The 43025-nt window shown below is 47.1% G+C and carries 38 protein-coding genes, 2 tRNA genes and 1 other RNA gene (1 of these 41 only partly in view); 19 read left to right on the plus strand and 22 right to left on the minus strand.

What is annotated here, in order from left to right; all coding sequences use genetic code 11:
- Positions 1–818, plus strand: partial view of a substrate-binding periplasmic protein gene (locus CWB98_RS19555; protein ID WP_432765896.1) — the 3' portion only. The gene continues 85 nt to the left of window position 1, outside the view; the window shows 818 of its 903 coding nt (coding positions 86–903); the start codon falls outside the window, past its left edge; its stop codon occupies positions 816–818.
- A 359-nt stretch (positions 819–1177) separates the two neighbouring features.
- Here the strand turns inward: CWB98_RS19555 and queE are convergent, their stop codons facing one another.
- On the minus strand, positions 1178–1843 hold the full coding sequence (gene queE / locus CWB98_RS19560; protein WP_138546364.1) for a 7-carboxy-7-deazaguanine synthase QueE: 666 nt from the start codon (positions 1841–1843) through the stop codon (positions 1178–1180).
- Positions 1844–2073: 230 nt separating this feature from the next.
- Between queE and queC the strand changes: the two genes are divergently transcribed.
- On the plus strand, positions 2074–2730 hold the full coding sequence (gene queC / locus CWB98_RS19565) for a 7-cyano-7-deazaguanine synthase QueC (protein ID WP_138546365.1): 657 nt from the start codon (positions 2074–2076) through the stop codon (positions 2728–2730).
- 123 nt (positions 2731–2853) lie between these two features.
- The gene (locus tag CWB98_RS19570) at positions 2854–3084 is read left to right on the plus strand and encodes a hypothetical protein (RefSeq protein WP_138546366.1); all 231 of its coding nucleotides are present in this window, start codon (positions 2854–2856) and stop codon (positions 3082–3084) included.
- 54 nt (positions 3085–3138) lie between these two features.
- Here CWB98_RS19570 and CWB98_RS19575 read toward each other — a convergent pair whose 3' ends face one another.
- The 10 genes from CWB98_RS19575 to rlmE form a co-directional block, all read right to left on the minus strand.
- Positions 3139–4119, minus strand: a complete 981-nt coding sequence (locus CWB98_RS19575) for an ATP-grasp domain-containing protein (protein ID WP_138546367.1) — start codon at positions 4117–4119, stop codon at positions 3139–3141.
- 132 nt (positions 4120–4251) lie between these two features.
- A complete protein-coding gene (locus CWB98_RS19580) occupies positions 4252–6135 on the minus strand; it encodes a UvrD-helicase domain-containing protein (protein ID WP_171045704.1) in 1884 nt (627 codons plus the stop codon).
- Between the two features lie 217 nt (positions 6136–6352).
- Positions 6353–6438: transfer RNA gene (locus tag CWB98_RS19585), tRNA-Leu, on the minus strand.
- A gap of 82 nt (positions 6439–6520) precedes the next feature.
- Positions 6521–6606 (minus strand) — tRNA-Leu (locus CWB98_RS19590).
- Positions 6607–6615: 9 nt separating this feature from the next.
- Positions 6616–6963 carry a preprotein translocase subunit SecG gene (secG, locus tag CWB98_RS19595; protein WP_046005771.1) on the minus strand — a complete coding sequence of 116 codons (348 nt, stop codon included), beginning with the start codon at positions 6961–6963 and terminating at the stop codon, positions 6616–6618.
- 4 nt (positions 6964–6967) lie between these two features.
- On the minus strand, positions 6968–7711 hold the full coding sequence (gene tpiA / locus CWB98_RS19600) for a triose-phosphate isomerase (protein ID WP_138546369.1): 744 nt from the start codon (positions 7709–7711) through the stop codon (positions 6968–6970).
- A 79-nt stretch (positions 7712–7790) separates the two neighbouring features.
- The gene (gene glmM, locus CWB98_RS19605) at positions 7791–9131 is read right to left on the minus strand and encodes a phosphoglucosamine mutase (protein WP_138546370.1); all 1341 of its coding nucleotides are present in this window, start codon (positions 9129–9131) and stop codon (positions 7791–7793) included.
- Complete coding sequence (folP, locus tag CWB98_RS19610) at positions 9128–9973, minus strand: dihydropteroate synthase (protein WP_138546371.1); 846 nt, start codon at positions 9971–9973, stop codon at positions 9128–9130. The genes glmM and folP overlap by 4 nt, the downstream gene beginning before the upstream one ends.
- 292 nt (positions 9974–10265) lie before the next feature.
- Positions 10266–12200, minus strand: a complete 1935-nt coding sequence (gene ftsH / locus CWB98_RS19615; RefSeq protein ID WP_138546372.1) for an ATP-dependent zinc metalloprotease FtsH — start codon at positions 12198–12200, stop codon at positions 10266–10268.
- A 68-nt stretch (positions 12201–12268) separates the two neighbouring features.
- A complete protein-coding gene (rlmE, locus tag CWB98_RS19620; RefSeq protein ID WP_138546373.1) occupies positions 12269–12898 on the minus strand; it encodes a 23S rRNA (uridine(2552)-2'-O)-methyltransferase RlmE in 630 nt (209 codons plus the stop codon).
- A gap of 83 nt (positions 12899–12981) precedes the next feature.
- On the opposite strand from rlmE, the gene yhbY reads away from it, so the two are divergent.
- Positions 12982–13278, plus strand: a complete 297-nt coding sequence (gene yhbY, locus CWB98_RS19625) for a ribosome assembly RNA-binding protein YhbY (RefSeq protein ID WP_054017088.1) — start codon at positions 12982–12984, stop codon at positions 13276–13278.
- A gap of 20 nt (positions 13279–13298) precedes the next feature.
- On the opposite strand, the gene CWB98_RS19630 is transcribed toward yhbY, so the two are convergent.
- Positions 13299–14459, minus strand: coding sequence for a serine hydrolase domain-containing protein (locus CWB98_RS19630; RefSeq protein ID WP_171045705.1), 1161 nt, complete (start codon positions 14457–14459; stop codon positions 13299–13301).
- A gap of 180 nt (positions 14460–14639) precedes the next feature.
- Here CWB98_RS19630 and CWB98_RS19635 point away from each other — a divergent pair, with 180 nt between their 5' ends.
- The 4 genes from CWB98_RS19635 to CWB98_RS19650 all read left to right on the plus strand — a co-directional run bounded on the left by CWB98_RS19635 (position 14640) and on the right by CWB98_RS19650 (position 19243).
- A complete protein-coding gene (locus tag CWB98_RS19635; protein ID WP_138546375.1) occupies positions 14640–15446 on the plus strand; it encodes a hypothetical protein in 807 nt (268 codons plus the stop codon).
- A gap of 145 nt (positions 15447–15591) precedes the next feature.
- A complete protein-coding gene (locus tag CWB98_RS19640) occupies positions 15592–16299 on the plus strand; it encodes a response regulator transcription factor (protein WP_138546376.1) in 708 nt (235 codons plus the stop codon).
- A 98-nt stretch (positions 16300–16397) separates the two neighbouring features.
- Positions 16398–17708, plus strand: coding sequence for a sensor histidine kinase (locus tag CWB98_RS19645; protein ID WP_138546377.1), 1311 nt, complete (start codon positions 16398–16400; stop codon positions 17706–17708).
- A 188-nt stretch (positions 17709–17896) separates the two neighbouring features.
- Positions 17897–19243 carry a sodium-dependent transporter gene (locus tag CWB98_RS19650; RefSeq protein WP_138546378.1) on the plus strand — a complete coding sequence of 449 codons (1347 nt, stop codon included), beginning with the start codon at positions 17897–17899 and terminating at the stop codon, positions 19241–19243.
- A 143-nt stretch (positions 19244–19386) separates the two neighbouring features.
- On the opposite strand, the gene pgl is transcribed toward CWB98_RS19650, so the two are convergent.
- From pgl to pgi, 3 genes are all read right to left on the minus strand, one after another.
- Positions 19387–20097: a 6-phosphogluconolactonase gene (gene pgl, locus CWB98_RS19655; protein WP_138546379.1), complete on the minus strand. Its 711-nt coding sequence runs from the start codon at positions 20095–20097 to the stop codon at positions 19387–19389.
- Positions 20097–21569, minus strand: coding sequence for a glucose-6-phosphate dehydrogenase (gene zwf, locus CWB98_RS19660; protein WP_138546380.1), 1473 nt, complete (start codon positions 21567–21569; stop codon positions 20097–20099). Before zwf ends, pgl begins: the two co-directional genes overlap by 1 nt.
- A 484-nt stretch (positions 21570–22053) precedes the next feature.
- Positions 22054–23697 (minus strand): glucose-6-phosphate isomerase, encoded by a 1644-nt coding sequence (gene pgi / locus CWB98_RS19665; RefSeq protein ID WP_138546381.1) that lies wholly within the window; start codon positions 23695–23697, stop codon positions 22054–22056.
- 389 nt (positions 23698–24086) lie between these two features.
- On the opposite strand from pgi, the gene CWB98_RS19670 reads away from it, so the two are divergent.
- Complete coding sequence (locus CWB98_RS19670) at positions 24087–25121, plus strand: LacI family DNA-binding transcriptional regulator (RefSeq protein WP_138546382.1); 1035 nt, start codon at positions 24087–24089, stop codon at positions 25119–25121.
- 34 nt (positions 25122–25155) lie between these two features.
- Here CWB98_RS19670 and CWB98_RS19675 read toward each other — a convergent pair whose 3' ends face one another.
- Together CWB98_RS19675 and CWB98_RS19680 are read right to left on the minus strand one after the other, a co-directional pair.
- The gene (locus CWB98_RS19675; RefSeq protein WP_138546383.1) at positions 25156–27432 is read right to left on the minus strand and encodes an aminotransferase class V-fold PLP-dependent enzyme; all 2277 of its coding nucleotides are present in this window, start codon (positions 27430–27432) and stop codon (positions 25156–25158) included.
- Between the two features lie 150 nt (positions 27433–27582).
- Entirely contained in the window at positions 27583–28659 is a 1077-nt protein-coding gene (locus tag CWB98_RS19680) for an AI-2E family transporter (protein ID WP_138546384.1), read from the minus strand.
- A gap of 373 nt (positions 28660–29032) precedes the next feature.
- Between CWB98_RS19680 and CWB98_RS19685 the strand changes: the two genes are divergently transcribed.
- The 5 genes from CWB98_RS19685 (at position 29033) to CWB98_RS19705 (ending at position 32686) form a co-directional block, all read left to right on the plus strand.
- A complete protein-coding gene (locus CWB98_RS19685) occupies positions 29033–29698 on the plus strand; it encodes a hypothetical protein (RefSeq protein WP_138546385.1) in 666 nt (221 codons plus the stop codon).
- Between the two features lies 1 nt (position 29699).
- Positions 29700–31151 (plus strand): M48 family metalloprotease, encoded by a 1452-nt coding sequence (locus tag CWB98_RS19690; RefSeq protein WP_138546386.1) that lies wholly within the window; start codon positions 29700–29702, stop codon positions 31149–31151.
- Positions 31152–31333: 182 nt separating this feature from the next.
- A complete protein-coding gene (arsC, locus tag CWB98_RS19695) occupies positions 31334–31681 on the plus strand; it encodes an arsenate reductase (glutaredoxin) (RefSeq protein ID WP_138546387.1) in 348 nt (115 codons plus the stop codon).
- A 4-nt stretch (positions 31682–31685) separates the two neighbouring features.
- A complete protein-coding gene (gene wrbA / locus CWB98_RS19700; protein WP_138546388.1) occupies positions 31686–32237 on the plus strand; it encodes an NAD(P)H:quinone oxidoreductase in 552 nt (183 codons plus the stop codon).
- A complete protein-coding gene (locus tag CWB98_RS19705; RefSeq protein WP_138546389.1) occupies positions 32234–32686 on the plus strand; it encodes a DUF2069 domain-containing protein in 453 nt (150 codons plus the stop codon). The genes wrbA and CWB98_RS19705 overlap by 4 nt, the downstream gene beginning before the upstream one ends.
- Positions 32687–32752: 66 nt before the next feature.
- Here CWB98_RS19705 and CWB98_RS19710 read toward each other — a convergent pair whose 3' ends face one another.
- Together CWB98_RS19710 and CWB98_RS19715 are read right to left on the minus strand one after the other, a co-directional pair.
- Positions 32753–33076: an RnfH family protein gene (locus tag CWB98_RS19710; protein ID WP_138546390.1), complete on the minus strand. Its 324-nt coding sequence runs from the start codon at positions 33074–33076 to the stop codon at positions 32753–32755.
- A complete protein-coding gene (locus CWB98_RS19715) occupies positions 33073–33510 on the minus strand; it encodes an SRPBCC family protein (protein WP_138546391.1) in 438 nt (145 codons plus the stop codon). The genes CWB98_RS19710 and CWB98_RS19715 overlap by 4 nt, the downstream gene beginning before the upstream one ends.
- A 129-nt stretch (positions 33511–33639) precedes the next feature.
- Here CWB98_RS19715 and smpB point away from each other — a divergent pair, with 129 nt between their 5' ends.
- Entirely contained in the window at positions 33640–34119 is a 480-nt protein-coding gene (gene smpB, locus CWB98_RS19720; RefSeq protein WP_046004234.1) for an SsrA-binding protein SmpB, read from the plus strand.
- A gap of 64 nt (positions 34120–34183) precedes the next feature.
- On the opposite strand, the gene fabB is transcribed toward smpB, so the two are convergent.
- Positions 34184–35398 carry a beta-ketoacyl-ACP synthase I gene (fabB, locus tag CWB98_RS19725; RefSeq protein ID WP_054017108.1) on the minus strand — a complete coding sequence of 405 codons (1215 nt, stop codon included), beginning with the start codon at positions 35396–35398 and terminating at the stop codon, positions 34184–34186.
- A 180-nt stretch (positions 35399–35578) separates the two neighbouring features.
- On the opposite strand from fabB, the gene mnmC reads away from it, so the two are divergent.
- Positions 35579–37564 carry a bifunctional tRNA (5-methylaminomethyl-2-thiouridine)(34)-methyltransferase MnmD/FAD-dependent 5-carboxymethylaminomethyl-2-thiouridine(34) oxidoreductase MnmC gene (gene mnmC / locus CWB98_RS19730; RefSeq protein WP_138546392.1) on the plus strand — a complete coding sequence of 662 codons (1986 nt, stop codon included), beginning with the start codon at positions 35579–35581 and terminating at the stop codon, positions 37562–37564.
- A gap of 44 nt (positions 37565–37608) precedes the next feature.
- Here the strand turns inward: mnmC and CWB98_RS19735 are convergent, their stop codons facing one another.
- Positions 37609–38484, minus strand: coding sequence for a flagellar protein MotY (locus tag CWB98_RS19735; RefSeq protein ID WP_138546393.1), 876 nt, complete (start codon positions 38482–38484; stop codon positions 37609–37611).
- 278 nt (positions 38485–38762) lie between these two features.
- Between CWB98_RS19735 and rnt the strand changes: the two genes are divergently transcribed.
- Entirely contained in the window at positions 38763–39428 is a 666-nt protein-coding gene (gene rnt / locus CWB98_RS19740) for a ribonuclease T (protein WP_138546394.1), read from the plus strand.
- 49 nt (positions 39429–39477) lie between these two features.
- Here the strand turns inward: rnt and CWB98_RS19745 are convergent, their stop codons facing one another.
- A complete protein-coding gene (locus CWB98_RS19745; RefSeq protein WP_138546395.1) occupies positions 39478–41112 on the minus strand; it encodes a DUF342 domain-containing protein in 1635 nt (544 codons plus the stop codon).
- A 587-nt stretch (positions 41113–41699) separates the two neighbouring features.
- Between CWB98_RS19745 and ssrA the strand changes: the two genes are divergently transcribed.
- Both ssrA and CWB98_RS19755 read left to right on the plus strand, forming a co-directional pair.
- Positions 41700–42056: a transfer-messenger RNA gene (gene ssrA, locus CWB98_RS19750) on the plus strand.
- 312 nt (positions 42057–42368) lie between these two features.
- Positions 42369–42980 carry a tyrosine-type recombinase/integrase gene (locus tag CWB98_RS19755; protein ID WP_138546396.1) on the plus strand — a complete coding sequence of 204 codons (612 nt, stop codon included), beginning with the start codon at positions 42369–42371 and terminating at the stop codon, positions 42978–42980.
- Positions 42981–43025 lie beyond the last annotated feature (45 nt).

Raw genomic sequence — 43025 nt, forward strand, 5'->3', positions numbered from 1 at the left:
AGCAGGGCAAGTACATCATGGTGCAGGGTGAGCAATATCGTAATGGCTATTTGTATAACAAAAGTGGTGACAAGCCGCTACTACATTTGGTAACGCTCGACTGGCCGCCTTATATCGGCGACCAGCTATGCAATAAAGGTTGGGTATTTCAATTTACCATCTCCCTACTGGCTGATCAGGATTATCCGGTTTATGTCGAGTTCCTGCCCTGGGCGAGAGCGGTCAAAGCTGTTGAGTCTGGTCGCGCAGATATTCTCTTCCCCGAGTACTTTATCGAAGACGCATCCCCTTCTGATAACTATCAGGGTAAAACACGTCGTGAACTACTGGCACTGTCTAACGCTTACCCAGGTGGTGAAATTGCTTTATTAAAACGTCGCGGTGAGTCAGATAGTTTTGAAGGCAATCTCAGTGCGCTGAAAGGCGCCACCATAGGAGTTGTACGCGGTTATCAAAACACCCCTGAATTTGACGCTATGATGGACAACAATGAGTTTGTGATTGTGGAGGCCGTCGATGATCTGCAACTGGTAAAATTGTTGGTTGGCAAGCGTGTTGACCTGATTATTGGTGACCCTAAAGTGCTGCGTTTTACTGTGAGTTACTCAGATCTGGCCAAGTCCGAAAAGGTCACTTTGCTCAGAGGTCTTGAAAATGTTGAACCCGCCTTACGCTATAACAACCTCTATTTTGCACTCAGTAAAGCCAAGCCTAACTGGAGAGGCGTGCTCAATGACATCAATAAAGGCCTGTATCTGTTCAAAAATAGCGGCGAAACCGAGCGGATTATTGAAATGGGTAGTTCTGAGTGCTACTGAGTGATCTGTACGGTCACACTCAACGGTGCAAGGGCCCTGTGTCAACGAGTATAAATGGAGATGCAATAGTGCTCCCAGCGACATTAAACAGCCGTCAAGGACCCGTCTAGGCTTAAACCACACAACACTGGGCAATACACTGTATTAAACTATGATGATTAAGCGGGGAACCTGCTTTCTTTCCAGCTGACGCTATACTCAACATGGTTACCATACAGCGGCTAAGGACCGGACGACGCGCCCTTGATTGAACGCCGCAGCTGGCCAATATCAGACTCACATGCACAGCCCCCAATAACATGCTCACTCGCACTGAAAATATGGCTGAAAATAAAACGGCTGCAAAGGCCAGAGTCTGATTAGCTTATACCAATATATTTATGTACCTGCACTGATAAACGCCAATTTTTTTGTTTACAAGTGTCGATAGCCAGCTTGGTTGCCTTCGCCTTTTGGCTGATCGGTTGCAGATACACCAACTTGGGATTCACACCGGTTTTTTCAAATAATGCTTCCAACTCTTCGATGTGCTTTTCCATTGCCACAGGGTGTTTAATTTCATCGGCTCTGCGCATGGCACTTGCCAGCACTTCATACCCACCACGCATATTAATTTTAGGTGAAACGGTGACCCAGGTTTCATCTGGTACCAGGATCTCAAATGTTCCACTGGTTTCAACCTGTGTGTCGTACCCCTCAGCGTGAAGCTTGTCACAAAGCGGGTTTAAGTCATACATACAAGGCTCACCACCTGTTATAACCACATGTTTGGCTGTGTAACCCCGCTCTTTAAACAAAGACAATAGTTGCTCTGGCGTCGCATTTGCCCAGTAGTCTGAATCAGCTTTTTTCTCCACCGTTTGTTCCAAACTGACAAGATAAACCGGATCCACTTCCCAGGTCTGCTTGGTATCACACCAGGCACACCCAACAGGGCACCCCTGTAAACGCACGAAAATAGAAGGCACGCCAGTGTGGCTTGCTTCACCCTGGATGGTTTCAAACACTTCATTAATCTTGTACAAAACAGCTCCGAACTCACTTTACTTCCCGGACCCAGCCCGGATATGTGGCAATTATCTAACGTTTACAATTCGCATTGACTACAGCAACTGCACTGAAAAACTGGCATTATCTGACCCGTCGGATTGTCATTTTTTCAGCGGCCGTGTAGTATATCGCGCCCTGACACAAACCTCTATTAAAATCGAGGTCAATGTCGGTGAGTATTCGAGCACATAAACGAGGCAAACCAATGAGCGAAAAAGTCGTTGTTATTTATTCCGGTGGTATGGATTCATATACGGTCCTGAACAAGGCACTCAAGTCAGGCTATGAGGTCTATGCGCTGTCTTTTAACTATGGTCAGCGCCATGTAAAAGAGCTCGAAGTTGCCCGACAAGCCTGTGATGAACTTGGTGTAGCACATAAAATTGTCGATATCTCCGCTATTAACCAGTTGATCGGAGGCTCTTCTTTGACCGACGATATCGAAGTGCCTGAAGGCCACTATGAAGAAGAAAGCATGAAAAGCACAGTTGTGCCAAACCGCAATATGATTTTACTGTCTCTTGCGGTGGGTTACGCCGTTTCTCTCAAAGCTAGCAAGGTCTTTTATGGTGCCCACTCAGGCGATCACGCGATTTATCCGGATTGTCGCCCTGAGTTTGTTAAGAAAATGGATGATGTTTGTCGTATCGCAAACTACGAAGAAATCGAGATTGTTTGCCCTTACCTTAACAACAGCAAGATTGAAATCCTCACAGACGGTCTGAAAATGGGGCTGGACTACAGTAAAACCTGGACCTGTTATAACGGCCGTGAAAAAGCATGTGGCAAGTGTGGTGCATGCCAGGAACGTCTCGAAGCCTTTAAATTAAACCAGGCCAGTGATCCTTTACCATACGAATAACCCCCCCGTGGGCGAATAAGTCGCCCACATTCTCAATCACATCTTGAAACAGATACACCACAGATCTCTGCTGAATAATTTGCTACGATTGGAGTACCAAAATTTATAAATGGAGTGATAAATATGCCCGGTACTACAATGGTTTTTTTAATTGTTTTAATTGCAGTAGGGTTTGGTACCGTTCGGGAAATCTATGCTAAACGCCTGGAAATGAAAAAGCTTGACGGAATGAACCAGTCCGAGAAACAGGCCATGCAAGAAGAAATCAAACACCTTAAGTCACGGGTTGCCACGCTGGAACAGATCATCACCGACGACGGTTACCAAGTTGCCAAAGAAATCAACAAATTGTGATATCAGACGAGACTTACCAGCTGATATCACAATTGACCTAATTCGCGGTAAAGATTAAGCGGTGGTAGCAGCTGCAGAGTCTACTTTAGCAGCAGACTTTTTGGTCTCTGAAGGCTTCGACTTTTTCTTATCAAAAATCCCTAATCGAATGCGGATAAAGTGCAGAATTTCACGCGCAACATCCACATCAACAGCTGCTTCAAGCCCCTCAAAGCCCGGGCTTGAATTAGCCTCACAGATCTTAAAATGCTCCTCATCGAACAATAGATCAATCCCCGCCATATCCAGGTTCAGGATGTTTGCCGTTTGGGTGGCCAGCCATTCGATTTCAGGGGTGATCGGGTGAGATAACCCTTTTGCACCAGCGCTGACATTGGCCTTGAAATTTGCGCCACCCGAGTTTCTCTCCATACAAGCTACCACACGTCCACCAATAGTCAGTACACGCAGATCGCGACCATGACTCGATTTAATGAATTTCTGCAAAATGATATTGGCTTTCGGGCTGGTCGCTTCAATGAGCTGCATTAAATCATCGAACTCACTGCGCGTTTTCGACAGGAAAACCCCACTGCCTTGCGATCCGGACAGAGTTTTAACAACGACGGGAAATCCGATCTGCTTTTCAACCAGATCAATGTTAACCGGGAACTTCACCAGCATTGTTTTTGGTGTAGGCAAATTCTGCTGCGCCAGTATCTGTTGTGCGAACAACTTGTCTTTTACTGTTTCCGTGGCCTCGGAACTGTTAAAGCAATGCACACCAAGGCGCTCAAGGTGGCGAATGATTGCCAGTGCAAAGTAGGTGGTTCCGGCCCCCATACGCGGGAGTACAAAGTCTGGCAGTGAAACCGGCTCGCCATCGATTAATACGCTCTGGTCATCTTCTCGAGACACAAGCAAGTCAAACTGATCGGGTGAATAAACCTGCAGATCAATATTCTCTTCCTGAGCGACCTCTAGCAGTCGTTTTATCTCGTAAGTTTCAGGTTTTAAAAGGGTTGCTGAGTCTTTGTATATGATCCATCCACGCATCTGTGTTTCTCATCTGTCGATTGCGTTAAAACGCGGATTATGATGAGCGAGCCTGACGAAGTACAACAAAATTATTTTGTCGTCAGGATGAATTATTCGTAACTAACCAAAGCCCAAAGAACCTCGCAATAACTAATCCTTTATCAGCGCCAAGACTTCCTCGATAAAGGGACTCGGATCCTCAGGCACTAATAGGCAAGTTTGTAATCTGGCGCGTGTCAAAGCAACGTAGAACAAGCGACGTTCCTCTGCATCCGGGTAAGGTTCAGGCTCAGGCAGAAGCGCTTCTGTGATAGCCGCATTGTGTGCTTTGGCAGGCACACTGCCATCATGCAAACCGAGTAGAATACTGAAGTCCGCTTCCTTTCCCTTGGCACCGTGAAACGTCAGCGCAGTTACCCGGGCTCTGGGGCAACGCTGAGCGAGGCTCGCAATCACCTCAGAGGATGGCAAAAACTTATGATTACGTGCCAGTATAAGCACGTTACACGGTTCTGCGGTCAGGCTTAAAAAGGCTTCTATTGTCGTACTGAGCGCGTCATTTCCATCCGGGCGCGCTACCAGCGCTGGACATGTCGCCACATTACTGGCATTAACCCTTTTGACTAATTGGTTGGGGTTTTGACAAACAAATTCACTGGCAATATCCAGCAACTGTTGGGGATAACGAAAAGTCATGTCCAGCTGTTGGATAGTGGCCTGCCCAAAGTGATCAGCAAAGTGAGTGGTCATCGACAGATCCCCTCCACTGAAGCGATAGATCGCCTGCCAATCGTCCCCCACAGCAAACAAAGCATTTTTGTCGTTTTGTGCAAGCAAGGCTTTGATGAGCATAGCTCTAAGGGGAGATATATCCTGGAATTCATCAACCAATACATAATGCCAGGGGCTACAAAACTGACCGCTGCGCACATAATCGATCGCGCGCGTTACCATATCGTCAAAGTCGATACACTGCTCTTTTTGCAAATAAAGCTGATAGTCCGCCAGTACGGGCCTGAAACAGGCTGTCCAGAGCGCAAATTCATAACTCAATGTCTGTGCTTTACCCAAAAACAAAGCCTGCTTATAAAAGCTAAGCGCTTCAGAAAACTGTTTAATGAGTTTTTTTGCAGCTCGACTATCCAAATCGGGCTTCTGAGTTTTTTGCGGAGCAGAAAACTCGTTTTTTAGTAGATCTATTAAGTCCCTTTGATACTGAGGGTCCTGGCATAAAGATGCCAAAGTATCGGCAATAAACCGCTCTCTCGCACCCTCATTCAAACACAATGCAGACAGTTTCGGTTTATGCCCCTCAACTTGTGCAATAATCCCTAACCCAAGGCTATGAAAAGTGGCGCATTCTACCGCTACCTTGCTATCTTTGAGCCTTTGTTGCATCTCATCAGCGGCTTCTTTTCCGTAGGCTAACATCAATACTTGCTCAGCCTGAGCCTGCTCTGAATAAAGCAGATAGGCCGCTTTTGCCACCATCACACTGGTTTTCCCAGTGCCGGCTCCGGCTAACAGTAGCTGGCGTTCATCCTGGACAACACATGCACGACGCTGAGACTGCGTCATCGGGTGGCCACACACAGTGTCAAAGAAGGCTTCATAGCGAGATAACTGTGCCTGTACAAACGCCTCTCTGAATTGAGCGAGATCTTCTTCTTGCCAACTATGCAGCTCACTGACGGTACACTGAGCTTGTACAAGTACCTTGCTCATCTGAGCTTGGCTTTTCCAGCCACTCCAGCGCTTTGCTAATTCGGCAATCACAAGGCGGATTGCCGCCCAGTGACGCACGGAGAGGTAACGATGTTGCAGGAGCTGTTCTATTGTCCTGACCGACGAAAGCAGGCGTGCTTTATGGGTATTTATCCAGAATCGCTCGAGATGATGTTGCAACTGCGGGTGTGAACGTCCTCGTAGACGAAGTTTTAAGACTGTATCCTGTTGATAACACTCAATACGGGCCCCAAGCCAGTCTGTTACGAGTAAAGGAGGGCGAGACTGTTCAGCCCAGCTAAGTAACACAGTGTCGCCTGAGCGCTGAACGCTTATCCCCTGCGGTCCCACCTCAACGGATTTGGTGCTATGAAATACTCTTGAAATAAAATGAGCAGGAAAAAGCATAAAGAAATATACAGGCCAGTTTCTTTTAGTGTAACTCAATGTAGCGGCAATAGTGCAGCTAAGTGATTTAAATTTGGAAACTTTTGGGAAGTGATTATTTAGATGTAGGACAACCGATTGGTGCGAATGGGGGGACTTGAACCCCCACGAGCTATGCTCACCACCCCCTCAAGATGGCGTGTCTACCAATTCCACCACATTCGCAATTCGGTGTAATGCATCTGTACATGAAGTACAAGGATTCTCATTTTAACGAGAGAGACAGTGCATCTCTGGCTCTAAAGTTTGGTGCGAACGGGGGGACTTGAACCCCCACGAGCTATGCTCACCACCCCCTCAAGATGGCGTGTCTACCAATTCCACCACGTTCGCTGAGAAATTTTAGTTTGGTACGTCCGAGTTATTCTGAGACTCTTCTGAAGCGGGTACATCTTCGCTAGCAGGTGCGACTGTTGCCGCTGGTGCTTCCAGATTTTCCCATTGATCAGCCTGCTTAATTTGGCTTGCTGTCATGCTCCCCAAGACAATACTTAGTACAAAGAATACTGTTGCAAGTATTGTTGTTGTCTTAGTCATAAAGTTACCAGCACCTGATGACCCGAACACGGTTGCCGATGCGCCAGCGCCGAATGAAGAGCCCATATCTGCGCCTTTACCTTGCTGGATCAAGATCATGCCGATCAATGACAGCGAGACAACCAAATAAATAACCAAAAGAATCTCGTACATTTACTTATCCCTTTGCACTTTCGCAGATAGCCTTGAAGCTTTGAGGTTTGAGACTTGCTCCGCCTATTAGGCCACCATCAATATCTGCTTGTGCGAATAATAATTCACTGTTACTTTCATTAACACTGCCGCCATAAAGAATGCGTAGCGCCTCTGCAACCTGTTCATCATAACTGCGTAACAAGTCGCGAATATACTTATGTGTTTCCTGAGCTTGTTCTGGTGTGGCTGTTAAACCGGTACCTATAGCCCAGACTGGCTCGTATGCTACCACAGAATTAACCAGTGATGCTATGCCTAATTTTTCAATTACAGACTCAAGCTGTTGTTTAACAACTTCTTCTGTCTTGCCTTCTGTTCTCTGCTCTTGGGTTTCACCAATACACAGAATAGGTGTCAGGCCGCTCTTTTGCGCTTGAGCAAATTTGTTAGCGATGTCTTCATTTGACTCACCATAAATGCTGCGCCTTTCTGAATGGCCAACCAAGGTATAGTTTGCTCCCAGAGATTTGACTAGGGAAGCTTGTATTTCACCCGTGTAGGCACCAGCATCGAATTCTGACACAGTTTGTGTGCCGCACTCTAAGCCCGCTGAGATTGCTTCAGAAAGCAGAACTGCCGGAGGGAAAATTAATACCTCACGTTGTTCGCCTGTGACTTGCGCATTCACCGCTGCAATTTCTTTTACCAGCTCTGGCGAGCCGTTCATTTTCCAGTTGCCAGCGACGATTGGCTTTCTCTGTCCCATGTATTACTCCGTGTCAGAAAGCGGGTGAGATACTAACGTCACTCACCCTAAGTTACAAGAAAAAATTGTGGTTTTTTGTTTAGTTGCTCACAGATTCAACGACTTGAGCAATTTTGGTCGCAAAGTCAATAACTTGCTTTTCTTGTTCTGCCTCGACCATGACGCGGACAACCGGCTCTGTACCCGATTTCCTCAGTAACACGCGACCCTTATCGCCCAGGTCGGATTCAACGTCTCTTACCGCTTGCTGCACAGCTTCTGCTGAGACAGGGTCGGTGCCTTTGGCATACCGTACGTTGATCATTTTCATTGGGTATTTTACAAACCCGGCTCCCAAGTCTTTGAGCGTCTGATTTTGCGCAACCATTGCAGCTAGTACCTGAAGACTCGACACGATACCATCCCCAGTAGGAATAAGATCGAGATTGAGTACGTGACCAGAGCTCTCACCACCGATTGTCCAGCCGTGCTCCTGAAGCTTGCTTAGTACATAGCGGTCACCAACTTTACTGCGCTCAAAGGGGATCCCTTTCTCTTTAAGGGCATTTTCTAGACCCATATTAGACATCACAGTGCCCACCACACCGCCTTTCAATTGTCCACTTCGCTGTGCCTGGGCTGCAATGATATAAACAATGTCATCGCCATCAAATACACGGCCATTATGATCTACCATCATAACGCGGTCACCATCGCCATCATAGGCGATTCCGACGTCGGCTTGGTGCTCCAATACATGGCGTTTTAGTGCATCAACATGCGTTGCACCGCACTTTTCGTTGATGTTCACACCATTTGGTTCACAAGCCGTGCAAATAACCTCTGCCCCCAGTTCACGCATTACAGCTGGAGCGATGTGGTAAGTGGCACCATTGGCACAGTCCAAGACAATCTTGAGCCCCTCTAGAGACAACTCATTAGGGAATTGTCCTTTACAGAATTCAATGTAGCGGCCATCAGCGTTTTCGAGACGTCTTGCTTTACCCAGCTTATCTGAAGCGACACAAGTCATCGGCTCGTCAAGCATGGCTTCGATTTCCAGCTCAACCTCGTCCGGAAGTTTCTTCCCATCACCACCGAAAAATTTAATACCATTGTCGTGATAAGGGTTATGAGATGCACTAATCACAATCCCAGCTTCAGCACGAAAAGTCTGTGATAAATAGGCTACGGCAGGTGTTGGCATAGGGCCCAGCAAAACGACGTTGATACCCGCAGCAATTAGACCAGCTTCCAGAGAAGTTTCTAATAAATATCCAGAAATACGCGTGTCTTTTCCTATGATCACTTTTTTAGTGCCAGACTTGGACAATACTTTACCGGCTGCCCAGCCTAATTTTAGTGCAAATTCAGGTGTGATTGGAAACTCTCCAACCAAACCTCGTACACCGTCGGTACCGAAATATTTTCTTGTTGTCATTCATTTACTCCATGCGTTGCTGCGCGCCAAACCCGCAGCACATCATTGGTTTCTTTTACATCATGAACACGTATGATCTGCGCCCCCTGTTGAGCACACAACAGTGCTCCACTGAGGCTTGCAGCCAGGCGCTCATCTGTATCCCGATTAAGTAGTTTGCCAAACATAGATTTCCGAGATAGTCCGGCCAGAACAGGAAGTTCTAGTTCAGCAAAATATGATAACTGCCCCAACAGCGAAAAGTTGTGCTCCAGCGTTTTCCCAAAACCAAAGCCTGGATCAATAATAAGACGATCACGTGCTACACCAGCGTCAACACAGCTAGCAATACGTGACTCAAAAAAATCGCGAATATCCGTAAACAGATCCTGATAGGTTGGGTCGATTTGCATTGTCCTGGGTTGACCCTGCATATGCATCAGACAAACAGCAACATTGTCATATCGAGCTGCAATCTCAAGTGCACCAGGCGCTTGTAAAGCTCTGACATCGTTGATGATGTCTGCACCAGCGTCTATCGCTGCGGCCATCACCTCAGCTTTACTGGTATCAATTGAAATAGCGCAATCGGACTGCGTACGAAGGCCTTCGATCACTGGGATAACCCGATCAAGCTCCTCCTCTAACGACACATCAGGCGCGCCCGGTCGTGTTGACTCACCACCAATATCCAGAATATCAGCGCCCTGCTCTAATAAGGTTAGGCCATGATTGACAGCGCTGTCAGATTGAGAATACTTGCCACCATCTGAGAATGAATCAGGAGTTACGTTGACTATCCCCATTATCCGGGGCATCGTAAGATCGAGTCTACGACCACGAGGAAGTTTAAGCTGAAGCATAATTCGCCTGTTGAAATGCCTGTATATAAGCATATTTTTAAAAAAACTGCCACATCAAGATAGTGAGCACTCGCGTTGGAGAGCCTAACTGACTTCATCTGAATGGCCGCTTACTCATACCAATACACCTATTGTGATTACTCATAATACAGCCTGAAGGTACCAGCGGTGTACTAAGGTGTCCTCTAAAGCACTCAGCTTGCTTACGTGCGAGTTGGTATAAACTTGTTTTCTTAAAATATAAAAAACCCCAGCTCTAGCCGGGGTTTCAGTTTGTTAATTCTAACTCAGGTTATGACTTGTCATCAAGCTCTGAACCCGGTGAAGATGCACTTTCGCGATTGTCATCGTCACTGCTCGCGCTAGTCTGTTTATCTGTATTACCATTGTCTGTTGGCTTACGATCATGAGCATCTCTGGGTGGACGCACTTCTTTTCGTTCCATCAAGTCATCAATCTGGCCTGCATCGATTGTTTCATACTTCATCAATGCATCTTTCATCGCGTGCAGGATATCCATATTGTCCTTAAGAATTTGCTCCGCTCTATCGTAATTGCGAGTTACAAAGTCCTTAATTTCAGCATCGATCAGCTTAGCCGTTTCATCAGATACACCAGCCATACGAGATGACCCGCCACCCATGAACATTTCACCCTGTTCTTCCATGTACATTTGTGGACCCAACTTCGGACTCAAGCCCCATTGTGTTACCATCTTACGAGCAATATCTGTTGCTCGCTCAATATCATTGCTGGCACCGGTTGTTACTTTATCATCACCATAAATAATAGCTTCAGCAATACGACCGCCGTAAAGACTGGACAGCATAGACTCAAGATGTTCTTTTGAGTGGCTGACTCTATCCTGCTCAGGCAAATACATAGTGACGCCCAGCGCTCGACCACGCGGAATGATAGACACCTTGTAGACCGGATCATGTTCTGGTACCAGTCGACCTACAATAGCGTGACCCGCTTCATGGTAGGCAGTCATTTCTTTTTCTTTCTCAGACATAACCATAGACTTGCGCTCTGCACCCATCATGATTTTGTCTTTTGCCGCGTCAAACTCTGCCATGCTCACTTTACGTTTATTACCACGCGCAGCAAATAACGCAGCTTCATTAACCAGGTTTGCCAAGTCGGCGCCCGAGAAGCCAGGCGTACCGCGTGCAATGACGGATGCCTCAACATTTTCGTCAAGTGGTACTTTACGCATGTGAACGTTCAGGATTTGCTCCCGACCACGTACATCAGGTAACCCAACAACAACCTGTCGGTCGAAGCGTCCAGGACGAAGTAGCGCTGGATCAAGCACATCCGGACGGTTAGTGGCAGCAATTACAATAATACCTTCATTACCTTCAAAGCCATCCATTTCTACGAGCATTTGGTTTAGAGTCTGTTCACGCTCATCGTGACCACCGCCCATACCGGCACCACGTTTACGACCGACCGCATCGATTTCGTCGATGAAGATAATACAAGGAGCCGCTTTTTTAGCTTGATCAAACATATCACGTACACGTGACGCACCCACACCCACAAACATTTCAACGAAGTCTGAACCGGAAATGGTAAAGAATGGAACTTTCGCTTCGCCAGCAACCGCTTTAGCGAGTAAGGTTTTACCGGTACCGGGAGGACCAACCATCAACACGCCTTTCGGGATGTTACCACCTAGCTTCTGGAACTTAGATGGATCTCGTAAGAAGTCTACTAACTCAGTCACATCTTCTTTTGCCTCATCACAGCCTGCAACGTCCGCAAATGTGGTTTTTACCTGATCCTCGCCCATTAGGCGGGCTTTACTTTTACCAAATGACATGGCGCCTTTGCCGCCGCCACCTTGCATCTGACGCATGAAGAATATCCATACACCAATAAGCAGAAGCATAGGGAACCAGGAGATAAAGATATTGGCCAGGAACGACTGCTCTTCTGGTGCAACGCCTTTAACGTTTACATCGTTCTTAAGTAAGTCGTTAATCAGATCATCGTCGTACAATGGCATAATAGTTTGGAAACGCTCACCATTGTTTTTGATTCCTGTAATTGTGCCAGCTGTCCGGTCGATGTTTACATCGCGGACGACACCGCTGCGCACTTCGTTCACAAACTGAGTGTAACTAGTCTGGCGATCTGCTTGTTCGCCACCATTGAAGCTCTGAAATACGGTCATTAGCACGACAGCTATTACCAGCCAGAGTATTAAGTTCTTCGCCATATCGCTCAAGGGGTTAACCTCTTGTATCTAAAATAATTCAAATTCGTCTTAAAAGCGTTTCAACTGTACTACAGTTTGTAGCCCGTCGCCACTATATATACTTCACGAGATCGTGGGCGTGACGCTTTTGGCTTGCGGATTTTAACCACTTTAAAGGCATTACGCACGTCCTGTACAAATTGATCAAAGCCTTCGCCCTGAAACACCTTGACGGCAAAAGCGCCGTTAGGTTTGAGTACTTGATGACACATGTCGAACGCCAACTCAACCAGGTACATACTGCCGGCCTGATCTATCACGGTGTTGCCGCTCATATTTGGCGCCATGTCTGAACATACCACATCTATATTTTTGCCACCAATTCGGTCTAACAAAGCGTTTAAGACGGCTTCCTCACGAAAGTCGCCCTGAAGAAATGCAACGCCTGGTAAGGAATCCATCGGCAAAATATCACATGCGATCACTTCGCCATTATCACCTACTTGCTCTGCAAGATATTGTGACCAGCTTCCTGGTGCAGCCCCCAGGTCAACAACATGCATGCCCGGTCTAAACAATTTGTCTTTTTGTTGGATCTCCTCAAGTTTGAAGACAGCACGAGAGCGATAGCCCCGCTTTTGTGCCTCGTGAACATAAGGGTCTTCAACATGTTCTTTTAACCAGCGTTTGGAGCTCGCTGAGTGCTTTTTATTTGCCATATTAACTGCAACTCATTAGTAATATTCTTTAGATGGCGTTAGAATAGCGGTAATTCAAGCCTTAATTAGTAAATTGTATCAATATGACATTATCAAATAAACAGAAGCAGTACCTAAAAGGGTTAGCACACGACCTAAAACCTGTTGTTTTGCTCGGCGGTAACGGGCTGACAGAGGGGGTTCTGTTAGAGATTGAGCAATGTTTAGACATTCACGAGCTCATTAAAGTAAAAGTACCAACTAATGACCGTGAGACTAAGCAGCTTATCTTTGATGCCATTGTTCGTGAAACAGGCGCTCATAAAGTTCAGGTGATCGGGCACATCATAGTGCTATATCGTCAAAGCGAAGACAAAAAAATTCAACTCCCTCGCCAGTAGTCTTCAGCCTGCAGGACCGACTATTCGTCAGCCTGCGTTTCAGCTGTTCTGCTAAGCTCAATGGCCTGACGAATAAACTCTGTGCTCAGGCCATTGATAACACCGCTTTCTGCATTCAGAAGCAGACTAAACCCAATCCCTAACTCAGGTAGCACAGCCACATCCGTCCTGTACCCCTGCACCCAACCGCTGTGGTAGTACATTAATTCACCAGCAAAACTATATATGCGCCATCCCAGGCCATAATGCGCTTGCTCAACGTAATTACGCCATACACGTCGACGCAGCTCACGCTTTGTGCGCGTGTAAGGACGAGATTGAATGGTCAGTGCGTCCAATGACAGTACCGATGGATAGATACCCAATTGCGCCTTTAACCATTGGCTCATATCAGCGGCACTGGCATTCACCCCCGCTGCGGGGGCGACTTTATAGTAATGGGGTTTTAGCTTTGCGGTATGCCAGCGCTTTTTCCCCCTGACATGAGGCGCTGCAAAATTATCGTCTTTGGTCATATGAGCATGTCCTAAACCCGCATCTTTCATACCCAAAGGCTCAAAGAAAAAATGCTCAAGCCAGGACTCGTAACTCAGCTGAGTACTTTGCTTAATCACATCCCCGATGAGACTGAACATAACATTCTGATAGCCGTAGCAGATACCAGGTCTGCAAATGTGCTCAACATCAACCAGTTTCGGATAAATTTTGTCATAGCTCATCCTGGACTCAATCAAGTTGTCATACGCATTGGGTACCAGACCACTGGAGTGACTCAACAGGTGGTATAACTTCGCTTCACCATATGCACTCTTGGTGAAAATAGGCAGGTGCTCTGCAACCGTATCTTCAATGTCGAGCACGCCCTGGGCGGCCAACTTGGCAGTCAGAGAACCTGCAAATGTTTTAGAAACAGACGCTAAACGAAAACGTGTACTGGCTGTGACTTTTCGCCCTTTTCTGACTTTGGTCAGGCCTATCCCAGCAATATGATCACCATGCTCACGGTGTACAATGCTCAATGCCGCGCCCGGTATCGATTTTTCTTTTAGTTTTTGTTGGAGTTGCTTAGAATATGCGTTCACAAATTGCTCCCAGCGCCGCTGTTCGCTATCTGGGTTAGCCTGAACGACCCAAGTCGTCAGTGCGAATGCAATAACAATAAGATGATGCAGTGACTTCATAATGATCCGATTCATTAACACGCTGCACATAATATCATGAAGTTTGGCACTGCTCACGCAGACAATCCGTGCTGACGATAGAATTTTTTCTGCTCAGCCACTGAGATAATGCCAAAGAATTTGTCGTGTTTTAATGCAGCTAAGTGCTGAACTATAAAACTAAATTTAGAGGTATAAGTCATGCGCTGTTTGCTTTCAATTATTGCCTTGGCCGGATTGACAGGGTGTATTGCAACACCGCCAATGGCACCTAAACTGGATGTGCCGGCTAAGCCACTGTTAACCAAATCAGTATATCAACTGTCGTACAGTACCGAATTAGAGTCTGCACGCATTAAATCCGTTCAGCTGCCTGCTCACCCCGTCAAAAGCGGTAACACGGTTTATATCGATACCAGTAAAGTCAGTATGACGGATACATTACGCAAACAGATTATCCAGCTTTTAAAAGACAAAGGCTTGACAGTTGTTGCACAAAGAAGCAGCGATTATCATTTGGTCGTTCAGCAACTTGACCTTTCTTTTGGTAAGGACAAGGTATATGTGCTGAACAAGCCTGAGGATCCACACCCCTACATAGCAGAGTTAGCTCAAACTATTCCGAGTAAGCAGTGTAGCAATATCGTTGCTTCTTTAAGTATGCGATTGACGCACAAATCATCATCCGATGTCATCTGGTTTGCTAAATCATCTATCAATAGCGCCGGGTACCAAGGTATCCCGTTACAGTTTACCTTCACAGAAACAGAGAAAGTGACTAACGAGCATGCTGTAGTATCATTTATCGTTGAACAAAATCAGGAAGAAGCCCGTCGAGCCCGATACAATCAAGCTGTGGAGATCCCACCCTATCGCGTGGAAGCGCAAATATCTCCGCTTGTGAAAACAGCCGGCGCCTGTAATAAGACAGAAGTCAGCGCCCTGACCAGTGATATGATGCACCACTTAAGTCGTGGCCTGATAGAAAAGCTTAATGTATTGCTTTAACTAAAGTTCTAAAACAAGAACACACACTTAATTACACTTTTTACGCGATTCGTACTTATAATTGCAGTCAAGAACATAATTAAAGCAAAGTTAACGAAGCCTTGTCGGTCAGTAACTCTGGCAAGCGCAATTAAGGAGAAGTCAAATGGAGCAATACGGCACGATTTTGTTGGTTGAAGATGACGAGTCACTCGCGCAGTGGGTTGCCGATTACCTGAATAATCAGGGTTACACCACAGAATGTTGTTATCGCGGTGATCAGGTTGTCAGTATGGTCAAACAACACGAGCCGGATCTGGTGTTGCTGGATATCATGTTACCTGGACAAGACGGCATCAGTGTATGCCGCGAGCTGCGTCAGTTTTACAGCAAGCCCATCATTATGCTCACAGCCAAAGACGAAGAAATGGATGAGGTGATTGGTTTAGAAGTCGGCGCCAGTGATTATGTCATCAAGCCCGTTCGGCCTCGTGCGTTGCTGGCAAGGATCAAGGCAAATATGCGCGTAGCCCAGGACAACGAGTCGAACTCCGATACCAATGCTGTCATGCTGAATGTCGGGAACCTGCGTATTGATACGCAAGCCCGAAAAGTCATTGTGTCTGATCAGGAAATCAATGTATCCAGTGCCGAGTACCTGTTACTGCATTTTTTGGCCAGCAATGCCGGAGAAGTGGTTTCCCGCGATGCCGTGTTTAAGGCAACTAAAGGGCGTGAATACGATGGTCTGGACCGCAGCGTTGATGTACTCATTTCTGCCCTGCGTAAAAAGTTTGGCGATGACCCTCAGAACCCCGAAAAAATAAAAACAATTTGGGGAAAAGGCTATTTGCTTGTACCTTCAGCCTGGTAAACCAAGGGGTTTAGCCTCTCACAGTCCGCACATTCAAGTGCGGACTCAGCCGCTCTTCGTATCGCCTGATGTAGTCGTGCCTGTCTCTGGAGTAGTGAATGAAAAAGCTCTATCTTTATCTTTTAGCTAGCGCCCTTATCTCAATCGTTGTTCTGGGCTGGCTGCTTGATACCCTGAGCCAACAAGCTGAACCTGCGGAAGACGCCTTTGCCTGGCAGGCAAAGTTGCTGTATGGCGTAACCAATCAAAGTGCTTCTATTCCGGAAACTTTGCGGCCCGCCTATATGGAGCAGGTCAGTAAGGACTTTGACTTACCCATCACCTATAGCTCAGGCGATTCACTGGCACTCCCTGTAGAGCTAAAAAACCAGATGATGCAGCCTGAAGGGCTACTGCTGGAGGATGACATGGGCTATTACCTGTTAAAGTCAGCCCCTTCTCTGGCACCAGACTATCTTGAACTCAGATTAGAGAAGCCACCTGAACAGTACGACTCTGATGTCTTTCTCACCTTGGCGTTTTATGCAGGCATTTGTACCTTTATGTGGGTTATCTTGGCACCACTGGCCAAGCGACTTGCCGTGTTGGTAAGCGCAGCAAAACAGTTTGCCAGCGGCGATTTAAGCGCACGAATAGAGGTCAATCATTTCACCTATATAAAGGATCTGGAACTCACCTTTAACCGCATGGCAAATCAAATAGAAAAGCTGCTGGCTGAAAACAAACTCATGGCCTCCAGCTTATCTCATGATATTCGCACTCCGGTAGCCTGTTTACGCTTTGGTTTTGATGCGGCTTTTGAGGAAGACGACATTGAGCAAGTTCATGCCTTGATGCACAGAATGGAAAAGGATCTCGACCAGATGGAAGACATGTTGGCGAGCTATTTGTCCTTTGCCACACTCGAACAAAAATCACACCTGCTCAAGTTCGCCCCCACTCAACTGGACGATTACATCCGTCACGTGGTTGAACAAATGACGCCCAAATTGACGAACAAACAAATCAATGCCAGTGTCTCGGTCCCAGCACACTTACAGTTAGATGCTGACCCCCATTGGCTGGCGAGAGCCATCTCCAATTTGCTCAGTAATGCCTGCGATTTTGCCAGTAAACAAATTATAGTCAGTGCACAGCAATTGGATCATCAGATTGAAATACGGGTCGAAGATGATGGGCCAGGTATAGAAGAAGAAAACTGGGCTAAGGTGTTTAACCCATTTTTTCAGGAACAGGGCCACCGTAATCGTGCAGGTAAAAGCTATGGGCTGGGCTTAGCAATTGTTGCGAAAGTAGTTGACTGGCACCACGGTCAGGCCAGTGTCAGCAGGTCCGACCTGCTGGGCGGCGCTAAATTCACGCTAACTTTTCCCTGTAAAGCACCGAGAAATACTGTCAAGGCTGACTGACAAGCGTTAGATTTATGCTATAAATCAGCTAGATACTAGCCAAACGCGGACACTGTACTGGATTTTTCAGATTACGCTCAGGATTTAAGCAAAAACTTGTGTTAGATCAATGCAATTTAGGCCTTTTTATTTCCTTTTAATTACAGTAGATTGTTGCCGCCGTCTTTAAAAAAGAGAAGTATAACAATATGAGCACTGTGCGCGGAGAGTTCAGCTCTCGCTTCGGATTCATTATGGCTGCAGCAGGCTCTGCTGTTGGCCTGGGAAACATTTGGGGTTTCCCGACTCAAACCGCCAGTAATGGGGGGGCCGCTTTTGTATTAATGTATTTGATCCTGGCGTTTTGTCTGGCTTACCCCGCATTGATGGCTGAACTGGTGATTGGCCGTCACGGCCAGGCAAATGCGGTCTCTTCTTTACAAAAGCTTGGAAACAACCCCATACAAAAAAAATTCGCGTTCTTCGTCGGCTTTGGCGGCATCATTTGTGCCGGACTGATCCTGAGCTTTTACGCCATTGTGGCAGGCTGGATGCTCAGTGCCACGATAGAGCCTGTCGCTAACACAGTTGGTGCCACAGGTGCCGCTCAATGGTTGTCAGAGCAATCTCTGGTAAGAGACCTCAGCTTTACCCTAATTTTCGTCGCGTTGACCATCTCAATCATTAGTAAAGGGGTCGAAAATGGCATTGAGAAATGGTCTAAACGTCTGATGCCTGCCCTGTTGCTTATACTATTCTCTTTGATTGCGTATGTGCTTACTCAGGAAGGTGCAACAACCGGCTTAAAGGCCTATCTGGTCCCTGATTTTTCGTCTTTGCTCGACCCGGGGTTACTTGTCAGTGCACTCGGTCAAGCTTTCTTCTCTCTGTCGCTGGGTACCAGTGTTATGATCATTTATGGTTCATATATCAGTAAGCAGGAAAACCTGGTTTCCCTGGGCGCCTATGTCACCCTAATTGATGTCTTTATTGCTTTTGTTGCTGGCTTGCTTATTATCCCGGCAATGTATGTGGCACAGGCTCAGGGAGTAGAGATCTTCTCTGCTACAGGACAGCTCTTATCAGAAGATACCTTAGTATTTCAGGTGCTGCCTGCCTTGTTTGAAGGTATGGGTGGTGTGGGCGTATTCGTTGGTTTTGCCTTTTTCGCTCTGATGAGCATTGCAGCACTCACCAGCTCTATTTCTATGCTGGAGGCTCCGGTGTCATACGCAGTCGAAAAGTTTGCTTTAGCCAGAACACAAGCGACCTGGATCATTGGTGGCATTATTGCAACCGTGAGCGTGACTATCATCCTCAACTTCTCAGCCCTGTTTGGTCTGGTTGTTAAACTTACCACGCAATTCGGTCAGCCATTGCTTGGGATGTTCTGCTGTATTTTCGTTGGCTGGATCTGGCACCGTCAGAAACTACTGAGCGAAATTCAGGAAGGTCATCCGGAAGTGGCATCATCCCTGTTCTGGCGGATCTGGCCACTGTACATCAAATTCGTTTGTCCGTTGGCAATCGCACTGGTCTTTATCAATTCTCTGTAACAAACAGACGAGTCAAAACGAATGATTAGAGAGGCAACACCGCCTCTCTTTTTTTAAGTCGCTTCTTCTGACGATTATTTTCCGGACATTAAAAAAGCACGCTTTTGACGTGCTTTTTTAATCATACGATTCTGCGTGGCTGATTATGGGCACCAGAAAACGCTGAGCTCAAGCTGTGGATGATTTAGCACAGCCCGCAATGGAATGTCGAGTTCAGAGCCAGGTTGCTTGGCTTCTTCATACACTGCGCGCTTTGCCTCTCCACTGATAAGTAACACGGCATGCTTTGTATGAGCAATGCCTGCCAGTGTGAGGCTCATACGCTCAGTGATACTGCCTGTTACTTCACTTTGTTTCGCATTGATTGCACAAACAAGATCAGACGTTTGTAATGCCTGCTCAAGCCCTTCTGCGTGAGGGAACAAAGAGGCAGTATGACCATCCGGGCCCATGCCAAGAATAGTAATATCGAAAGGCGCTTTCAGTGCGGCATAGGCTTTTTCACACCTAGCCTGACCAGACTGTGCCGTTGCTTCGGCGTTTTTCATGGTCACAAACTCAGCACAACTTGCTTCGTTTTGTAACAAGGTTGCGTTGATGAAAGCTTCGTTGGACTTTTCATGATCCGCGTCTACCCAGCGCTCATCAACCATAGCAACGGTGACCTTGTCCCATGACAGTGGCAGATTTGACAAGTGTTGGTACGCAGGTGCCGGTGACGAGCCACCTGATACCAGCATAGTTGCACGACCGTCTGACTCAATGGCACGACTGAGTGTGCTACTCAAAAGCTCAGCCAGTTTTTCCGTCATCGCCTCTTTGCTATCAAAAAACGCTTCGTTCAGCTGTGCCATTATGCTTTTTCTCCTACATTGAACCAGGCATGGTTATTTTCTTCCAACAACTCATCAGCCGCTTCAGGACCCCATGAGCCTGCACGATAAAGTGAAGGTGTGCCCTTTTCCTGCCAACGCGCAACAATAGGGTCAATCCATTGCCAGGCTTGACGTACTTCATCACGGTGAATAAACAGTGCCGGGTTATTTGCTGCCGCATCCAGCATCAGGCGTTTGTACGCATCTGAATGGAACCCCTTGCTGTATTGCTGACTTAACTCAATGTTCAACGTAACCGGTTGTAGCTGCATTTCCAGGTTATCAAGACGTTTTGACATCAAAGTTAACTGGATACTTTCTTCAGGCTGCAGTCTGATCTCGAGGCGGTTTGGCTGGATCGGACCCACGCTAGGATCGTAAACATTGTGAGAAACCGGCTTGTATTCAACCACTATCTCAGCACAGCGCTTTTTCATCCGTTTACCTGTTCTAAGGTAAAATGGTACACCTGCCCAGCGCCAGTTATCGATATGTGCACGGATGGCCACAAAGGTTTCTGTAGTACTGGAGCCTTCACCCAGCTCTTCAAGGTAGCCCGGCACGAGTTTGCCGTTCAGGTCACCCGGTACATACTGACCACGTACCACATTGTCATCGACATCTTCACCGATCAAAGGACGCAACGCTTCAAGCACTTTAAGCTTCTCGGCACGAATACTATTGGCATTTAATTTTGATGGAGATTCCATTGCAACGAGGCATAGCAACTGCAACAAGTGGTTTTGGACCATATCGCGCAATGCACCAGCCTTATCATAAAAGCCTGCACGACTCTCCAGGCCTACGGTTTCTGAAATGCTGATCTGAATGTTGTCAATGGACTTGGCGTCCCAGAGGTTTTCAAACAAAGCATTAGCAAAACGCAATGCCATCAGGTTTTGTACGGTTTCTTTACCTAAGTAGTGGTCAATACGGAAGATCTGGCTCTCTTCAAAAAACTGCGCAATCTTACCATTGATTTCTTCCGCTGATTTACCACAATAACCAATCGGCTTTTCAACCACTACGCGAGCATTTTCAGTGATCAGGTTTTTCTGCGATAACAATTCACAGCAGGTACCATATACCGCAGGAGGCAAAGATAAATAGAAGACACGAGACTTTTCCTCACCATCTGTGTCCAGAATATCTTTCAGCACATCCCAGTTATCATCTGCCGCTGTTACATTAACAACCACAGGCACCAGAAATTGCGAAAAGGCTTTCCAGTCTTTGGCATTAAACTCTCCTTCACTAAGGTGAGATTGGAGTGCCTGCTCTGCCGTTGCGAGGTATTGTTCTCTTTGTTCTTGTGCACGGACGGTAGGCAATACGCGTGAGCCTTCAGGTAAATTACCTTCTTGATACGCACGATACATTGCAGGTAACAACTTTCGTAACGCTAAGTCGCCGCCCCCACCAAAAATTACGATATCAAAAGGATTAAGCATAATTATGTCTCACAAGGTTAGGCGCGTAGCACATCAGTGCATCACACGCTCGTTGGTTAAAACCGTTTTCCAGTCTGACTGTAGACTAGCAAACACTGCTTTCATGCTAGATTTGAATTCGATTGCACAACCTGACAGTACTTATAATGGTAACTGATTTATTGTGCCGAAGTTCCGTCGGGATGATAACGTATTGCCGATTTGATACGTCTGTATGTACTTCGTCGTGACGACTACGTCATACATCCCCAATAAGAGTCTGCCCGTCACTGCTTGTTGGCTCTGACAAAGCCAGTTTACCCGCTTGCCCGTTCTTAGTTATGACAAAGCGAATAAATTTGAAAAAATGAGCCTTAGGGGCACTGTAATTCCTCTCACAAAAATACAGGCCCTAAGCACTCCAGCGCTACCCGTTCAAAGGTATTCTTTTCGTTCGTGTCCTGGTAGCAATCGGACACCTGACACTGCGTTTAGTTGTCAGTTTTTATGATCTATTCTGTTTATAGTACGCAATCAATCCGGCTGTGGAGCTGTCATGTGCGTGCTCCACCCCTTCTTGCGTCAGCTCTGCCTCTATGGCGCTGGCGAGCCCTTTGCCCAACTCAACACCCCACTGATCAAATGAACAAATCTCCAGTATAATGCCTTGGCAGAATATTTTATGTTCATATAACGCAATCAGGCGACCAACCGCTTTGGCATCGACTTCATCCAGGATCATCGACGTTGTTGGTCGGTTTCCTTCGTGGATTTTATGCGGCAGCAGACGCTCAATTTCAGCTTCCGACTTACCTTTTTTCGCCAAGTCTTCGCGCACCTGTTGCTCATTCACACCCGCCATCAGCGCTTCTGTCTGAGCGAAGAAATTGGACAGTAAAATATCGTGGTGTTTATCAACATTGCGCTGTGGTTTTACTGAGGCGATAAAATCAGCAGGTACAATCACGTTCCCCTGATGCAGACACTGATAAAATGCGTGCTGGCCGTTAATGCCCGTCATGCCCCAGATCAGTGGCACGGTTGTGTAAGGTACTGTATGTCCGCCAAAGGTGACATGTTTACCGTTACTTTCCATCTCGCCCTGCTGTAAGTAAGCGGGCAGCATGTGTAACGCCTGATCATAAGGTAAAATGGCTTGCGACTGATAACCCAGAAAGCTGGTATTCCAAACGCTCAACAACGCCATAATCAACGGAATATTCTGCTCAAGCGGTGCATTTTTAAAGTGTTCGTCAACCTCAAAGGCGCCCTCTAAAATAGCTTCGAATTTGTCGTAGCCAAGATATAACGCGATGGGTAAACCGATGGCACTCCACAAAGAGAAACGACCCCCCACCCAATCCCACATTGTGAATACATTTTCGTCGGCGATACCGAATGCCCGGGTCTTCTCAAGGTTTGTGCTGACCGCTACAAAATGCTTAGCTACTTCGGCTTCGTCTTGTGCGGCATCCAGAAACCAGGCAACAGATGAGCGTGCATTTGTCATAGTTTCTGACGTCGTAAATGTCTTCGATGAAATAACAAACAAAGTCGTTTCAGGAGATACTTTATCTAATACATGGGCCAATTGAACACCATCGACATTAGATACGTAATGGACCTTAAGCGTATCGTCAGCATATGAGCTGAGCGCTTCAGTGACCATCTGAGGACCCAGGTTTGAGCCACCTACCCCAATTGCCACAACATCCTTAACCGACTTGCCAGTATAACCACGCCAGTCACCACTGCGCACTTTATGACTGAAAGCCTTGATTTTCTCAAGTTCTGTATTCACCTGGTCCATGACGTTTTCGCCATCAACATAGACAGGTGTATTAGCGCGGTTACGCAACGCGACATGCAAAACAGCACGGTCTTCGGTGATATTGATCTTTTCACCCGCAAACAGCTTGTCTCGCCACTGGGCCAGATCACATTCCTGCGCTAATTTAATGAGCTGAGCAAACGTGTCTTTGTCTATGAGTTGCTTAGAGAAATCAAACAACAAGCCCGGGATCTGGCGAGAAAACAGTTCAAATCTGTCTGGGTCTTGCTCAAACAGAGATTTAAGATGTTGTGTCTTCAGCTGCTCTGATGCTGTTGTTAAAGCCTGCCAACTCTGTAGTTGTGTACGGCAACTCATAAAAATTCCCCTAGTGACGATGCGTTTTCAAAACAATAAAAATTGTAATTATCACAAGTGTTAAACGGTGTATTGCGTTAAACATAAGTTAAAATGACAACGCTGTCAAATAGCTAATAATCAATTTTACATTGCGCATAATACCCGAATTTTGACTTTTTGACACCGGTATCATTAATTTATTTGGTAGATTTTTTGCTGCTAATTTGAGAGTAAATTGGATAGACTAGAAGCAGTAAATGATCATTTTATGAAATCAAGGCACGGACTATACCGAGTAAAAACCCGACTGCGAGTCATCAGAAATGCGCAATGATCGCGCTATAAAGTACGCAGTTAGTCGCTTGTACACAATATAGTACCACCTTCTCTCACAGAAGAAAAACAAGATGAAAGTAACCATCAACGATGTAGCAAAACATGCAGGCGTGTCGATGAAAACCGTATCGCGCGTGATCAACAAGGAACCATCGGTACGCAAAAAGACCTATGATCAGGTGATGCAAGCCGTCAAAGAGCTGAACTACCAACCCAATACTGCCGCACGAAACCTGGCCGGTACATCTTCATTTGCCATTGGTCTGGTTTACGATAACCCCAATGCCTACTACATCATAGATATGCAAAATGGTGTTTTATCTCGGTGCAAAGAAGAAGGATACGAGCTGGTGATCCACCCTTGCAACGCACAGCGCGAAGATATGCAGGCAGAGATTGCCACTATGATTAAGCGTTCACGCCTTGCCGGACTGGTATTAACCCCGCCTTTATCAGAGCAACAACCCATCATTGATATGCTGGATGAACTGGGGGTGAGCTATGTTCGCTTGCTGTCTGGTCACAACGAGCAGGAAGAAAACGCCAGAAACTGTATTTATGTTGATGACTTTGCTGCCGCTTATGAAATAACAGAACATTTGATAACGCTTGGACACAAACACATTGCCTTTGTTTGTGGTGATGAGGAACACAAATCAACAACTGAACGACTGGCAGGTTATAAACAAGCCTTAGCCGATCACCAGATAGCCTGCAACGAAGACTTTATACATAAAGGCACCTACTCTTTCGAATCCGGTGTTAACGGCGCAAAAGCATTACTCAAAGATGGTAACCCTAATCAGATCACCGCAATTTTAGGCGGTAACGATGAGGTGGCCGCAGGGGCGCTATTTGCTGCACGTTTAATGAATATCGAGATACCCGCTCAGCTGTCCATTTCCGGGTTTGAGGACTCTCCCTTCTCACGCCAGACATGGCCAAAATTAACGACTGCGCATCAGGCCAATAACGTGATATCGGAACATGCTGCACGGCTGTTGTTTTCTAAAACCCGCGGTAGCCGTAATCACGACAAAGACATCGTCACCACGTTTACACCAAATATGGTGGTACGGGAAAGTACCGGCCCGGCACCTCGTTAACAACATGCCCCGGTCAGGCCGGGGCACACATGCATCAGTTCAGCGCCAACCCACCTGCCAGGTTGACCACCTTGTCAAAGCCAAGCAAAGCAAGTGTGTTACCAGCTTGCATAGAGCGATTTCCTGTTCGACATACTAACAGGTAATGCTGCGATGAATTCAAAGCACCATTGCTAAGCACATCCGTCATTCTGCTCAGTGGGATATTCAACACCCTGCCGGAAGCCAACTCACCGAACAACTCCGTGATCCCACGTCTCGATACATCTGACTCATATGGTTCGCGACAGTCAATAATTACGCCCTGATGAGAGTGCAACCAATCTTCAGCAGCGGCTTTATTGAGCGACTGAACCGATGGCACTGCCGAGTCCATCAGTGCACCAAGGAATCGCTCTCTGAATGTGGTTGAGTCACGATCAATCGCGACTTTTTGCTCAACAAACTCATCTGTAGAACATGCTCCATTCAGCAACCGCCCCAAGAGTGGACTGATCTGTACCTGAGCATGCCAGTTAATTGCAAAACACTGCTGATAATCTAATGCGCTACATATCAGACTATTGTCATCAAGTACCTCGTTAAGACGCAGTAAATTTGCCGCCATTGACATCGCTCGTGAAGTTTCCCCCTGACTGTCGCCCAATCCCTGAGGTAGTAGTAACTTACCAACAAAACAGGCAGATACATCTTCACCCTGCATAAGCAGGTAACAGCGCTCTTGGGAATTGCTATCTGCCTGAGAGAGCTTTTTCAGAGCCCCCTGTAGCAAACCGTCGGGCTCACCTTCAGGCCAACCAAACTCATCTCTCGCTCTTTCATCGGTCAAATTATGTGCCAACAGGTTCACGGCATCAGCAGCTTGTTCGCTCAAGTACGTCTTAAGCAATGCACTGCAACCCAACCCCTGCTTGTCAAGTAAACGTTGCAACCTGGGCACCAACTCCGGAACCGGATCAATGATCACCGCTTGTTTATCGGTCGTCACATACAACCAACAGCAAGCGCCTTGATGACGTAGCTGAGTTAACCCAACCGCACACGCTTCCTGCTCAGGTGCTGTGCTATCCGATACCACCAGGCAATTGTTCTCCAATATTGGCTTTAAACTTTTCAGCGTATCACAGGCATGACGGATCTGGGCTTCACTATCAGCAGGTCCAAATGAGAGCCGGATGGCATTCTCGCTGTGCCAGTCAGGCGCATTCATCGCATCCAGAACAAAGCTTCGGCTGGAACCCGAACTACAGGCGGAGCCACCGCTAACCCGAATACCCGCCGCATCCAGCAGGTCAATCACCTCTTTGCTGGTCAGGTGGTCTACCGAAAAATTCAGTGTTGTCGGGACCGACAGCGCAAAATCATGGTGAAAGGTGACTTGTTTAAACGTTGTCTCCACGGCTTCAGCCAGCATACTGCGATGCTTTTCAAGTTGTGCAACCGGATTAAAAGGAGAATTTTCTTTGTCCAGCAACATATCAAACAGTTTGCTAAGCGCGGCGATACCCGGGATATTCTCTGTACCAGAACGCATGCCCGATTCCTGGCCGCCTCCTGCGATAAAGGGTGTATAGGGACTGCCGTTGCGAATGTATAAAAACCCAATCCCTTTCGGTGCATAGAGTTTATGTCCAGAAAACGGGGCGTAATCAATCGTAGTTTGAGACAGCTTAAGCGGCAGTTTACCCAGCGCCTGCACACAATCTACCATCCAGGCTGTTTGCGTGTTACCTTCGCGGATCACCTGCTCCAGACGAGCCAGATCCTGCTTAACTCCCGTTTCGTTGTTCGCAGCCATAGTACAGATCATCACGGCTTGCTCAATATGCTCGGCGATAAAGTCCAGATCCAGTAACCCTTTCGAGTCTACCGGGATTTCCAGAATCTGAGCATTCAGGCCAAGTAAGCGGTTCCAGTGTTTTAGCGTATTTGGCACCGCCTTGTGTTCTGTCGCGCCGTACATCAGAACGGGGTGTGCATACTGTTTGTTACTTTGCTGAACGTAATCGCTTAGCGCAGAAACAATGGCAGTCTGTATTCCTTCTGTCGCGCCTGAGGTAAACAGCAATTCGCCACTTGTTGCCCCAATCACCTCCCGACCCTTATTTCTGGCCTCTTCCATCAGATGCTTAGCTTGAACCCCCGTAATATGGGCGCTAGAGGGATTACCAAAACAAACTTGCATGGTATGTACCACGACTTTGGCAATCTCGGGTAATACCGGTGTAGTGGCATTAGCATCGAGGTAGATTAATTGGTCTTGCTCAGACTGGATCACACGGCGCTCCTTTATAACAATATAGAATATCATATTCCATTCTACACAAAAGGGGGAGCAAGCATAATAATCATTTGCTGTATAAATGAAGATCGTTATTCCAAAATGGTACAAGATAACATTCGGGGAGATAGACAAGCAGAACAGGTAGCGCGAATGCGCCACCTGTCAGACGATAAAGGATCAGTCGGCCTCAGAGGCTAGATATTCCTGATGCTGAGTTGACCAGGCATTGAGAAGTGCTTTTACTAGCGAGGCCAGTGGAATTGCGAAGAACACGCCCCAAAACCCCCATAGACCGCCAAAAAATAACACGGCAACGATGATGTAGACTGGATTGAGATCAACCGCCTCAGAAAACAATAAAGGCACCAGGACATTACCATCTAATGCCTGGATCACGCCGTAGACCACTAACACAGTCCAAAACTCAGGTGCAATACCAAACTGGAACAGCGCAACCGCAGCAACGGGCAAAGTGACCACAGCAGCCCCAATGAAAGGGATCAAAACCGAAAACCCAACCAACGTGCCGAGTAACGCGGCATAACGCAGATCCAAAATGGTAAACGCCACAAAGCTGGATAAACCCACTATGATGATCTCAAATACTTTACCCCGAATGTAGTTCATGATTTGGTGGTCCATTTCTTCCCAAACCTGATTAATAAGACGTCTTTCTTTTGGCACCAACTGCAGTAGGCCCGTGGTTAACTGGCTTTTATCCTTGAGCATGAAAAACACTAACAAGGGCACCAGCACCAAATAAATCAGCCAGGCCACCACGTCTTTAATCGAAGTCAGAGACGCAGACACTAGCTGTTGTCCGAATTCAAACAACTTAGTTTCAACCGTCCCAACCAGATTTTGCACCTGCTCTGCAGAGATAAGGTTTGGATAGTTATCAGGCAAATGCAGCAAATAGTATTTACCCTCTTCAATCATTGTCGGTGCTTCTTGCACCAGATTACTGGTTTGTGTCCACAACACCGGTAAAATACCAAACATCAACGCCAGCATGACACTCACAAATACCAGCATAACAATATTGGTTGCCATCTGTCGGCTAGGCACAAACCGCTGTAGACGAGTAACCGGCCAGTCTAACAGGTAGGCGATCACTATTGCCACTAATACCGGGATGATAAAAGTCCCAAAGAAATACAGCAGCGCGGCCATCGCAAGCAACATCAGCAACAGTGTCACTGAGTTAGGATCTGAAAACTTGGCCCGATACCAGGACTTAATGAGTTCAATCATTTACACACTCCACTTGTATAAAAAATGGTTCTGACTGTTGATTATGCTGAAATACCATATCTTGACTGTCTAAATAGCGCATTATATCTCGCAGGTCTTGTTCTTTAGTGTAAAAAAATCGCACGGCATCAGCTTTAATGTTCGCCTGTTTAAGCTGCCACTTAAACTGGACAAAAAGCTGCGGACACCGCAAAGGGCGTAAATCATATTCTATCACTCTGCTAGGGCCTTATTTAATTCTACTTTCAACCTATTACAACTCTCTTTCTGTGCCTTAGCACGTTTCAGATTTACTCTGTCAGCAAACCGTATAGCCTGAACTCGGTCAATGCGTTATCCTTATAACAGAGATAGTGTTTTTTCGGATTTTCACATGCCTGGTGCGAACAACAAGGCGCGTTTGCCTGACAACCCAACCTTAAAAGAAATAAACTGGTATAAAAAACAAATTAACTGGGGTGAGTTGCCGCCATTTTACCATCTTGTCGCCTCTTCGGTTAGCGAAGGCGAAGGGATTTTTCAACATGGATTTGATCATGCCGTTAAACGTTTACTAGACAAACGGAACTGGAACTTATCTTTGCTCGGCGGATATGAAGATCAAAACGGTCTTATTCACTGTGATAAAGCGCCTGCTTTGTCTTTACACCAGGTATTTACAGACCGCGGTTTTGAGCTATGGGCTTACCCCATTGCCAAAGGGGTTAAAGTCGACAGATACCTCAAAGACAACAAATATCTTGAGTTTAACGTCTGGGACCCACATACCATGAAAGTCCTGTTGCGTTTCAATCAGCTCCATAAATTTATCGCTTTTTATTTTGACCGGGGCGATACCGCAGACAAAGCGCTTATCCTGCATGCGCATAAAGTGGTGCACAAAACATTGGCCATGCTGCAACGAGAATTGAACGTTATTAAGGTCGATGGGGTCTCAATAAAAGACTTTTATATGTTATGCGAAAAAGACGCACGGGCATGCAGCGATGAAGTGGACATTGCCAAAATCATGCTCGGCGATGATATGAATAAGGATTAGAATGCAGTTAAAAAAACTGTTTCAGGCATCTGTGTGTGCCTTGTCACTGACTGTTTCGACCTCAGGCTTCACTCAGTCCTCATTAAAATTACCCGATTTGGGCACTTCTGCGGTACAAGTGCTCCCCATAGATAAAGAACAAGCCATCGGCGAGATCATGATGATGCAGATCCGCTCAGGTTCTAAGCTTGTACAGGATCCGGTACTTGATGAATATCTCTCAGCGCTAGGTAATAAGCTCGTTGCCAACGCCAATGATGTCCGCTTCCCCTTTTCATTTTTTTGGATTGAAAATAAAGATATAAACGCCTTTGCGTTTTATGGTGGCCATGTGGGCGTGCACACCGGGCTGATGGCACAGGCCGACAACGAAAGTCAATTTGCCTCAGTACTGGGTCACGAAATCGCCCACGTGACACAACGTCACCTGGCACGCAGGATCCAGCAAGCAAAAGACAACAGCGCGCTGACAATTGCGGGTATGATCACCGGTATTCTGGCCACCGTGATCGCTCCTGACGCAGGCATGGCTATCCTGTCTGCCAGTTCGACTCAGTCCGCACTGAGCCAGCTTACTCACAGCCGAAAAGCTGAACAAGAAGCCGACCGTTTTGGTATGCAGACACTTTATAATGCGGGCTTTGATCCAAACGCCTCCAGTGAGTTTTTGAGCAAACTGGCCGCCCAGGTGCGTTTCAAAAACAAAGCGCCCGTCTTTTTAATGTCTCACCCACTACCCGACTCCCGGGTTTCAGACGTACGTCTGCGTGCGCAGCAATATCAACAAAGATATGTACCAAAAAGTCAACAGTTCCAGCTTGCTAAAAGTCGGGTTATCGCCAGATACCAATTGGAGGGTAAGGCAGCACAAGCCTATTTTGAACAGGCATTGAAACAATCCTCCGACTTGGACAAAAGTGCACTGGAATATGGACTGGCCATCACTTACCTGGATCAGAAAAAACTGGACAAGGCACAAAGCTTGATGGACAAGCTGATAAATGCTGAGCCCAACAACCTCTTCTATCTGGACGTATACACCGATCTGCTACTGGCAAAAAAAGACTATACAGCGATCACTAAGCTGTTAGGTGAAAAACATGAGCTTAGGCCCAACAATCAGGTTATCACGCTCAATTACGCCAACGTCGCTATTAAAAGCGAGCAATATAAGCTGGCCGAGCAACTTCTGAAAGTCTTTTTACTGGAAAAGCCGGGGCATGTTCTTGCACGGCAACTGCTCACGGATACCTACAAAAAAATGGACGCCAAAGCTGACTATCATGAAAGCCAAGCCAGCTTACTCAGTCACTATGGTGCCTTTATGCGGGCAGCAGATGAAATTCAAAAGGCGCTTAACCACGTTGAAAAAGAAGAGACTGTGCGCCGGCTGCGCTTAAAAGCCTTGCTGACTCAGTACAGGGATATGCAAAAAGAGCTGGCTAAACTCTAAGTCAGGACCCCCTGAGCGTAAACGGGAAAAACCATACGCTCAGGGTAAATCTGGTCGACCCCGGACACTCCTCCCCCTCAAAGCATCAGGGGCTCTTGACCTGAAAAACGTAGGCATAGCTGACAGGATACGGTACAATTTGCGCTGAATCAGATAAGTATTAATACCGTAAAGGATCTTATATGTCAGTTACGATTTACCACAACCCACGTTGCTCAAAATCTCGCGAAACTCTGGCTTTGCTGGAGTCTCAAGACGTTCAACCTGAGATTGTCGAGTATCTTAAAACACCAATTAGTGAAGACACCCTGAGTGCTCTGCTACAAAAATTAGGCTTTACTTCTGCACACCAGTTGGTACGCAGCAAAGAAACGATTTATAAAGAGCTGGGCTTGAGCAAAGACAGTGACGAAGCGCGTATTCGTCAAGCAATGCTGGAAAACCCCAAATTAATCGAAAGACCAATCGTCGTGAAAGGTGACAAAGCCGCCATTGGCCGCCCACCTGAATCTGTTCTGGATATTCTGTGATCCTATGCCTGAGATCTTAGTTTTATATCATTCCAGCCATGGCTCTGTTGCAGCCATGGCGCATGAAATTGCAGAAACCCTGGAGTTTCATGGCGCACAAGTCAGACTGCGTACTTTTGTCGCAAAACAAGCTCATGACATTGTGGTGTCTAAGCAAGATCTCATTGACTGCGATGCACTAGCCTTTGGCACACCAACGCGCTTTGGCATGATGGCATCGCAGGCGAAAACCTTCTGGGAGACAACCAGTGATATCTGGCTTAAAGGCCAGCTTATCGACAAACCAGCCTGTGTATTTTCATCCTCCAGCAGCATGCATGGCGGTAATGAAGCGACCTTACTTAATCTCTCACTGCCACTGCTACATCATGGCATGCTGTTGATGGGTGTCCCGTATGATGTGCCTGAGTTGCTGTCAACCACCAGTGGTGGCACGCCCTATGGCGCAACCCATGTCGCCGGCATGGACAACAGCAACGAGCTGACAGACACTGAGCTGAAAATCTGCCGGGCACTTGCAAAACGACTGTTTACCATTAGCAATAAATTATCATGAGCCAGATCCCTAAAAAACCTGTTACAAAACGCTTTCAGGCCTCAGCCCTTATCGGGTATGTTGGCTTGTTAATTCTCATGCCCCTGTGGTTGTTTGTGTTGGCACCGCGTGAAGGCTACAGCACAGGCTTTGTATTTGCAGTATATATTCTACCCCTGCTGTTCCCACTAAAAGGCATTATTCAGGACAAACCTTACACCTATGCCTGGGCCAATTTCATTGTGCTGATCTACTTTACACACGGGCTCACCTTATTATGGGTATCTCCTGAAGAAATGCCTTTGATCTTACTCGAGTTGTTTTTTGCCACCTGTATGTTTATTGGCTGTACGTATTACGCCAGACACAGAGGCCAGGAACTGGGATTGAAAATCCGCAAACTGAAGCAAGACTTAGCGGATGAAAAGGCAGCTTACGAGCAAGGTGAGCAGAAGGACGAAGAGAAATAAGTTACGCAGGCCACAGCGCATAAACGCATAAATCAGTGGCCTGATGTTATCTATGCATTATAAGCATTAGTTCGACAGCGGGCGGCCACCGGTTATTTTATTGGCACGCCCTTCCTCTTTGGCTTTTTCAGCCCGGCGGCGACGCGCTTCTTTGGGGTCGGCTATCAGCGGACGATACACCTCAACCCGATCTCCGTCGCGTACCACATGATTTAACTTTACCGTTCTGTTCCAGACACCCAGGCTCAGATTGGTCGGATCAATTTCCGGGCAACGCTCTAAAATACCACTTTGCAGCACAACCTGCTCTACCGAGGTGCCTTCAGCCACATCAACACTGAGTGTTGTGGCCTTTTCGGGCAAGGCAAATACCACTTCAACCTGGATCATGAGCGCACTCCGTATACAGTTTTAGCCCGCTGTGTAAAGGCCGATACCATGTTCTTCGCCACTTCATTGAAAATACGACCAAACGCCAGCTCAATTAACTTGTTGGCAAATTCAAACTCAAGCTTCAGGCACACTTTACAGGCCTGCTCATCCAACTCAATAAACTCCCAATATCCATGCAAGGATTTGAACGGTCCGTCGACCAGCTGCATTCTGACTCGGTTGCCTTCATACTGATTCTTAGTCGTAAACCATTTGGTCAGGCCCGCCTTAGAGATTTCTAGGCTTGCAGTCATGCCCTGATCCGAAGTATCAATCACCCGCGCCCCGGAACAATGAGGCAAAAATGCGGGGTAAGCGTCAACATCATTGACCAAGTTAAACATCTCTTGTGTGCTGTACATCACTAACGCACTTTTTTCTACTTGTGGCATACGCTCTCCAAACTCTAACAAAGCGATTTTACCAAGGTTTTCAAGATTTATCTTGTTTGTGACAGTCGACTGGGGGAAAATAACCACAATTTTTGATCCGCGCCGATATACAAGGTAGACTACGCCATTATGGCAAAGAAAAAACCAAACAAATCAAATAGCAATACCATAGCGCTGAATAAAAAGGCGCGTCATGAGTATTTTTTACACGACAAGTTCGAAGCCGGTATTGAACTCCAGGGCTGGGAAGTAAAAAGCATCCGAGCTGGTAAGGTCAATATCACCGATACTTATATTCACCTCAAAGACGGCGAAGCCTTTTTGCTTGCCAGTCAAATTCAACCGTTAAACAGCGCCTCAACGCACGTTATTTGCGACCCTATGCGTTATCGTAAGCTGCTGCTTAAAAAGCGTGAAATTGACCGCCTGATCGGTGCAACCGAGCGCGATGGCTTTTCACTGGTCGCCACCGCCATGTACTGGAAAAAGTGCTGGGTAAAACTTGAGTTCCATTTGGCCAAAGGTAAGAAGATGCATGATAAGCGCGCCGACATCAAAGACAGAGACTGGTCGCGTGACAAAGAGCGTCTGATGAAACACAAAGCTTAACGGCTGTCAGACACCCATAAAAAAACCGCCTTTTGGCGGTTTTTTTGGTTAATGACAATCGCCATTAACCCTTATACTTTTGCATCACCAAAGTCGCGTTGGTGCCGCCAAAGCCGAAGCTGTTAGACATCACAGTGTTCAGCTCACGCTCGCGCATTTCAGTCACAATATCCAGACCTTGTGCCTGCTCGTCCAGCTCATCAATGTTGATAGACGGTGCAATGAAGTTATTTTCCAGCATCAGCAAGGAGTAAATCGCTTCGTGAACACCTGCAGCACCCAGCGCGTGACCAGTCATTGCCTTAGTCGCACTGATCGCCGGAGAATTGTCACCAAACAGCTCCTGGATAGCACCCAGCTCTTTCACATCCCCAACCGGCGTTGACGTACCATGGGTGTTCAGGTAGTCGATTGGACCTTCGAGATCCTGCATAGCTTGCTTCATACATCTCACAGCACCTTCGCCAGACGGTGCAACCATGTCATAGCCATCAGACGTTGCGCCGTAACCTACGATTTCAGCATAGATGTGCGCACCACGTGCCAGTGCGTGCTCAAGCTCTTCAACCACGACGATACCGCCACCGCCGGAGATAACGAAACCGTCACGGTTTGCATCGTAAGTACGTGACGCCGTTTCTGGTGCTTCGTTATACTTGGTAGACAATGCACCCATCGCATCGAATTCCATAGCCAGGGTCCAGTGCAGCTCTTCACCACCACCGGCGAAGATCACATCTTGTTTGCCCAGCTGAATTTGCTCTACCGCATTACCAATACAGTGCGCAGAAGTCGCACACGCAGAGCTGATAGAGTAGTTAACACCTTTAATTTTAAACGGTGTAGCAAGACAGGCAGACGCAGTACTGGCCATAGTACGCGGTACCATATAAGGACCAACGCGCTTAACGCCTTTCTCGCGCAGAATGTCTGCGGCTTCAACCTGATACTTAGATGAACCACCACCGGAGCCAACAATAAGGCCAGTACGCTCATTAGACACCTGCTCAGGTGCCAGACCTGAGTCTTCAATCGCTTGCGCCATTGAAATATAAGAAAATGCAGCTGCATCTCCCATAAAGCGATGTGCTTTACGGTCAACCAGAGACTTTACGTCAATATCCAGCTTGCCCGATACCTGGCTACGCAGATTCATGTCTGCGAACTCTTGGTTAAAAGCGATACCACTTTTACCCGCTTTCAAAGATTCTAGTACTTCTTGCTTGTTGTTACCGATGCTTGACACTACACCGATACCCGTAATAACGGCTCTTCTCATGGGTAATTCCCTTAGGACTTTTTAAATTTACGCGTATTCTACGCTGAAACCAGGCACCAAGTGGTCAGCTTTCCAGCGTACACACGTACTCTGAACTGATATTTGTTAAAATGCAACGGACGAACGCAAATAAAATCCGTAAAATAGGCACCAATTCAGTAGCGAACTTTTAGACACCTTATGATACGCAACGCCCAGATACACTTTAACGACGCAGGCACGCCGGTCGCAAACAGCTTTGACGATGTCTACTTTTCGAACGACGACGGCCAGGCAGAGTCGGATTATGTTTTTTACACACAAAACAAGCTCAATACCCGATTACTTAACCATGACAGGGACCACTTTGTGGTTGCCGAAACCGGATTTGGCACAGGGCTGAATTTTCTTAATACCTGGGCTCAGTTTCAGCGTCTGAAAACACAGCGCAACGTTCAGCGTCTTTATTTTATTTCATTTGAAAAATACCCCATCAAGATTGAAGATTTACGACAAGCCTTAAAAGCATGGCCAGATTTGTCGGATCAAGCACAGCAATTGTGCGCACAATACCCGGATGCCGTTGAGGGCTGTCATCGTCTTGAGTTTGATGGCGGTGAGGTCATTCTGGATCTGTGGTTTGGTGACGTGCATGCCTCTTTGCCTAAGCTCTCGTACGCGCCCAGTGGCCTGGTGGATGCCTGGTACCTGGATGGCTTTGCCCCGAGCAAAAACCCGGATATGTGGCAACAATCTCTGTTTGATGCCATGGCAGCGCTGAGCCGTGATAATGCCACCTTCGCCACCTTTACCGCTGCGGGCTTTGTCAGAAGGGGCTTGCAGCAAGCGGGGTTTGACTGTCAAAAAGTCAAAGGATACGGTCGTAAACGGGAAATGGTGATCGGTCAGTTTAATAAGGCGAATCAGCAAGCAACCAACCCTGAATACTATCGTCACTCACCTCGCAAGCTCAAGCGCGCTGCCATCATTGGCGGCGGGATTGGTTCGGCCTGTTTAAGCTACCAGCTTGCCAAGCGCGACATCAGCACCACCTTGTTTTGTAAAGATGAAACCCTCGCCGGTGGTGCATCACACAACCGCCAGGGCGCCGTTTATCCTAACCTGCAGGCCGAATACAGCACCACCAGTGAGTTGTATGCCTTAAGCTTTTTATACGCGCGGCGTTTTTATCAGCAAATCGAAGCAGCTGGCTTTAGCTACGATCATGACTGGTGTGGTGTATTGCTACAAAGTGTGACCGATGGCAAACGGACACAACACCAGAAAATTGCCAGCAGTGATTTGTTTCCAGAATCACTGATACGCCATGTCTCGGTAACAGAGGCACAAAAGCTGGCCAATATAGACACCCCATTTGATGGCCTGTTTATCGAACAGGCCGGCTGGGTAAGCCCACCGCAGCTTACTGAAGCAGTCTATAATGCTGCGCAGGCGAAGTGCCCTGGCCAGCAGCATTTTAACGCGGATGTCAGCGAACTCGACAAGCGCGAGGATGGCTGGTATTTACACGTAAATAAGCAATGGCAGGGCCCGTTTTCCGACGTTTTTGTGTGCGCAGGCGAACACAGCGATGGGTATCCTCAGACTCAGCACTTGGGGCTCCACGGCGTGCGCGGTCAGGTTTCTCATATCCAGGCCGGCGAAGCCTCTTCCGGGCTCACGACGGTGTTATGCCACAAAGGATACTTTACACCCAGCCTGCAGGGCGAACATTGTATGGGGGCGACGTTTGAAAAATACAGCAAAGGCCGGGAAGTCACCGAGCAGGATAATGCCACCAACCGCGCTCAGTTACAGGGCTTTTATGGCGATACGCAGTTTGATCAAAGCCTGGGGGAGATCACAGGGGCCAAAGCGGCGGTACGTTGCTGCTTTAACGACCACTTCCCCATGATAGGTCAGGTGCCGGATCCAACCAGTCTGTGCGACGCTTTTGCGAATCTGCGCCGAGGTAAACATCATGATTTTGAACCATTAACGCAACCCCATGAAGGTCTGCATGTAGTGACCGGATTTGGCGCACGCGGATTGTGCAGTGCACCGTTGGTAACTGAGCACCTGATTGCTGCGCTGTGTGATGAACCCCGCCCGCTTAGCGAGCGACTGAATCAGGCACTGCACCCTGCCCGCTTTGTGGTTCGGGATTTGATCAGGAATAAAATCTAAAGAGTGTGTAATGCCACCAGGCTCCCAAAACGGGAGCCTTACTATTATGGTTTGGAGATTTGGATGACCACGCGGCGGTTTTTATCACGCCCGATGGGTGTATCGTTCGGCGCAACATGACGTTTCTCACCAAAGCCATCAGTGACAATTTTGTCTTCAGGTATGCCTTTTGACGCCATATAGGTTTTAATTGCTTCCGCACGCTTTTTCGACATCGCCATATTGACTGAACGGCCGCCGTAGCTGTCTGTGTACGCCGAAATATAAATTGACTCAATTTCGGGATCATTATTCAGATACTCGCCAATCATATCCAGGCGTTTGCGCGACGACTTGGTGAGCTCGCTGCTGTTAAACTTATAATTCATCACCGTAAAGGCAATATCTTCAAAGCTGTATGGCAGTAAATTGTCGCGGCACTGCAAAAACTCCCAGTAGGCGTTTTTAAAATTCACCGAAGACAGCGCTACTGAGATTTGATCGTGCTGGTTTTGCCAGTCCTGATAATAAAAAGTGGGATAATACCCCTTTTCAAGCTCGGTCAACATTTCCCAAGAGATATCGTTGGTGAGTTCACCATCAAATTTTTTCAACAGTTTCATCTGACCCATTACCCGGGCCGGCATACCCGCGCGCCAGGCAGGCGGCACCGATTCCAACCCGGCAAAGTCGTAACTATCGGGCCTTACAACCATATCCAGATTAAAGGTCAGGTCTTTGTTTTTACTTGCGGTTGCTGAGAAAATGGCTTCACCGTAATAAGGGACTTCATGTGATAAAGCGCACGACAATCGGGTGGTCCTGTCGACAAACCATTGCGAGCTGTCTGCCGTGGCAGAGTATTGCCGCATTGCGCCCTGTGCCTGAAGCGTCAGGATACTCAATGTCGTGGCAATGATCAGGTTTGTATTAAACTTCACGCTTTTACTCCGCTTTGAACAAAAATACCGAACGAGACGCAGCGACCGCAAACAAGGCAGCCTTTAGTTGGCGTCTTACTGAAAGTCAAAGCAATAATCGTGCCTTAAATCTAAGCTCCTGAACGGCAGAGTTCTGACACCAGAGCCTTAAACGGTACACCTGATATGACGGCTGTACTGCTACCTATGCACACTGAAGCAGGAAACGCGCCACTAAGTTCGCATCTTTAATTCTGATCAGTATAATAGGCCGCTCAAATTAGTAAACCAAGCAGATTATGGCAGAACAAGAGCAAACCCTATTCGCAAAGCGCTTTCGCGGCTTTTTTCCCGTCGTCATTGACGTTGAAACCGCAGGCTTTAATAAAGACACCGACGCACTGCTGGAAATTGCGGTCAGCATGCTCAAGATGGACGACCAGGGCCTGCTCAGCCTGGACCACACGGTTCATTTCCATGTTGCGCCTTTTGAAGGTGCCAATATCGAACAATCGGCAATCGACTTCAACGGTATAGACCCTTTCAGTGCCTTACGCGGCGCAGTAGACGAAGAAGAAGCAATCAAAGAGATCTGTAAGGCAGTACGCAAAGCCCAAAAGGCCGCGGGCTGTCAGCGCTCGGTGGTGGTGGCCCACAATGCCGCATTTGACCACGGCTTTTTAAATGCTGCCATCGAGCGCTGCAAAATCAAGCGCACCCCGTTTCATCCGTTCGTGAGTTTCGACACCACTTCGCTTGCAGGGCTGGCACTGGGCCAGACGGTACTGGCCAAAGCCTGTCGTACCGCGGGGATTGAGTTCGACAACAGCCAGGCACACTCCGCACTGTATGATACCGAACGCACCGCAGAGCTGTTTTGTCATATCGTAAATAAGTGGCAGGCACTGGGTGGCTGGCCATTACCTGAAATGTCAGAGGAAGAGGATGACGAATCGGCTCAATAGCCGAGGAATGACATCATGCGCGATACCCGCCACAGGTATCGCGACAATATTATTGTGTAGCAAATTCCTGAGTGATCTTACCCTCATCAAGCAATACCGAATGCGGCGGATAAATCCGCGAAAATGATTTACTGTCTCTGGCAATGGTGAGTTCGATCCCCGGATGCATTAACTCGTTGATTTTGATCCGGCTCATCTTTAATAGCCTTGCCAGCTTGTGCTGTACCAGCTTCATATTGCGTTGATTACGTGCATAATGTTTGCTGAGTTGCTGCTCATTCACAGCCAGTTTACTGAGATAGGCGTCACGTTTAGTAGAAGCTGGCGCTTTCTGCGCTTTGATTTGGGCCCGTTTCAAGGCAAGGGTTTTATCGGTAAGGCGCTTTTCAAGATCTTTAAATTCTTGTTGTTTTTTCTTCAGCATATGCCAATCCTGCGCCAGCGCAATGCGCGTTCGGGTACCCGAAGGTGCACCCACTTCACCCGCTTCAATACGCATGGCATCGTATACTGTACCGCCGATCAATTTACCTCTGGGCGTATCCCCTTTGCCGACCCGGATCATGCGCTTAGCTCTGAGATCGCAGTGTAATACCTGACGTTCAATCAACAGATCCTGCTCAGACTCAATATGGCAGTACTGTGCATAACCAATGGAAACGGTGCGTTTTGCTTTTATACAACAACTGAAGTCTTCGCCTTCTTCGCGTTTACGACCTATCACGCCCAGCATAACTGTCACCGCGCCATTGCTTTCAAGGTGTGCAGATTCAACAAAGCCAATCACGGTGATATCGCCAGACGCTTTAATTTTCATGCCGTCTTTAACATCACCACTGACGATCACACTGCCATCAAACTCAATGTGACCCGTCGTTACATCCACCTGGTCATAACACAGTACGTCATCCACACGAATACCGCGTGGGATAGCCACGGGCACCCCTTTGGAGTCAGCAATTAACAGGTTGGGATCATCGGGAGAGATTTTAGTGCCTTCCGGTACTTCCAGAGCAAAGTCTTTGCCCTGTTTGGGCTCAAGCACATCACCAAATACAGAATACCCTTCTTCGCCTGGCGTTGGCGGCACACGCTTCATCAGCGGGCTACCCGGACTGACGGTAATGATGGCACCGAGGTCGCGCATATCAACCTTGCCACCGTCTTTTTGTTGCGGGCTTAAAACTCTGTCCTGCGCTGTCATACATAAACGGACAAATCTGGCGTCAGTGCCATCTTTGGCACGCTGACCATGGGCAACAATGCCACTATAGACACTACCAGGAGACTGCTCAAACTGCTGACCTAAAAAAGTATCCAGTGCTTGCTTGCTGATCCCGCGTTTTACCCCAGCTGATTTTAGCGCTTCACGGGCCTGCTCCATGGTCACCATTTTGCCGCCCCGTGCTGTCGTCAGTCGAGCTTCGGCCATCATATTGTTGTCGTCGACCCGAATAGACAGCTCGGCGTCAACCGCCTTAGCTACAATTAAGGAATCCTTTTCTCTATCATCCGACGGCGAAAACAACTGCCCGATATTGGCATGTATGATATCAAAGTCGGCATAAGGAGAGCTTTCCAGCGCTTCAACAAGCTGCGCGGAACTGGCCGGAAATCCGGTATTTGCAGGGTGTTCGTTAATTGTAACGTACCCTGACTCCTCATCAAAATGAAACAAAGACATCACTTACTTCCCGAAAATTATGCATGATGTTATTAAATTTATTATGCACTACCAGGTCTATACATAGGGCTAGGGCCGCTGCGTAACCTCTAATACTGTATTGCATCCTTGCTGACAATCTGTATAGAGTCTAAACAGAAAACAGCCTGTTATGCCGTCGCCATAAAAGCACGCATGCGTTTTAGTGCGCCAACATCAAGTCCCATCATTTTACAGTTGTACCTATTTATGCAAGCTGTTCTTGGCAAACAACAAAAATAATTTGGAAAAAATACAACCAAAGTGCTATATTTCCCATAATCTAAGATGCAGCCAAAATTCGAACCTAGCTAAAACGGGTACGAACCGGTCAAACTGACTTACAGCGACAAGTTAAAACAACCATCGCCTTGCCTTATTTGAGCACAACCTTCCCTAATTGTTAAGCCCAACCAGTCGCTCAACTACACAAAATATAAACGATTGTAAATGAGACTTGAGTATAAAACCGCCAAGTAGTTCTTATCACTGTACTTATCGGCAAACTTAGCTTGAGCTTTAGGGATTTTATTGGGTATAATCACACTTACTGACTGAAAGAGATTTCAGGGGCTGATTAGGATTCGACAGGATTCATGAAGCCTGAGGTGCATGTCGAGGGGCGGTTGGCCTCGTAAAAAAGCCGCATTTAAAGTAATCGCAAACGACGATAACTACGCTCTAGCGGCATAATAGCCCGCTAGCACTCCTCCATGAAATGCTTGTGGTTCTGGTTCTGGAGTGTCACCCTACACAAGATCGCTACGGAAACCCTGGCCGGGGTTGAAGGGCTAAAACTAAGCGGCCTCGCCTTTACTTATCGTGTTCGTCCGAGACTTAAAGGTTAACCAAAAGACGATACTAAACATGTAGGACCGAAGGTCGACGCTTTCTGGACGGGGGTTCAAATCCCCCCAGCTCCACCAATAAATAAGCCTCCGCATTTGCGGGGGCTTTTTTTATGGGTTTTCCAGTAGGAGCTCTGCACAATGCAAGACCTGACCCTAAAGCCCGACAGACAGGGTTCCATATAACAAAAACTTCTTTAATTTATATTTGAAAGTTGATAAAGGTATAATAACTGCGTACTCAGCAAGGATCTAATGGTGCGTCCCATCACACTTACAGCCTGTTGAATCCTTGCTAATCTATTTATACGTAACGGGAAAATGGATTATGCCAACTTTCAAATAAAAGTTAACAAGCTCAAAAATTTGAGATGTTTTAAAAGACTGCGAATGCCCAAAAGTAACAACAGCAACCATCCTAAACGGGGCTCTTCGATCAAAGTTCAGCCCATCCGAACACGCCAAGCAATCAACACCATCAAAGCCCATTTAAAGCATCAACCCAGAAACCTTTGCTTATTTACCCTTGGCATCAACACGGCCTATAGGGCCAATGAATTACTATCACTCACCATAGGGCAAGTCGTACATCTGCAAGCGGGTGAATACTTAGAGCTTAAACAATCCAAAAACAAACAGTACCGCCCTATCACGTTAAACACCTCAGCCATCACCGCAATACAAAGTTGGCTAGAACACCACCTAAACCGCTTAGACCCCTCCGCCCCTTTATTTGTGTCATTCCGAAGACTTAGGAAGCCACTCACAGTGCCAGCGTTAAATCGGCTGGTTAAAAGCTGGTGCGAGCATGCAAAACTCAATGGAAACTTTGGCTCACACACGCTCAGAAAAACATGGGGGTATCATCAACGCATCGAAAATCATGTGTCAGTAGCACTGCTAATGCGTGCATTTCGCCACGCGACCGAAGCCCAAACCTTAGACTACCTTGGCATCATCCCCGATGAGATCAAGGATACGTATTTAACGCTAGAGCTGTAAGAATTCGATCAGGCTAATGGTTGGAACTGTTGTGATTCAATAAAA

This window comes from Pseudoalteromonas rubra (assembly GCF_005887115.1).
GTDB lineage: Bacteria > Pseudomonadota > Gammaproteobacteria > Enterobacterales > Alteromonadaceae > Pseudoalteromonas > Pseudoalteromonas rubra_F.

Bases quoted from the DNA above. Each gene is read 5' to 3' on its own strand.
- queC (WP_138546365.1), top strand. From the start codon at position 2,074: ATGAGCGAAAAAGTCGTTGTTATTTATTCCGGTGGTATGGATTCATAT.
- CWB98_RS19570 (WP_138546366.1), top strand. From the start codon at position 2,854: ATGCCCGGTACTACAATGGTTTTTTTAATTGTTTTAATTGCAGTAGGG.
- CWB98_RS19575 (WP_138546367.1), bottom strand. From the start codon at position 4,119: ATGCGTGGATGGATCATATACAAAGACTCAGCAACCCTTTTAAAACCT.
- secG (WP_046005771.1), bottom strand. From the start codon at position 6,963: ATGTACGAGATTCTTTTGGTTATTTATTTGGTTGTCTCGCTGTCATTG.
- tpiA (WP_138546369.1), bottom strand. From the start codon at position 7,711: ATGGGACAGAGAAAGCCAATCGTCGCTGGCAACTGGAAAATGAACGGC.
- glmM (WP_138546370.1), bottom strand. From the start codon at position 9,131: ATGACAACAAGAAAATATTTCGGTACCGACGGTGTACGAGGTTTGGTT.
- folP (WP_138546371.1), bottom strand. From the start codon at position 9,973: ATGCTTCAGCTTAAACTTCCTCGTGGTCGTAGACTCGATCTTACGATG.
- ftsH (WP_138546372.1), bottom strand. From the start codon at position 12,200: ATGGCGAAGAACTTAATACTCTGGCTGGTAATAGCTGTCGTGCTAATG.
- rlmE (WP_138546373.1), bottom strand. From the start codon at position 12,898: ATGGCAAATAAAAAGCACTCAGCGAGCTCCAAACGCTGGTTAAAAGAA.
- yhbY (WP_054017088.1), top strand. From the start codon at position 12,982: ATGACATTATCAAATAAACAGAAGCAGTACCTAAAAGGGTTAGCACAC.
- CWB98_RS19630 (WP_171045705.1), bottom strand. From the start codon at position 14,459: ATGAAGTCACTGCATCATCTTATTGTTATTGCATTCGCACTGACGACT.
- CWB98_RS19635 (WP_138546375.1), top strand. From the start codon at position 14,640: ATGCGCTGTTTGCTTTCAATTATTGCCTTGGCCGGATTGACAGGGTGT.
- CWB98_RS19640 (WP_138546376.1), top strand. From the start codon at position 15,592: ATGGAGCAATACGGCACGATTTTGTTGGTTGAAGATGACGAGTCACTC.
- CWB98_RS19645 (WP_138546377.1), top strand. From the start codon at position 16,398: ATGAAAAAGCTCTATCTTTATCTTTTAGCTAGCGCCCTTATCTCAATC.
- CWB98_RS19650 (WP_138546378.1), top strand. From the start codon at position 17,897: ATGAGCACTGTGCGCGGAGAGTTCAGCTCTCGCTTCGGATTCATTATG.
- pgl (WP_138546379.1), bottom strand. From the start codon at position 20,097: ATGGCACAGCTGAACGAAGCGTTTTTTGATAGCAAAGAGGCGATGACG.
- zwf (WP_138546380.1), bottom strand. From the start codon at position 21,569: ATGCTTAATCCTTTTGATATCGTAATTTTTGGTGGGGGCGGCGACTTA.
- pgi (WP_138546381.1), bottom strand. From the start codon at position 23,697: ATGAGTTGCCGTACACAACTACAGAGTTGGCAGGCTTTAACAACAGCA.
- CWB98_RS19670 (WP_138546382.1), top strand. From the start codon at position 24,087: ATGAAAGTAACCATCAACGATGTAGCAAAACATGCAGGCGTGTCGATG.
- CWB98_RS19675 (WP_138546383.1), bottom strand. From the start codon at position 27,432: ATGATATTCTATATTGTTATAAAGGAGCGCCGTGTGATCCAGTCTGAG.
- CWB98_RS19680 (WP_138546384.1), bottom strand. From the start codon at position 28,659: ATGATTGAACTCATTAAGTCCTGGTATCGGGCCAAGTTTTCAGATCCT.
- CWB98_RS19685 (WP_138546385.1), top strand. From the start codon at position 29,033: ATGCCTGGTGCGAACAACAAGGCGCGTTTGCCTGACAACCCAACCTTA.
- CWB98_RS19690 (WP_138546386.1), top strand. From the start codon at position 29,700: ATGCAGTTAAAAAAACTGTTTCAGGCATCTGTGTGTGCCTTGTCACTG.
- arsC (WP_138546387.1), top strand. From the start codon at position 31,334: ATGTCAGTTACGATTTACCACAACCCACGTTGCTCAAAATCTCGCGAA.
- wrbA (WP_138546388.1), top strand. From the start codon at position 31,686: ATGCCTGAGATCTTAGTTTTATATCATTCCAGCCATGGCTCTGTTGCA.
- CWB98_RS19705 (WP_138546389.1), top strand. From the start codon at position 32,234: ATGAGCCAGATCCCTAAAAAACCTGTTACAAAACGCTTTCAGGCCTCA.
- CWB98_RS19710 (WP_138546390.1), bottom strand. From the start codon at position 33,076: ATGATCCAGGTTGAAGTGGTATTTGCCTTGCCCGAAAAGGCCACAACA.
- CWB98_RS19715 (WP_138546391.1), bottom strand. From the start codon at position 33,510: ATGCCACAAGTAGAAAAAAGTGCGTTAGTGATGTACAGCACACAAGAG.
- smpB (WP_046004234.1), top strand. From the start codon at position 33,640: ATGGCAAAGAAAAAACCAAACAAATCAAATAGCAATACCATAGCGCTG.
- fabB (WP_054017108.1), bottom strand. From the start codon at position 35,398: ATGAGAAGAGCCGTTATTACGGGTATCGGTGTAGTGTCAAGCATCGGT.
- mnmC (WP_138546392.1), top strand. From the start codon at position 35,579: ATGATACGCAACGCCCAGATACACTTTAACGACGCAGGCACGCCGGTC.
- rnt (WP_138546394.1), top strand. From the start codon at position 38,763: ATGGCAGAACAAGAGCAAACCCTATTCGCAAAGCGCTTTCGCGGCTTT.
- CWB98_RS19745 (WP_138546395.1), bottom strand. From the start codon at position 41,112: ATGTCTTTGTTTCATTTTGATGAGGAGTCAGGGTACGTTACAATTAAC.
- CWB98_RS19755 (WP_138546396.1), top strand. From the start codon at position 42,369: ATGCCCAAAAGTAACAACAGCAACCATCCTAAACGGGGCTCTTCGATC.